Here is a 53883-nt window from a genome sequence, read left to right on the forward strand (position 1 = left end):
ACTGCCGCTGCACTTAAAATTCCTGCTACGTTCTTGTTCATATTCCGTCCTCTTGTTTATCAGCGTGTTATAAGCCTGGAATACAAATCCAAATTTTTCAACTCGCTTGAGAAAATCCTTTGTCTTTCGGAAATATCCTTAAAAAACAGCAGCGGAGGGCGAAAATGCGCCAATTACCCTCTTCTGCCCGGTCAATTGTTGTCGTTTTACCGCTGAAGAGGTAGGTTTAAGGTATCGTCCAGCAATGTCGATGACATTGCAGAATTTACTTACGGGGGTGACATGGCTCTGCAACAAGAAATTATTCGTGCGCTTGGCGCAAAACCACAGATCGATGCGGAAGAAGAGATTCGCCGCAGCGTGGACTTTCTCAAATCCTACCTGACCACCTATCCCTTCATCAAAACACTGGTCCTCGGGATCAGCGGCGGTCAGGATTCAACCCTTGCCGGAAAACTGAGTCAGATAGCGATTGATGAACTGCGGGCCGAAGGCGGTGGTGAGGATCTGCAATTCATCGCGGTGCGCCTGCCCTATGGCGTGCAGGCTGATGAGCAGGACTGCCAGGACGCCATTGAATTTATTCAGCCCGATCGCGTATTGACGGTCAATATCAAAGGCGCAGTGTTAGCCAGTGAACAGGCATTACGCGATGCAGGCGTTGAACTGAGCGATTTTGTGCGCGGCAATGAAAAAGCCCGTGAGCGCATGAAGGCACAGTACAGCATTGCGGGCATGACCAAAGGGGTGGTGGTGGGCACCGACCATGCCGCCGAAGCGCTGACCGGGTTCTTCACCAAATATGGCGACGGTGGCACGGACATTAATCCACTGTTCCGTTTAAACAAACGTCAGGGTAAGCAGCTGCTGGCGCAGCTTGGCTGCCCGGAACATCTGTATAAGAAACTGCCGACGGCGGATCTGGAAGATGACCGTCCATCTCTGCCCGATGAAGCGGCGCTCGGCGTCACCTATGAAGATATTGACAACTATCTTGAAGGTAAATCGGTGGATGAAGGCACCGCCCGCATTATTGAGGGCTGGTATCTGAAAACCGAACATAAGCGTCGCCCACCAATCACCGTGTTTGACGATTTCTGGAAAAAATAATCGCCTGCGGACCGGGCAGTTTTTCCGGTCCGTTCTTTTCGCCTCTTTTTTCGCCAGATTTAACTTGCTATACTGTATGTGTAAACAGTATCAGGAGTTAATGTGGCAAGGCGTCCCTCAGCCCCGCGCCTCGATTTCGAAGCGGCGGCAATTTATGAATATCCCGAGCATTTACGTCCCTGGCTTGAGGCGCTGCCCAAATTGCCCGGCGTTTATTTTTTCCATGGCGAAAGCGAAGCGATGCCGCTTTACATCGGTAAAAGCATCAATATTCGCAGCCGTGTGCTCTCGCATTTACGCACGCCTGCCGAAGCCGCGATGCTGCGCCAGTCCCGACGTATCACCTGGGTCCGTACCGCAGGTGAAGTGGGCGCGCTACTGCTGGAAGCACAGATGATTAAAGAGCAGCAACCGCTGTTTAATAAACGTCTGCGGCGTAATCGCCAGCTCTGTTCGTTGCTGATGGTGGACGGTAAACCGCAAATCGTTTACGCCCGCGAAGTCGATTTCTCCCATCAGCCGGGGCTGTTTGGTCTTTTTGCCAATCGACGCGCGGCGCTTGGCGCATTACAAAACATCGCCGATGAACACAAGCTATGTTACGGGCTGCTCGGGCTGGAATCCGTGACGCGCGGCCGGGGCTGCTTTCGCTCTGCCCTGCACCGCTGCGCGGGAGCCTGCTGTGGGAAAGAAAGTATCGAAGAACATCATCAGCGGCTGTATGACGCTCTGGCGCGGCTACAGATCGTCTGCTGGCCGTGGCAAGGCCCGGTCGCGATGAAAGAGAGCGGCCCGGATATGACCCAATATCATATTATTGATAACTGGCTGTGGCTGGGATCGGTGAACAGCCCCGACGAGGCGTCGTCGTTAATACGCACGCCTGCCGGGTTCGATCAGGACGGCTATAAAATTCTCTGCAAGCCGCTGATTGCCGGAAATTTCGAAATCAGCGAATTAATGTCCTGGTAGCCAGGTGATCTCGCTGAACAGAAGTTGACCTTCACTTTTGAGTAAGCGCAGGGTATGACATCCGTCCTGCCAGTAAGCACCCTGTTCGGCGGTGAGTAACTTATCGCCGAGCTGCCATGCGCCATTTAAGACGAAAACCACCCCACCGCGCGAAGCAAAGGTGGTGAAGGTACGATCGGCCACCCGGACCTTTGCCTGGCAACGATCGCGACGGGTAATGACGTTGAAGTCCATCGACATATGCCCTTCGGTAAGATGCGCCCGGACTTTGTGCTCGCCGGAAAAGCGAAATGGCTGGAACTGCCGCAGCGTATGCCGGAACGCGTTTCCGGCGTCAAGCGTCATTTCTCCCCCCTCAAGCAGGGTAATCACCCTGTCCGTTCCGGGAATAACCGCAAATTCACCATTCGCGGCAATAGAGGCGATACTGGCCCGCCAGTTGAAGTCGCGTGTGGCCGGAGGAAAACAGCACAGTTCCCGCGTCTCGCCTGCACCGTTACGCCATAAATTGACCGCCATTTTGCGCATATCAAAATAATCCATCATCACTCCTGAAAGGCACAGTGCATATCGCCATGCCGCCTGTTGCTGTCGGCAGCTTTCAATTATTCGTTATTTATCGGCAGCAGAATGACTGGCCTTAGCGCAACGTTATACAAAAATAAAAAAAGTCCGCGATGCGGCGTAAGACCATGATAATGCACCAGCTTCAGGAGAATACCGCGTCGGTAGCCGGTGGCAAGTGATAAAATGAAAAAACCGCCGGGCCTGCCCACGGCCTGTATCAGCTATGGGCAAGACCGGCGGTCTTGAATGTTGTCGGCTGAATTATTCAGCTGGCGGAGCCATTTTACCGTCCGGGGCGTGATGTTCTGTCAGACGCTTCTCAAAATTGGCATTAAACTGTTTTTTCTGTTCCGGGGTCAGAATGTTGTAAATCTTGTTCTGCGCTTCCATTCGGGCCAGCATCTGCGATTTGTGCTGAGCCGCCATTTTGTCGATCTGCGCTTCAGCTTTTGCTTTATCAAAAGTATCGCTGGCGATCAGGTCATGGCTTGCACGCAGCTCTTCAACTGGCGGGCGCTTCATCTCGCTACGCTGGGCTTTCATGATGTCGCGAACCTGCTGTTTCTGCGCGTCGGTCAGATTCAGATCCTTAAACATCATGTCATGATGCGGCCCCATCGGTCCTCTGTGCTGCTGTGCCGTTTTCGCGGTGGTCGCGGCAGTCGTCGTATCAGCAGCATGAGCCAGGTTAGCCGCGCCAAAAGCCAGGGTAGAGGCAACAAACAGAGCAGTTAATTTACGCATAGTTTTATCCTTTCTTACAGTTATTCTTTCGGCGTGTTTGCCGTGTTGACGATATTAACTTTACGCGCTTTATCGTCAATAAGTCAGTGCAAGAGTAAAGCATTGAAAGTATAAAAAACGTTTTATCGCCAATTATGAAGAAAATATGGAAAAAAGATGGAGAGTGATAACAAAAATAAATAATTCGTTGATTACGAAGAGATTATGCAGAAGTATAAAACAGCGGTGATTATTAATAAAGCATTTTGCTCAGATAAATCTGCATTGTTCCTAAAAGGTAAACCCGACCCTCAGTAATATACCGATGCCGGGAATAACACTATTCGCCTCAGAGAATGCGTTTTAACATTAATCCCGCACGCAGACCCGGCGCGACGTCAGGATTGGGGAAAAGAACATATTCTGTCTCATCGCCAACCTGCCAGCGGCGTTCCCCGTCTTCCGCCAGCAGCGTGCCGGGAACAAAGGAGGTGAAATTAAGCGTTTCTGCTGACATGTGCAGGGTGAAATGGCTGTCGTGCCGCGTCAGTTGCTGCACCACCTGATAGCGTAGTGGTTTCGCGTAGCGGGTGTCCGCCAGTTCTCCGGCAAGCAAATGGGTGAGTGCCCGGGCAGTGGTGGCGAAAAGCGACAGATCGTTGTCACCAAACGGCAATGCTTTACCCAGTTCAAGGGTGCAGGCCAGTGCCGCAAAGCGTTCCCCGCTGAAATGGCTGAAGGTGCCGCCCGGATGCTGATGAAAAACCAGTGCCTCCAGTCCGGCGGCCCCCAGCCACTGTAGAAATGACTCATCCCACGGCGTAGCTCTGGCGGGCAGCACGCCAAAACGCAGATGGTGCGAGCCACGGATGGCGGTGTGCAAATCCAGATGCCAGCACTGCGTCCGTTCATCCTCCTGAAAGAAACGGCTGACCGTCTCTTCCAGCAACGCGGCACGCGCGGTTTCATCGCTCGCCGGGAATTGCCGCCAGCGTCCGCCAAACATGCGGTTGAGATCGGCTTGCAGGTAGCGTTTACCTGCCCGTAACGCGGCAGGGTTCCCGAGGATCACCAGCAGCCGCCAGCGCAGCGGGATCTCCCCCGCCATCAATGCCGTAAGAAGATGGTCGACCATTTCGACCGGCGCGGTTTCGTTACCGTGTATTCCGGCTGAGAGCACCAGCGCCCGTGCTACCGGCTGATGCGGTGACAGCTCCAGAATTCCCTCACCCAGCCAGCGCCAGCGGAAATACGGCGTTTCTCCCCGCGTCGCCAGTGGCACCGTGGCCGACAGCGTCGATGCTAAAAAATGCTTCATTTCGCCCCCGTTAGCGCTGGAAGGGATAGACCGAGCCGAGGTGCAGGATCTGCGTCAGGTTGTCCAGCGCTTCACGCCCCTCGCGCAGCAGTTGTGGATCGGCCAGATCGGTCTGCACCAGTTGATCACGGTAATAGCGATCTACCCAGCGGTTTAAGCTGTTGAACAGTTCATCATTCATCATGACGGCCGGATTCACTTTTTGACGCTCTTCTTGCGTCAGAACCACCCGCAGACGCAAACAGGCCGGGCCGCCGCCGTTCGCCATACTTTCGCGCAAATCAAAGACCTTCAGCTCGCTGATGGGATTGTCCTCCGCCAGCAGTCGGGTGAGATAACGCCAGACGCGCGGATTCCGCTGCGACTCCTGCGGCAATACCAGTAGCATTGAGCCATCGTCTTTGCTCAAAAGCTGGCTGTTAAAAAGATAGGTGGCGACAGCTTCATCGACGCTGACTTCACTGGATGGCACCTGAAGCGGCATAAAACCGGGAATGCGCTGGCGCAGCGTCGCCATCAGCGTGGGCTGATCGACAAACGCCTCTTCATGACAGAACAATACCTGTCGATTGCTCACGGCGATCACGTCATTATGAAAAACGCCCTGGTCGATCACCGCCGGATTCTGCCGGGCGAAAATAAGCTGCTGCGGATTGACCTGATTCAGCCGCGCCACCGCCTGACTGGCCTCCAGCGTCTGACGCGCCGGGTAGCGTTCTGGTCGCGCCACGCCGCTCTCTTCCCGTCCGTAAACAAACAGCTGGATGCCGGGCTTTCCATACTCCCCGCCGAGGCGGTTGTGGTTCGCCGCGCCTTCATCGCCAAACAATGCCACCTGCGGCAGCGCGGAATGGATCGCGAACCGGGAGGGATCGGCAAAAATGGCGCGCAGTAACGCTTCGGTGGTTGGCGCTTCGCTGGCGCGGTGAAATTTGTTATTCAGGTTAGCCACCGTCAGGTGAACTTTGCCGTCCAGCGCATCCGCAGAAGGACACACCGTGGCGGCATTCGCCACCCACATCGACGAGGCTGAACTCACTGATGACAGCAGCCACGGAGCCTGCGCAGCGACGGTTTGAATAATCTTTTCATCGCTGCCGCTAAACCCCAGCTGCCGCAACAGCGCAATGTTCGGCCGTTCCTGAGGCGGGATCACCGCCTGCATAAAGCCAGCGTCGGCCAGCGCCTTCATCTTTAATAACCCCTGCTTCGCCGCCAGCTTAGGATTCGACAGTTGCAGGCGATGTTTTGTCGACGCCTGATTACCAAACGAGAGGCCCGCATAATGGTGAGTGGGTCCCACCAGCCCGTCAAAGTTCACTTCCCTGGCGTTCATGACTGTTCCTCGCGGTCAAAATTCAGTCCCGGACTGAGTGTGGCTGGAAGGGTTAACGCAGATGACTCCAGGCTTGCCATCGGCCACGCGCAATAATCGGCGGCATACCACGCCCCGGGCCGGTGATTGCCGGATGCGCCGACGCCGCCGAAGGGCGCGGTGCTGGCTGCGCCGGTCAACGGTTTATTCCAGTTGACGATCCCGGCTCGCGCCTCCAGCAATAGCTGCTCAAACTTTTCCCGTTCGCCGGAGATCAACCCGCTCGCCAGCCCGTAGCGGGTGGCGTTCGCCAGGCGGATGGCATCATTGAAATCGTCATAGCGCCAGACGCACAGTAACGGGCCGAAGACCTCTTCATCCGGGGTAGTTGCCACACCGGTAACATCGACAATTCCCGGCGTCAGCAGCGAGGTACCTGGCTGGAGCAAACGCGGTTCCAGCAACGTCACGCCGCCGTTGTCAACGTGCTGCTTCCACGCCTGAACAACGTGCTGCGCAGCCTGCTCTGAAATCAATCCCCCCATAAACGGCGGTGGCTCGGCATTCCACGCGCCGGGGGTCAGCCGACGGGCAACCTCCACCAGCCGGGTCAGAAAACGATCGCCCTGCTCGCCCCGCTTCACCAGTAGCCGCCGTGCGCAGGTGCAGCGCTGTCCGGCGGTGACAAACGCGGACTGAATAGTGAGATGGACTGCGGCGTCAATATCCGCTGGCTCATCAACGATGAGCGGGTTATTACCGCCCATTTCGAGGGCGAGAATTTTCTGCGGCTGCCCGGCCAGCTGCTGATGCAACTGCGCGCCGGTGGCGGAACTGCCGGTGAATAACAGGCCGTCGATGGCGGCAAGCTGACTGAGCGCAGCTCCGGTCTCCCGGCCGCCCTGTACCAGATTCAGCACGCCGGGAGGTAACCCCGCGTCTTCCCATAGCTTAACCACCGCCTCACCGCTGGCAGGGGTCAACTCGCTGGGTTTAAAAATCACCGTATTGCCTGCCAGCAGCGCGGGCACGATATGGCCGTTCGGCAGATGTCCTGGAAAGTTATAAGGGCCAAAGACCGCCAGCACGCCGTGCGGACGGTGGCGTAACGAGGCCTCGCCGTCCGGCAGATCGGTATGCTGTTCACCGGTGCGAACGTGATACGATTTTACCGAGATCGCAATCTTATTGATCATCGCCGCCACTTCGGTTGCCGCCTCCCAGCGCGGCTTTCCGGTTTCTCTGGCGATGGTTTCCGTTATGGCCGGTTTATGGCTCTCCAGCAGCGAGGCAAATTTTTCAACAATCGCCTGACGGGCACTGAACGGTTGTCTGGCCCAGCCAGCAAACGCCGCGCGTGCCGCGTCCCCGGCCTGACGGACCTGTTCAGCATCGGCATCATAGCCATGCCACACCACTTCGCCTGATACCGGATTGCATTTAACGCGGCGCTCGCCACGACCCGTTACCCAGTCACCGTTGATCCACTGGCTCATTGTTTTTTCTCCTCAGCGCACAGACGCACCACCCGGACACGGTCGCCCGCATGACATTTCAGGGCGTCCATCTGGGCCGCCGTCAGGATCAGCCGCTCACACTGCGGATCGGCCTCAATCAACATGGCACGAAAGTGATGATACTGTTCGTTGGCGACCAGACACATCGGCTGCTCGCCCGGCGCGGCCTGGCCTTCTGCAACCTCCACCAGTCGGCTTTTGCGAATGGCACGCACGCGGTCGATATCGCACTCCAGCGTCGGGCCACCGTCAAAGATGTCGATGTAATCCCGGTAGCGGAAGCCCTCTTTCTCCAGTACCGCACGGGCCGGCGCGGTTTGTGGATGCACCTCGCCAATGACTGCCTGCGCCTCTGGTGACAGAAAATCGGTATAGATAGGATGTCTGGGCATCAGCTCAGCAATAAAGGCTTTTTGCCCGGTGCCGCACAGGTAGTCCGCCCTCGCAAACTCCATCGAAAAAAAGCGCTTGCCGAGACCTTCCCAGAACGGGGAATAGCCGTTGTCGTCAATCACGCCGCGCATTTCGGCAACCACTTTTTCATTGAAGCGGTCGCGAAACGCCGCCATAAACAGAAAGCGGGATTTTGACAACAGATAGCCGTTTCCCTCTTTGCGCCAGGCGGGATCGAGAAACAGGGTGCATAATTCGCTGCTGCCAGTATGGTCATTACTCAAAAAGAGCGCCGGGAGCGCGTTATATACGTTCAGTTCTTTGGAAGCATGAACCAGGGTACCTACACGGTAGTTGTACCAGGGATCGTTTAAGCCAACCGCGACTTCAATGGCACAAATTCCGGCGACGTCGCCGCTGTCAGTCTCTTCCAGCACAAAAACGTACCCCTGCTCGCCACGCTCAATGGTGCCTTGCCAGGTTTGTAGTGAGCGTTCAATACGCGCTGAAAGCGTCGCTTCATCCGCAGGAAGCGAGGTTAAGCCGCCGCCTGTTTTACCGGCCAGCGCCACCAGTGCAGGCAAATCGTCATGGGCAACCGGACGAATGATCATCATGATGAACCTCCTGACACAAAGCGTTCACAGGCGCGGGCAAAGCGGTCAAGACCGGTGGTGATCTCCTCTTCGCTGATGATCAGCGCCGGGGCGAAGCGCACTACGTTGCCACCGGCAATCAGCACCATCAGCCCCTCGTCGGCCGCCAGGTTGCTCAGCTCTTTGGCTCGCCCGGCATAACGTTCGTCGAGCACGCAGCCGATCAGCAGGCCAAGACCACGGATCTGTTTAAAGACGCCGGTTTTCTGACTGATGGCCTGTAACCGTTCGCTGAACCACTGATGGCGCTGCTTCACGCCGTTCAGCACCTCTTCACGGTTAATCAGGGAGAGGACTTCTCCGGCGACCGCGCTGGCCAGCGGATTACCGCCGTAGGTGGTGCCGTGCGTGCCGACGGTCATGACGCTGGCACAGGCGTCGGTTGCCAGCAATGCGCCAATCGGGAAGCCGCCGCCCAGCGCCTTGGCGGTGGTCAGTAAATCAGGCGTGACGCCATAATGCATGTAGGCATACAGCTCGCCGGTACGCCCCACGCCAGACTGCACTTCGTCAAAAATCAGCAGCGCATGATGGCGATCGCACAACTCCCGCAGGCCGCGCAGAAAAGCCGGTTCGGCAGGCACGACGCCGCCCTCGCCCTGAATCGGCTCGACAATCACCGCACAGGTGTCGTCGTTGATCAGCTCGTGTGCCGACGCCAGATCGTTAAATACCGCGTGGCAGATGTCCGGCGGAAGCGGCGCAAAATCCCGCGAATAGGCAGGCTGTCCGCCAGCGGAGACGGTAAACAGGGTGCGGCCGTGAAACGCATTATTAAACGCCACGATACCGCTTTTGTGCGGGCCGACACGATCGTGAGCGTATTTACGTGCCAGCTTGAGCGCCGCCTCATTTGCTTCCGCCCCGGAGTTACAGAAGAAAACCCGATCGGCAAAGGTGGCGTCGATCAGGCGTTTTGCCAGCCGCAGGACCGGTTCATTGGTATACCCGTTGCCGGTATGCCAGAACTTGTCCGCCTGATCTTTCAGGGCCTGATTCAGCGCCGGATGCGCATGTCCCAGCGCGTTGACCGCGATGCCACCCGCAAAATCAATATAGTCCTTGCCCTGCTGATCCCACAGGCGGGAGCCTTCTCCGCGTACCGGAATAAAAGACGCCGGAGCGTAGACAGGCATCATCCATTCATCAAAGTTATTACGCGTTATTGACTGAGACATAGCGACCTCATCCGGTAAATGAAAAGTTTATGAAATGTTAATTTTCATGAGTATTTGCGCTGTAAATGTAGATTGCAGGCATCGTGCCAGCCAGCGAAAAAAATGCATAAAACGGATGAGCTAACGAAATATCAAGGAGTTACAATCCGACGCTATGCACCAATTTTGCATATAAAGTGCATAACTAGTCTGAAAGAGGGTTTTACAGCGCGATAATCAGAAATATTATTCATACGTAAAATATAATTCTGGAAATGTGATCGTCTGCGAAATTTCTCGTAGATTTACGCCTTAAAACGGGGCGTGGTGCACCGGGATCGCGCACAAATTGCACGCTGGCGGATGAGGCGAAGCAATGCCGCGCCATGAAGCATAATTTCTGCTACCATCGCAGCTCTACTCATCCAGCACAGTGGCAGCGACTATGAAATTTGTCTCTTTTAATATCAACGGCCTGCGCGCCCGCCCTCACCAGCTTGCCGCGATTATCGAAAAGCATCAGCCCGATGTCATTGGCCTACAGGAAACCAAGGTCCACGATGATATGTTTCCCCTCGAAGAGGTGGCGAAGCTGGGCTATAACGTGTTTTATCATGGGCAGAAAGGCCATTATGGCGTCGCGTTATTGACCAAAGAGACGCCGGTCTCGGTACGTCGCGGCTTTCCGAATGACGATGAAGAGGCCCAGCGCCGGATTATCATTGCTGAAGTGCCCTCACCGCTGGGCAATGTCACCGTGATTAACGGCTATTTCCCCCAGGGCGAAAGCCGCGATCATCCGCTTAAATTCCCCGCCAAAGCGCAGTTCTATCAGAACCTGCAACATCTGCTGGAGAGCGAACTGAAGAAGGAGGAACCGGTGCTGATTATGGGGGATATGAATATCAGCCCCACCGATCTGGATATCGGCATTGGCGAAGAGAGCCGCAAGCGCTGGCTGCGTGCCGGCAAATGCTCGTTCTTACCGGAAGAGCGCGAGTGGATGCAGCGCCTGCTGGGCTGGGGTCTGGTGGACACCTTCCGTCAGGCGAATCCGGAGAGGACCGGGCAATACTCCTGGTTTGATTATCGCTCAAAAGGCTTTGATGATAATCGCGGTCTGCGCATTGATTTGCTGCTGGCAAGCACCCCGCTGGCCGAACGCTGCGTGGAGACAGGGATTGATTATGAGATCCGCAGCATGGAAAAACCCTCAGACCATGCGCCGGTATGGGCGACGTTTAAGGTTTAATGAAAATTCTCGACGTGGTTGCCGCCATCATTGAACGTGATGGCAAAATTTTGCTCGCTCAGCGATCTGAACAGGCCGATCAGCCGGGGCTTTGGGAGTTTGCGGGCGGAAAAGTGGAGCCAGGCGAAACGCAGCCGCAGGCGCTCGTTCGTGAACTGCGGGAAGAGCTGGGGATCGATGCGACGGTGGGAAGGTATGTCGCCAGCCATCAGCGCGATGTCGCGGGCCGGATGATCCGCCTTCACGCCTGGCACGTCCCGCAGTTTAGCGGTACGTTAACCGCTTATGAACACCAGGCGCTGATCTGGTGTTCCCCTGCGCAGGCGCGGGCTTATCCGCTGGCACCCGCCGACATTCCATTATTAGAAGCGTTTATGCTTTTACGCGCCGCCAGACCAGCGGATTAGTACTGAGGGTCTTTTCATCACGCTGACATTGCAGCAGCACCCCTTCGGTTTTAATCACCGCGCCCTCAGAATAATATTGATCCTGATAGATGCAGCACTGGTTGCAGGGCTGCGCACGTTGACCGCTGGAGCTAAAGACCTCGGGCGGAACATTCACCTCAACATCGGGGCGAATACGCTGGTCTGCCAGCGTACTGGTACTGCTCAGGGCAAAAAGCGCGACAGCGATAATAGTCTTCATATTATTTAATTCCTAAATGTATTTATTGCTTACTATAACCAAAGCCAGATAAATATGCTGTCATCACTTTTTATTATGATGTTCAGGCCATTATAAATTCGCCCTCTGATGGATTTTTTTCTTGCAACCCGCACGGGCGCGAATGTTATAGTCGAAAAGCAGTCACTTTTTTATCGCAACCATAATAACTACAACCCATCACATCATAAGAGGCTCTTATATCTATGGATCAGACACGCTCTCTGGAAACTTTTCTTGCCCGCGTACAGCAGCGCGATCCAGAGCAAAAAGAATTCGCTCAGGCCGTACGTGAAGTTATGACAACGTTGTGGCCGTTCCTGGAACAGAATCCCCGCTATCGCGACATGTCGCTGCTGGAAAGACTGGTCGAACCCGAACGCGTGATCCAGTTCCGCGTGGTGTGGGTTGATGACCGTAACCAGGTTCAGGTCAACCGTGCCTGGCGCGTGCAGTTCAGCTCTGCCATCGGCCCTTTTAAAGGCGGTATGCGCTTCCACCCGACCGTTAACCTGTCCATTCTGAAATTCCTCGGCTTTGAACAGACGTTCAAAAATGCGCTGACTACCCTGCCGATGGGCGGCGGTAAAGGCGGTAGCGATTTCGATCCAAAAGGAAAAAGCGATGGTGAAGTGATGCGCTTCTGCCAGGCGCTGATGACCGAATTATATCGCCACCTGGGCCCGGATACTGACGTACCGGCAGGCGATATCGGCGTGGGCGGCCGTGAAGTCGGCTTTATGGCCGGGATGATGAAAAAGCTCTCCAACAATACCGCCTGCGTATTTACCGGCAAAGGCCTCTCGTTTGGCGGCAGCCTGATCCGTCCGGAAGCGACCGGCTACGGGCTGGTGTACTTTACCGATGCGATGCTGAAGCGTCATGGTCTCGGTTTCGAAGGCATGCGCGTCGCAGTGTCCGGTTCCGGCAACGTCGCGCAGTATGCGATTGAAAAAGCCATGTCGCTGGGCGCGCGCGTCATTACCGCCTCTGACTCCAGCGGCACGGTCGTCGATGAAGCGGGCTTTACCGCTGAAAAACTGGCACGTCTGGTGGAAATTAAAGCCAGCCGCGATGGCCGCGTAGCCGCCTACGCGAAAGAGTTTGGCTTAACCTACCTCGAAGGCCAGCAGCCCTGGAACGTCCCGGTAGACATCGCCCTGCCGTGCGCCACTCAGAACGAACTGGATGTGGATGCGGCTCGCCAGCTTATCGCCAACGGCGTGAAAGCGGTGGCGGAAGGTGCCAACATGCCGACCACCATTGAGGCGACCGATCTGTTCCTGGACGCCGGTGTCCTGTTTGCACCGGGCAAAGCGGCCAACGCAGGCGGCGTGGCGACGTCGGGTCTGGAAATGGCGCAGAACGCAGCGCGTATGGGCTGGAAAGCTGAGAAAGTGGATGCCCGCCTGCACCATATTATGCTGGATATTCACCACGCCTGCGTCGAATACGGCGGTGAAGGCAAGCAGACGCATTACGTGCGCGGCGCGAATATCGCTGGCTTTGTGAAAGTGGCCGACGCGATGCTGGCGCAGGGCGTGATTTGATTGCCCTCGGGCTGGCAGCAAAAGTCGCCAGCCCGACCTGCATTTATTGCGCAGCAGCCTCTTTTATCGTTTGCAATATCACCTTAAAGGCCGGGTTATCATTCTCTTCATGCCATGCCAGATAAAGCTGGCTTTCAATCCCCGCAGGCAGTTCAATATCGCGAAAGACAATGTCGTCGAAACGGATCGCGCTGGCGCTTTTAGGGATTAACGCTACGCCCATTCCGGAATTAACCAGAGAAAGAATGGTAACGGTTGAGCCAATATGCTGCACATATTTTGGCTGAATATTACTTAGACGAAACATTCCTGCTAATAATTCATAGAACGGTAGCCACGCTGAAGGTGAATACATAATAAAGGGCTGTTTATCCAGATGCGCCAGCGTCAGTTGCCCGAGGCTCGCCAGTGAGTGTGTTCCAGGAACAGCCAGAACAAAAGGTTCTCTGACAAAGCCTTCGGTTTTAATTCCTCCCGGCGCGCCCTCTGCACGAACGATCCCGAGATCGCTTTGCCGCAGGCGCAAGGCTTCAAATTGCTCGCCAGTCGACATTTCTTTAAGCGCAATTTCAATCTGCGGAAAACAGCGTCTTCCTTCAGCAATCACCTTTGGCAAAAATTCATATACGGCACTGGAAACAAAACTCAACGTAATGCTTCCCATCTCCCCCTGCGCCACACGTCGGGCATTAAATGTTGCCGTATGCGCGCGCTGCAATAAATCCTGCGCCTCAATAAAAAATCGCCGCCCTGCTGCCGTCATCACCACCGAGCGCGTCGAGCGTTCAAAGAGTTCCACGCCAAGCTGATGCTCAAGTAACTGAATCTGCCTGCTCAACGGAGGCTGAGTCATATTGAGCCGTTTCGCCGCGCGGGAAAAATTCAATTCGGTGGCCACGGCCATAAAAAAACGTAGCTGACTTAACTCAAACATTTATACAACCTTTGTATAAATTGATTCTTTAATTGAATTAGACAGTATGAACCGTTCGGCGCAATCTGGTAAAGGTCCGATTCAATAACAAAAAGGTCTTACTATGACGCTGTTACACCCTACATCTCCTGGCACTGCCGATCGTATTCGCTGGATAAAACTCTCCTCTATTACTGTACCGCTGACAACGGTAGTCAGCGACGCAAAAGTTCTTACCGGCAGACAAAATGCCTTAAAAGATGTCGCTTTGCTGCTTGCTGAAATTGAAACTGAAGAAGGACATCACGGTCTGGGTTTTACCTATACTCTGCGCACCGGTGGCCCTGCACAGTTTGCTCACGCACGTGAAATCGCTCCTCTACTGATTGGCGAAGATCCTAATGATATCTCTCGACTCTGGAATAAGATGGTATGGGCTGGAGCCTCTATTGGTCGTAGCGGGCTTGGTCCACAAGCCATCGCGGCGTTCGATACTGCATTGTGGGACCTGAAAGCCAGGCGAGCCAATCTCTCGCTGGCAAAGCTGCTCGGTTCACAGCGTGACGCCGTACGTTGTTACAATACATCAGGCGGATATTTACAGGCTTCTGTTGATGAGATTATCGAAAAATCAACGGCTTCACTGGAGAAAGGGATCGGCGGTATCAAGATGAAAGTCGGCCATCCCGATCGCCATATCGATCTGGCGCGCGTTACCGCTATTCGCAAACACCTGGGCGATGATGTTCCGTTGATGGTGGACGTCAATCAGCAATGGGATCGTACGACCGCATTGCGAATGGGCCGCATTCTGGAACAATTTAACTTACAGTGGATTGAAGAGCCGCTGGACGCATGGGATGTGGAAGGACATCGGATGCTGTCTTCGCAGCTTGATACGCCGATCGGCACGGGTGAAATGCTTACCAGCGCACGCGAGGTAACTGACTTTATTCGCCAGAACGCGGTGGATGTGGTTATGCATGACGCCCCCCGCGTCGGGGGCATTACGCCATTCCTGAGAGTTCAGCAGATGGCAGAAGAGTATGGCCTGATGATGGCACCGCATTTTGTTATGGAAATTCATTTACATCTTGCGGCTGCTTATGCTCATGAAACCTGGGTTGAACATTTTGAGTGGCTGGAACCGGTATTTAATGAGCGCATTGACATTCGTGACGGAAAAATGATTGTCCCTTCCCGGCCGGGTCTCGGTTTAACGCTGCACGAACAGACTGCTGCATGGACAGTCGCCACTTTCGAAACAGGAGGTAAATCATTTAACTGATTCTGTGATATAGCCTGTCAGGACTAGCAATATTTTTTAGTTATACCATTGAGGAAAATATTCCCTCTGGGGATGTATTTTTGCATCCCCAATTTATTTTCCCTCTTATAACAATAACGTCCAACAACAATATCTACCTTTATCCGAGGTATCCTATGAGTCAACACACGCCATTTATCAAACCCAAGAATCGAACGCGTTACATTATATTGTTAATTGTATTTTTTATTACCACTGTCAATTATGCTGACCGCGCAACTCTATCTATTGCTGGCAGCGAAGTTGCTCGCGAGTTAAACTTTGATCCTGGAAGTATGGGGGTAATATTTTCTGCTTTCGGCTGGGCATATTTAATTATGCAGATTCCAGGCGGCTGGTTGCTTGATCGCTACGGTTCAAAAAAAGTGTATACCTGGAGCCTTTTCTTCTGGTCTTTGTTTACTTTTTTTCAGGGCTTCATCGAATTTGTACCAGTAGCGTCAATGGCAGTCACGCTTTTTATTCTGCGTTTTATGCTGGGTTTTTCTGAAGCGCCGTCATTCCCGGCTAATGCACGCATCGTTGCAGCATGGTTTCCCATACAGGAACGAGCAACGGCCTCAGCCTGCTTTAATGCAGGGCAATATTTTGCGCTGGCGCTATTTTCCCCTCTGTTAGGCTGGCTTACCTGAGCGTGGGGCTGGCAACATGTTTTTACCGTTATGGGCGCTATCGGTTTCATACTGACTTTTATCTGGATTAAGTATGTGCATAATCCAGCCGAGCACCCTCGAATGTCGCAAAGTGAGCTGGATTATCTTATTCGTGGCGGCGCGATTATCGATATGGATGTGAAAAGCTCGCACAAAAATAATACCGGCTCTGGCTGGCTGTCGATAAAACAGATGCTGCGTAACCGAATGCTCATGGGCGTTTTTCTTGGGCAATATTTTATCAATACGATTACCTGGTTTTTTCTCACCTGGTTCCCTGTGTATTTAGTACAGGAACGTGGAATGTCTATCCTTAAAGTAGGCTTTATTGCTTCGATTCCGGCAATTTGTGGTTTTATCGGTGGAATTTCAGGTGGCCTGTGCTCCGACTGGCTTTTAAAACGAGGTCTGAGTCTCACCGCTGCGCGGAAAATTCCCATTGTTGCAGGTATGCTGCTTGCCACTTCGCTGATACTTTGCAATTACACCGACAGCGAGACGCTGGTGGTAATGCTGATGGCATTGGCGTTTTTTGGCAAGGGTTTCGGCGCGCTGGGCTGGACAGTCATTTCCGATATGGCACCAAAAGAAGCTGCTGGCATGTGTGGGGGGATATTCAACGCTTTCGGTAATATAGCGTCTATCATGACGCCGCTGGTTATTGGTTATCTGGTTAAAGAACTGCATTCATTTAACGGAGCCCTGATTTTCGTCAGTGCTTCCGCTGTTGCCGCTATGCTCTGTTATTTGTTCATGGTGGGCAAGATTACCCGCGTGGAGTTGTGCAAAGCATAATCGCGCCGCCAACAGATTTCTATCTCTTATATTTATCCGGGATATCGCCCAAAATCGGCGGGAATAATATCAGGGTTAAAAAAAACGCCTTTGAGCGATATACCCTCGAAGGCGTTTTTCAGAATAGATTAAGACGTGGCGGCGTCTGCGCCTTTATCGGACGACGCCGCTTTTTTGCTGCTGCGTTTACGGAAGGTTTTTTTCTTATCCGCACCCGGCGCAACAATGCCCCGGAACTGACGTACCGGCGTGCTGCGGGCCTGGTGAATCAGGTCATGAAGAGTGCCAACCAGCGGCTGCATAAAATCCTGATAGCGGCACTGTTTTTCACTGATTTGCGTCAGCACCGACTCCCAGTGCGCGGTCATATCTGGCCGTGCCGCCATTTCGGGCAGAGAGTGGATCAGCGCGCGCCCCGCTTCCGTTGAATGAATATAACGCCCCTGCTTATGCAAGAAACTGCGCTTAAATAGCAGTTCGATGATGCCGGCTCGGGTGGCTTCGGTGCCAAGGCCATCGGTGGCGCGCAGGATCTTCTTCAGATCTTTATCCTGCACAAAACGGGCGATCCCGGTCATGGCGGAAAGCAGCGTGGCATCGGTAAAGTGGCGCGGCGGCTGGGTTTGCCGCTCGACGACCTCGCCTTTTTCACACAACAGCTCATCGCCTTTAGCAACCACCGGCAGCGGCGTGCCGTCGTTCTCTTCATCTCGCTCTTTCGAACCCAGCAGCGTGCGCCAGCCCGCATCGGCCAGAAAACGCGCTTTGGCAACGAATTTGCCGTTAGCAATTTCCAGTTCAATGACGCATTTGCGGAACACGGCATCCGGGCAAAATTGCATCAGATACTGGCGGGCAATCAGACCGTACACCTTCGCCTCATTGTCGTTAAGATTGACGGAGGAACTGCGCGCTGTCGGGATGATCGCATGGTGGGCATCCACCTTTTTATCATCCCAGCAGCGGTTGCGTTTGTTCGGATCGACCACCGGCTGCGGCAGCAGGTCCGGCGCATGAACACCGATGGCGTTCATTACCGCCTGACGTCCGGCGAAATGCTCTTCCGGCAGATAGCGACTGTCTGAACGCGGGTAGGTAATCAGCTTGTGGGTTTCATAGAGCTTCTGGCAGATATCCAGCACGTTCTGCGCACTGAGGTTGAAACGTCTGGCGGCCTCAATTTGCAGCGATGAAAGAGAAAACGGCAGCGGCGCGGGTTCTGATTCCCGTTTATCGTTATACGAGGTGACAATGGCGGGCTGCCCGGCGATCCGGTTCACCACGTGATCGGCCAGCGGACGGTGCAGCAGACGCCCCTCTTCATCCTGATACGGTTCGCAGGCTTCGCTGGGTTGCCAGAGCGCGGTAAAGCGCTCGTCCTTTGGCGTGACGATATGCGCTTTGACATCGAAAAAGTCTTTGGCGACGAAGTTTTCAATTTCCTCATCGCGTCTGACCACCAGCCCGAGCACCGGCGTTTGCACCCGTCCGACAGAAAGTACGCCCTGATAGCCCGCGTTGCGTCCGAGAATGGTGTAAGCGCGGGTCATATTGATACCGTACAGCCAGTCGGCCCTTGCCCGCGCCAGGGCAGAGACGCACAGCGGAATAAACTCGCTGTTGGCACGCAGGCGTGAAATGGCACGCTCGACGGCCTGCGGGTTGAGATCGTTAATCAGGCAGCGCTGCACCTGCTGACGCTTTGCCGGGGCGAGTTGCAGGTAGTCCAGCACCTCGTCCACCAGCAGTTGCCCTTCACGATCCGGGTCACCCGCGTGGATCACCTCTTCGGCCTCGTGCAGAAAATGCTTAATCACGTTGAGCTGCTTCGTTACCGACGGTCGCGGCTGGAGCTGCCACTTTTCGGGCACGATAGGCAGATCGCTCAGATTCCAGCGCGCGTAGCGGCCATCGTAGGCGTCAGGCTGCGCCTGCTCGAGTAGATGGCCGATACACCAGGTCACTACCTGACCATTTCCGCACTCAATAAAGCCATCGCCCTTGCGATGCGGCTTAGGCAGCACATCCGCAATCGCCCGGCCGAGGCTTGGTTTTTCCGCAATAAACAGCCGCATCGACTTAACGGATCTCGATCATCGGTCGTCCCGCGCGTGCATGCACCAGTTCGCCAATGGCGCTCAGGCTGATGCCAAATTCCGCGGCAGCGGCCTGGACTTCCGCTTCGCCTTCCTCAGTTACCGCCAGCAGCAGGCCGCCGGAGGTTTGCGGATCGCACAGCAGGCTACGCCACGCTTCCGGCATATCGCCCATCAGATGCCCATAGCTGGCATAGTTACGCCCGGTCCCGCCCGGCACCGCGCCCAGCAGGATATACTCTTCCACGCCCGGCAGTTTCGGCACATCTTCAAAGCGGATCTGCGCCTGCACGCCTGCGCCCTGACACATTTCGCTCAGGTGGCCTAACAGGCCGAAACCGGTGACGTCGGTCATCGCTTTTACGCTGTCAAGGTTGGCAAACGCCGCGCCGGCAAGGTTCATCTGGCACATCACTTCAGTCGCCAGTCCCTGATGTTCCGGCTTAAGCAGGGATTTTTTCTCGGCGGTAGTTAACACGCCAATCCCCAGCGGCTTGGTAAGATACAGTTTGCATCCCGCCTGAGCAGTGCTGTTTTTCTTCACGCGCCCGGTCGGCACGATGCCCGTCACCGCCAGCCCAAAAATAGGCTCAGGGGCATCAATAGAGTGGCCGCCTGCGAGAGCAATACCCGCCTGTTTACACGCATGACGCCCGCCTTCGATCACCTCGCGGGCGATTTCCGGAGCCAGTTTCTCAATTGGCCAGCCGAGAATAGCGATGGCCATAATCGGCTTTCCGCCCATGGCAAAAATATCGCTGATGGCGTTGGTGGCGGCAATGCGGCCAAAGTCGAACGGATTATCAACGATCGCCATAAAGAAGTCGGTGGTGCTGATAACGGACGTACCGTTGCCCAAATCATAGACCGCCGCATCATCGCGGGTTTCATTGCCGACAAGCAAGTTGGGGTCGATAAACTTTGCCTGTTCGCTGTGCAGGATCGTCTCCAGCACTTTAGGGGAAATTTTACAACCGCAACCCGCTCCGTGGCTGTATTGCGTTAAACGAATAGCTTGCGCGCTCATGGACCTCTCCTGTCAATGCACTGCCGCTATGGTAGCGCCAGAAGCGGGCAGTGATAAGTACTACTGTCTGAATCACGCTGCTTTCGCTCATAATCCAGACAGTTTTTCCGCTGTTATCAAAAATAACGCACAAACGGCGCGGTATCGGCCATCTCAATGGTGGTCGAGGCTTTTAATTGCGGCGTGCCTAAATAGAGGAAACCGACGATTTTATCCTGCGCGCGACACTCCAGCCCTTCACGCACGACCGGGCTGTCGGTTAACGGACCGCTGCGCCAGATGCCGTTAAATCCTTGCGCCAGCGCCGCCATTTGCATGGCCATCACCGCGCAACCGGAAGACATTTCCTGTTCCCAGCGTGGCACCTTATGGTGCTCCTCGCATTTTGCCACCACCGCGATAATCATCGGGGCACGAAGCGGCGCGTTACGCGCTTTGTCGATGGCTTTTTCGTCCGATCCGGCCTCGATTGCGCCTTTTTCCAGCAGCTCACCGAAGCGCTGACGCGCCTCACCTTCTACAATAAAAAATCGCCACGGTTGCAGCGTACCGTGGTCCGGCGCGCGAATGCCGGCGCGTAAGATATTTTCCAGTTGATCGCCTGCCGGAGCCGGGTCGATCAGCCGTGAAGCACTGCGGCGGTTGACGAGCAGTTCAAGTGCGTCCATTAATTAACTCCTGTTATGTTAATTCTTCACAAAATTAACATGTACAGGCGTTTTGTTACAGCACCGGCGGCGATTCCTGCTGACAAGTGGCGACGGTGTATTTAGGATAGCCACACGATTTTGCCGACACGGCAAATTTTTCATTCTGTTTGGTCAGGGAGATTGCATGCGAACCCTTTGGCGATATATTGCCGGATTTTTTAAGTGGACATGGCGTTTACTGAACTTTGTACGCCAGCTAGTTCTTAATGTGGTGTTTATTTTCCTGCTGCTGGTGTGCGTCGGGATCTGGATGCAGCTCACCAGCGGTCCGGAAGAGAACACCCAGCGCGGCGCGCTGCTGCTGGATATTACCGGTGTTGTTGTCGATAACCCGTCTCCTACCAGTAAACTGAGCGCGGTGACTCGCCAGTTGTTTGGTGCCAACTCCGATCGCCTCCAGGAAAACTCGCTATTTGATATCGTGCATTCCATTCGGCAGGCAAAAGAAGACCGTAATATCACGGGTATTGTGCTGGATTTGAAAAACTTTGCCGGGGCCGATCAGCCGTCGATGCAGTACATCGGTAAAGCCCTGCGCGAGTTCCGCGACAGTGGCAAACCGGTGTATGCCGTTGGCGATAGCTACACGCAGGGCCAGTATTACCTCGCCAGCTTCGCGAACAAAATCTGGCTGTCGCCGCAGGGCACGGTCGATCTGCACGGTTTTGCCACCAACGGCCTGTATTACAAATCGCTGCTGGATAAGCTGAAAGTGTCGACCCACGTGTTCCGCGTCGGCACCTATAAATCCGCAGTAGAGCCGTTTATTCGTGATGATATGTCTCCTGCCGCGCGTGAAGCGGACAGCCGCTGGATTGGCGAACTGTGGCAGAACTATCTCTCTACCATTGCCTCCAATCGAAAAATCACCGCGCAACAGGTATTCCCTGGTGCTCAGGGGGTTCTCGACGGCCTGCGTAAAGCCGGTGGTGATACCGCGAAATACGCGCTGGATAACAAGCTGGTTGATGAGCTGGGCTCCAGCGCCGATATGGAAAAAGCGCTGACCAAACAGTTTGGCTGGAGCGATAAAGACAAAGATTTCAGCGCCATCAGCATGTATGACTATGCGCTGAAAAAACCGGCGCAAGAGGGTGGCAAAATCGCGGTGATCTTCGCTAACGGCGCGATCATGGATGGTGAAGCGACCCAGGGTAACGTAGGCGGCGACACCACCGCCGCGCAGATCCGCGAAGCGCGTCTCGATGCCGATGTGAAAGCCATCGTACTGCGCGTTAACAGCCCTGGCGGCAGCGTCAGCGCTTCAGAAGTCATTCGTTCAGAACTGGCGGCGGCAAAAGCGGCGGGTAAACCGGTGGTGGTTTCCATGGGTGGCATGGCAGCATCCGGCGGTTACTGGATTTCAACACCCGCGAACTATATCGTGGCTAACCCAAGCACGCTGACGGGTTCTATCGGTATCTTCGGCGTGATTAATACTGTAGAAAACAGCCTTGATTCGATTGGCGTCCATACCGATGGCGTGGCTACCTCGCCGCTGGCGGATGTTTCAATTACTAAAAATCTGCCACCGGAAGTTCAGCAGATCATGCAGTTGAGCATCGAAAATGGCTATCAGCGCTTTATTTCGCTGGTTGCCGCGGCCCGTAAGAGTACGCCGGAGCAAATCGATAAGATTGCTCAGGGCCATGTCTGGACCGGTCAGGATGCGAAAAATAACGGTCTGGTCGACAGCCTCGGCGACTTTGACGATGCGGTTGCTAAAGCGGCCGAGCTGGCGAAGCTCAAGCAGTGGCAGCTGGATTATCTGGTGGAAGAGCCGGGCGTCTTCAACATGGTGGTTGATAGTCTGACCGGTTCGGTCCGCGCCATGCTGCCGCAGGCAATGCAGGCGTACCTTCCGGCTCCGCTGGCGGGTGCCGCAAGCGTGGTGAAGGAAGAAAGCGATAAACTCGCGGCCTTCAACGATCCGCAAAACCGCTATGCGTTTTGCTTAACTTGCGCGAATATTCGTTAACCCCTGTCTCCCCTCCGCCTGGCGGAGGGGAGCGTTCCTGATTCAAAGACATCATGCAAAAGAAATCCATTTACGTCGCCTATACCGGCGGCACCATTGGTATGCAGCGCTCCGAGCAGGGCTATATTCCTGTATCTGGTCATCTCCAGCAGCAGCTGTCGCAGATGCCGGAATTCCATCGCCCGGAGATGCCGGATTTTGCCATTCATGAGTACCAGCCGCTGATGGACTCTTCCGATATGACGCCGCAGGACTGGCAGCATATCGCGGAAGATATCCAGGCGAATTACGACCATTACGATGGCTTTGTGATCCTGCACGGCACCGATACCATGGCGTTTACCGCCTCGGCCCTCTCCTTTATGCTGGAGAATCTCGGTAAGCCGGTCATTGTGACAGGGTCACAAATCCCGCTGGCGGAGCTGCGCTCTGACGGACAGATTAATTTGCTGAATGCGTTATACGTTGCCGCGAATTACCCCATCAGTGAAGTGGCGTTGTTTTTTAATAATCGTCTTTATCGCGGTAATCGCACCACGAAAGCGCATGCCGATGGGTTTGATGCGTTTGCCTCGCCTAACCTGGCTCCATTGCTGGAGGCCGGCATCCACATTCGCCGCCTGGGTACACCGCCCTCTCCGCGCGGCACCGGTGAGCTGATTGTTCACCCGATTACTCCCCAGCCTATCGGCGTGGTGACGATATATCCGGGGATTTCTGCCGACGTGGTACGTAACTTTCTGCGACAGCCGGTCAAGGCGTTGATCCTGCGCTCCTACGGCGTAGGTAACGCGCCGCAGAACGCCGAGTTTCTTCAGGAGCTGGCCGACGCCAGCCAGCGTGGTATCGTGGTGATCAATCTTACCCAGTGTATGTCAGGCAAAGTGAATATGGGCGGCTATGCCACCGGAAACGCGCTGGCGCACGCGGGGGTGATCAGCGGGTTTGATATGACGGTCGAAGCCACGCTGACCAAACTTCACTACCTGCTAAGCCAGGGGCTGAGTACTGACGCGATTCGTACCGCCATGATGCAAAATTTGCGTGGTGAGCTGACGCCAGATGAATGAGGAAGGAATCATGAATAAACGCGCACTGTTACTGGTCGATATGCAGAATGATTTTTGCGCGAGCGGCGCGCTGGCCGTGCCGGAAGGCGATAGCACCGTTGATATCGCCAACGTGCTGATTGACTGGTGTCGCAGCCACAGCATCAAAATCGTTGCCTGCCAGGACTGGCATCCGGCGGATCACGGTAGTTTTGCCAGCCAGCACGGCGTCGAGCCTTTTAGCGAAGGCGTGCTGGATGGCATTCCACAGACCTTCTGGCCCGATCACTGCGTTCAGGGGAGCGAAGGCGCAGAGCTGCATCCGCTACTGAAGCGTGACGCAATCGAAGCGGTTTTTCGGAAAGGCCAACATCCGCTGATTGACAGCTACAGTGCCTTTTTCGATAACGAACACCGTCAGCAAACCGGGCTGGATAACTGGCTGCGGGAACATGAGGTTGGCGAAGTAATCGTGATGGGGCTGGCAACGGATTATTGCGTCAAATTTACCGTGCTGGATGCGCTGCAACTGGGTTATCAGGTGAATGTGATTACCGACGGCTGTCGCGCTGTGGATCTGAATGCGCAGGACGGCGCGCACGCGTTTATGGAGATGTCGGTCGCGGGGGCCACGCTCTATACCCTGGCCGACTGGACGGAAACGCAAGGGTAGCATGACTTACCATCCCACTATGATGTTCGCAACACATTGCATCATTATTACTCTGGAAGGCACTGAACTATGGCATTTATCCCTAAAAATTATGCCCGGCTTGAAGTCGGCTATCGCGAGAAAGCGCTGAAGCTTTTTCCCTGGGTCTGTGGACGGTGCTCGCGCGAGTTTGTGTACTCAAATCTCCGTGAGCTGACCGTGCATCATATCGATCACGATCATTCAAATAATCCCGAGGATGGCAGTAACTGGGAGATGCTGTGCCTGTACTGCCACGATCACGAGCACTCGAAATATACTGAGGCCGATCAATATGGCTCCACGGTGGTCGCGGGTGAAGACGCGCAGGATAGCGTGGGTGCAGCGAAATATAACCCGTTCGCCGATCTGAAAGCGATGATGAATAAGAAGTGAGTGTCGTATTCGCCCGATAGCACAGGCTTAGCGGGCGAAAGAGCGAGATCGACGGAAGGCCGCCCCGCTCAGGGTCAGGATTTGAACGTCGCGATCGGTTGCGGCGCAATACCAAACTCTTCTTTTAGCTGCTGCTTGGTTTTCATGACCATCTGACCGCGGGTGTCGATGGTCATATGCTGAGCGTCGGTGTTGTAACGCGCCTGCCACAGCATCACCAGTTGCAGGCTGTTCTCTTTTTGCTCAGGCGTCAGCGCCACACCATCAGGCCATTTGCCTAACTCTACTGCGGTCACCAGACGTTGATACACTTCCGGGGTCATGCTCTCAATAACGTTGTTGAGATCCATGCTGTTGCTCCTGCTGCTGGAATAATTTGCTGAATCGATTTTTCAACCCTTGATTTGTTCGCCATCGCTATCATCGGTAAAGCTCAGGGAAGCCGAGTTAACGCAGAAGCGCTCGCCGGTGGGCTGAGGGCCATCCGGGAAGACGTGGCCGAGGTGCGCGTCGCAGTTTCCACAACGAATTTCAATGCGTTGCATACCGTGCGAGTAGTCATTTAACGAACGCACCGCGTCTTCGCTAACGGGTTCATAGAAGCTCGGCCAGCCGCAGCCGGACTCGTATTTTGACTGAGAATTGAACAACGGCGCGTCGCAGACCAGGCAGTGATAGACCCCTTCGCGTTTATTGTGCAGTAAACGGCCGGTGAACGGCGGTTCGGTGCCATGATTTTGCGTCACATAAAACTGCATTTCGCTCAGCGAATTTTTTAGCGTTTCTGAGGAGGGTTTATTAGCCATTTTCTCACATCTCGCGGTAGTCGCACTTACATTTATAAGCCTATTCTAACAAAACATTAACATCAAGGTCTGGCTATTTGTTCTAAACTTATCCGGTGTGCGGGGCTACCCTGATTATTGTGATGGTGTTCACATTTTTATCCGGCTAGCCCTTTAAAATTCCGGGCGCAGCCCCCATGTGGTTTTCAGCCCAAAGGAAAAGTGGAGCGAGTCAGTCGTCCAAAGGTTAGGCAGAGGATTGATTTGTCGCAATGATTGACACGATTCCGCTTGACGCTGCGTAAGGTTTTTGTAATTTTACAGGCAACCTTTTATTCACTAACAAATAGCTGGTGGAATATATGACTATCAAAGTAGGTATCAACGGTTTTGGCCGTATCGGTCGCATTGTTTTCCGTGCTGCTCAGGAACGTTCTGACATCGAAATCGTTGGCATCAACGATCTCCTGGACGCTGACTACATGGCGTACATGCTGAAATATGACTCCACTCACGGCCGTTTCAACGGTACCGTAGAAGTGAAAGACGGCCATCTGGTTGTTAACGGCAAAACCATCCGTGTTACCGCAGAAAAAGACCCGGCTAACCTGAAATGGAACGAAATCGGTGTTGACGTTGTTGCTGAAGCTACCGGTATCTTCCTGACCGACGAAACTGCTCGTAAGCACATCACTGCTGGCGCTAAAAAAGTCGTTCTGACTGGTCCGTCCAAAGACAACACCCCGATGTTTGTTAAAGGCGCTAACTTTGACAAATACGAAGGTCAGGACATCGTTTCTAACGCATCCTGTACCACCAACTGCCTGGCTCCGCTGGCAAAAGTTATCAACGACAACTTCGGTATCATCGAAGGTCTGATGACCACTGTTCACGCGACCACCGCAACTCAGAAAACCGTTGATGGTCCGTCTCACAAAGACTGGCGCGGCGGCCGTGGCGCTTCCCAGAACATCATCCCGTCCTCTACCGGTGCTGCTAAAGCAGTAGGTAAAGTACTGCCAGAACTGAATGGCAAACTGACTGGTATGGCGTTCCGCGTTCCGACTCCGAACGTATCCGTTGTTGACCTGACCGTTCGTCTGGAAAAAGCGGCTTCTTACGAAGAAATTAAGAAAGCCATCAAAGCGGCTTCCGAAGGCCCGATGAAAGGCGTTCTGGGTTACACCGAAGATGACGTTGTATCTACCGATTTCAACGGCGAAATCTGCACTTCCGTGTTCGATGCCAAAGCCGGTATCGCACTGAACGACAACTTCGTGAAACTGGTTTCCTGGTACGACAACGAAACGGGTTACTCCAACAAAGTTCTGGACCTGATTGCTCACATCTCCAAATAAGTTGAGATGAGACATGATCCCAAAAGAGCGACTTCGGTCGCTCTTTTTTTGTTTTGAAGACAGAGGATTGCGCTTAATGATTAATAAAATTTTTGCTCTACCTGTAATCGAACAGATAACCCCGGTTCTTTCTCAACGTCAGCTCGACGAGCTGGATGTGATCGTTGTTGACCATCCGCAGGTTAAAGCCTCCTTCGCCCTTCAGGGCGCACATCTGCTCTCCTGGAAACCGGCTGGTGAAGAGGAAGTCTTGTGGTTAAGCGGCAACACCCCGTTTAAAAACGGTGTGGCGCTGCGCGGCGGCGTTCCTGTGTGCTGGCCGTGGTTTGGCCCGGCTGAACAAAAAGGTCTGCCCTCCCATGGTTTTGCCCGCAATCTGCCGTGGACGCTAAAGGCACACAATGAAGATGACAATGGCGTAGTGTTGACATTCGAACTTCAGAGCAGCGATGCGACACGCCAGTACTGGCCGCATGATTTCACGCTTTACGCCCGCTATAAGCTGGGTAAAACCTGTGAAATCGAGCTGGAAGCCCATGGCGAGTTTGAAACAACCTCCGCCCTGCATACGTACTTCAACGTTGGCGATATCAGCGCGGTGAAGGTCAGCGGCCTTGGCGATCGCTACATCGATAAAGTGAATGACGCGCAGGAAGGTGTACTGGCGGACGGCGTGCAGACCTTCCCGGATCGCACCGACCGCGTTTACATTAACCCGGAAGCCTGTAGCGTGATCCACGATGCGGCGCTTAACCGCAGTATTGAAGTGATTCATCATCACCATTGCAACGTAGTTGGCTGGAACCCTGGCCCGGCACTATCCGTCAGCATGGGCGATATGCCGGATGACGGCTATAAAACCTTTGTCTGCGTTGAAACGGCGTGCGCTACCGTTAAGCAGAAAGCCAGCGAAGAGAAGCCTTCTCGTCTGGCACAGACTATTCGCGTGGCTAAACGCTGAGTCTGCGTTATTTGTCGGGTGCGGCTTATCCGGCATGATGTATCTAAAAATGGCTACCCACCCGGTAGCCATTTAGCTTTTAGCGTCTTGCTGGTGGCGGCTTCACCTTACCCGACCACATATCAAACCACGTCCAGCGGCATTTTGCGCTGCGGGGCCGGAAACGCGCGGTCCAGCTTTGCCAGCTCATCTGCACTCAGTGTAATATTCAGCGCTTCGGCATTCTCTTTAACGTGCGCCACGCTCGACGCTTTCGGGATCGCCATCACCCCCTGATGACTAATCACCCACGCCAGCAGAATTTGTGCCGCGCTGGCATTATGCGCCTGGGCAATATCCAGCACCGCGTTGTTATTCAGTAATCCGTTACGCAGACGACCGGCCTGTGCCAGCGGACAATAGGCCATCACCGGCAGCGACTGTTGCTGGCACCAGGGCAGCAAATCATATTCGATACCGCGCGAGGCCAGATGATAAAGCACCTGGTTGGTCGCACACTGTTGACCGCCGTCAACCTGCCACAGCTCCTGCATGTCATTGATGTCCAGATTCGACACGCCCCAGCGGGCAATTTTTCCCTGTGCAATCAGCGTTTCCATCACCTCCACCGTTTCCGCCAGCGAATAATTTCCCCGCCAGTGCAGCAGATACAAATCGAGATGATCGGTGCCTAAACGACGCAGGCTGGCTTCACAGGCGGCAATGGCTTTTTTACCCCCCGCGTTCCACGGATAGACTTTTGAGACCAGAAAGACCTTATCGCGAATGCCCTTCAGCGCCTCGCCCACCACCTCTTCCGCACCGCCGTCAGCGTACATTTCAGCGGTATCAATCAGCGTGAGTCCCTGCTCCACGCCAGCACGTAACGCGGCGACTTCAGCCGCGCGCTGGCTTCGGCTCTCTCCCATATACCACGTGCCCTGACCGATTGCCGGCAGCGTGGCCTGATGACTAAAGTGAACGGATTTTGTCATAGCTCCTCCTGAGATTTTTACTGCACCAGCATAATGCAAAACAGGGCATATTCGCCCTGTTTTGTCGCACAACATGCCCTGTTAGTTTGCACTATCAGAAACTGTAGGTTACCCCGGTAGAGAAGAGCCCGGACCAGGATTTATCAACCATCGGGCTGTCGGTCACTTCGTCCGACAGGCGCGTATAGCGTCCGGAGCCGTAGATATTCCAGTTGTCGGTCAGGCTATAGTTAACGGCCAGTTCAACATACGGGTTCCAGCTGTCGTCAGGGTTATAGCCCTTAAGCCCGCTGCGACGAGACTCCTTCCCGGAAACACCATAGTAGTAGTCGTTCTGGTTTTCGCTGCTCCACTCCACCCCGATACCTGGGGTGATATGCAGGCGATCGTTGGTGTAGCGGTAAAGCCATGCCACATCACCGGTGAAGCCATTACTGTTATCCAGCGTATCGCCCGCAAACGTAGTGCGCAGGAAGCCGTATGGCGTTTCATGAATATAGGTCAGCCCCGCCATTACCGTGGAGCGACGGCGATCGAGCTGGCGCAACTGGTTGTTGTCGCTGTCGTGAGGTTTGAAATGCAGCGGCGAATAGTACGCTGTAATGGAGAGTTTATCGGTCTTGTCATTCCACAAATAGTAACCGCCGCCGAGGCCACGGAACCAGAAATCATCGCCCTCATAAGCGACTACCGGTACAGGATAAACATCGTCGTCATATTGCTTGTAGGGGTTTTGTACGACGCCGACACCCGCGCCCACTGTCCAGGGGCCTGCTGCTGCCTGCGCAACGGAAGCCGAAGAAGCAATTAGCACACCCAGTGCCACAAGTTTGAATTTAGTCACAATTCGCTCTTTCCTGTATCAAATTATCCGCTGAAGGAGTGTAACCGCCCTTTACTCACATCCCAAATTATTTACAAGAACCTTACTTAGACAAACGTTTTAGCATGATTGCCGCTAATGACAAAAGGTTTGCATATTCGTGACATCACCATGACGCAAGGCCAATGTTCTTCAGCCTGAAGGAATTTTTTAATGATGAGTTATTGATATGTCATTGAAATTGGGCCTGGCTCGCAGGCAAGTTTTGCAAATGCCATCTACGCTTTATTGAGAAGGTGTATCGCCGGGCACATCGACTTTTGGCCTCCTCTAACTTGGCATAATGGTTGCTGGAGTGTGAATGAGCGTGGCTCAGCCTACCTCTTCCGGGAGCCTCTACTATTCATATGAACGGCTCTTTTACCTGTGCTAAAACGAAAGGACGGCATGCCATGAATATATTCGATCACTACCGCCAGCGTTATGAAGCTGCCAAGGACGAAGAGTTCACATTGCAGGAATTTCTTACTATTTGCCGCCAGGATCGTAGCGCCTACGCCAATGCGGCGGAGCGGCTATTGACGGCAATCGGTGAGCCAGTGATGGTTGATACTGCTCAGGAGCCACGGCTATCTCGTCTCTTTTCGAACCGGGTTATCGCACGCTATCCGGCCTTTGAGGAGTTTTACGGTATGGAAGAGGCCATTGAGCAGATTGTTTCGTACCTGAAACATGCCGCTCAGGGCCTGGAAGAGAAAAAGCAGATCCTCTATCTGCTGGGGCCGGTTGGCGGCGGTAAATCGTCGCTGGCAGAACGACTGAAAGCGCTCATGCAGCGCGTGCCGATCTATGTGCTGAGCGCTGACGGCGAACGCAGCCCGGTTAACGATCATCCGCTGTGTCTGTTTAATCCACAGGAAGACGCGCAAATTCTGGATAAAGAGTACGGCATTCCGCGCCGCTATCTCGGCACGATTATGTCGCCGTGGGCCGCGAAACGCCTGCATGAATTTGGCGGCGATATCACGAAATTCCGCGTGGTAAAAGTGTGGCCTTCCATTCTCGAACAGATTGCGATTGCCAAAACTGAACCTGGCGACGAGAACAACCAGGACATTTCGGCGCTGGTGGGTAAAGTGGACATCCGTAAACTGGAAAACCATGCCCAGAACGATCCTGATGCCTATGGCTATTCCGGGGCGCTGTGCCGGGCTAACCAGGGGATCATGGAGTTCGTCGAAATGTTTAAAGCGCCGATCAAGGTGCTGCACCCCCTGCTGACGGCGACGCAGGAAGGTAACTACAACGGTACAGAGGGGATCTCCGCCCTGCCGTTTAACGGAATTATCCTCGCCCACTCGAACGAATCTGAATGGGTGACGTTCCGTAATAACAAAAACAATGAGGCGTTTCTTGACCGTGTGTACATTGTTAAGGTGCCTTACTGCCTGCGGATTTCTGAAGAGATCAAAATCTACGAGAAACTGCTTAATCACAGTGAGCTGACCCATGCGCCGTGCGCACCGGGTACGCTGGAAACGCTGGCCCGCTTTACCATCCTTTCGCGCCTGAAAGAGCCGGAAAACTCCAGCACCTACTCCAAAATGCGCGTCTATGATGGTGAGAGCCTGAAGGACACCGACCCGAAAGCGAAGTCTTATCAGGAGTACCGGGATTACGCCGGGGTGGACGAGGGCATGAACGGTCTCTCGACCCGTTTCGCCTTTAAAATCCTGTCTCGCGTTTTCAACTTTGATCACGCGGAGGTCGCGGCAAACCCGGTGCATCTTTTCTACGTACTGGAGCAGCAGATCGAACGTGAGCAGTTCCCGCAGGAGCTGGCAGAGCGCTATCTTGAATTCCTGAAAGGGTATCTGATCCCGAAATATGCCGAATTTATCGGCAAAGAGATCCAGACGGCCTATCTGGAATCCTACTCCGAATATGGGCAGAACATTTTCGATCGTTATGTCACGTATGCGGATTTCTGGATCCAGGATCAGGAGTATCGCGATCCCGATACCGGCCAGCTTTTTGATCGTGAATCGCTTAATGCCGAGCTGGAAAAAATCGAGAAGCCTGCCGGGATCAGTAACCCGAAAGACTTCCGTAATGAAATCGTTAACTTCGTACTGCGTGCCAGGGCGAATAACAGCGGACGTAATCCAAACTGGACCAGCTACGAGAAACTGCGCACGGTTATTGAGAAGAAAATGTTCTCTAATACCGAAGAGCTGCTGCCGGTGATCTCGTTTAACGCCAAGACCTCGACCGACGAGCAGAAAAAGCATGACGATTTTGTCGACCGGATGATGGAGAAAGGCTATACCCGTAAACAGGTTCGCCTGTTGTGCGAATGGTATCTGCGGGTACGTAAATCATCATAATACTAACGCCCGGCAGCGTGATGCTCGCCGGGCCTGAATAAAGATGCGATCTCAGGGCCCTGGTTCCTGAGACGCAGCGTGAAGTTGGCAAAAGCAGTACGGGGGGCATATGACCTGGTTCATTGACCGACGACTGAACGGTAAAAATAAGAGCGCGGTGAACCGTCAGCGTTTCTTACGCCGTTATAAAGCACAAATTAAGCAATCTATTTCCGAAGCGATAAACAAGCGCTCGGTGACGGACGTCGATAGCGGCGAATCCGTCTCCATTCCGGCAGGCGATATCAACGAACCGATGTTCCATCAGGGACGTGGCGGCGAGCGGAGCCGCGTGCATCCGGGAAACGACCATTTCGTTCAGAACGATCGCATTGAACGTCCTCAGGGCGGCGGCGGTGGCGGCGGTAGCGGACAAGGCCAGGCAAGTCAGGATGGTGAAGGCCAGGATGAGTTTGTATTTCAGATTTCTAAAGATGAGTACCTGGATCTCCTTTTCGAAGATTTAGCGCTGCCAAACCTGAAGAAAAATCAGCATCGGCAGATGAACGAATATAAAACGCATCGTGCCGGGTATACCTCCAACGGTGTGCCCGCCAACATTAGCGTGGTGCGCTCGCTGCAAAATTCGCTGGCCCGACGGACTGCAATGACGGCAGGCAAACGCCGCGAGCTGCGGGAGCTGGAAGCCAGTCTGGATACGGTGAGTAAAAGCGAACCGGCGCAACTGCTTGAAGAGGAACGGCTGCGTAAAGAGATCGCCGAACTGCGGGCAAAAATTGAACGCGTGCCGTTTATTGACACGTTCGATCTGCGCTACAAGAACTATGAAAAACGTCCGGAACCTTCAAGTCAGGCGGTGATGTTCTGTCTGATGGACGTTTCAGGCTCGATGGATCAGGCCACCAAGGACATGGCGAAGCGGTTTTATATTCTGCTCTATCTGTTCCTGAGCCGAACCTATAAAAACGTCGATGTGGTGTATATTCGCCATCATACCCAGGCGAAAGAAGTCGATGAGCATGAATTTTTCTACTCGCAGGAGACCGGGGGCACCATCGTTTCCAGCGCGCTGAAGCTGATGGATGAGGTAGTGAAAGAGCGTTATGATCCGGCGCAGTGGAACATCTATGCCGCGCAGGCGTCGGACGGCGATAACTGGGCGGATGACTCGCCGCTGTGTCACGAGATCCTGGCGAAGAAAATTCTGCCGATGGTGCGTTACTACAGTTATATCGAGATCACCCGGCGAGCGCATCAAACGCTGTGGCGGGAATATGAACATCTTCAGGCATCGTTTGATAATTTCGCCATTCAGCATATTCGCGAGCAGGAAGATATTTATCCGGTGTTCCGCGAGCTGTTCCATAAGCAAAGCGTCACCTCAAGTGATTAGCGTTACACCCCGCGCCGATGCGCGGGGGATATTACTGCCCTTTAACAGAACAGCAGGCGATATAGTTGAGGTGTCTGCGCTGCGACCGGAAAAAACGAAACATCCCCACAAAGCGGCTGCGGTTCTCGCGGTAGCGTAATCCGTTAAAAACAATTCTGATTGCGCCTTTAAGCCCTTCATCGCGGATTAACCCTTGCGGTGACATCAGCGACATTTGCCCCTGATGCTGCTTCACTTCGGCAAAACCCGATGCCAGTAAAATATCCCGCCAGCCCTTTTTCGTCATTGGACTGACATTGGATTTCACCACCTGCTGAAGCTGGCTTTGCTGCTCCTCAGCCAGCCGTCCGGCGGTAAACATAATATCGTGGGTTAACAGGCGTCCGCCGGGCTTTAAAACCCGATAATATTCGGCGAGTAATTTCGCTTTGGCTTTGTCAGCGTACATGGTCAGCATGGCTTCGTTAATCACCACGTCAAAGCTGTTATCGGCGAAGGGCAGACTATTCGCGTTGGCGGGCATAACCTGAATATGATCTTCAAGTCCCTGCGCCGCGACGTTATTCTTCGCCTTCGCCAGCGCGTCCTTATCCATATCAACGGCTGTGACATGACAGCCATAGCGTTGCACCAGTTCAATCGCCGTCGTCGCCATATTACAGGCCACTTCCAGAACCCGGCTTTCCGGCGTTAATTGCGCCTGGCTGAACAGCCATTCGGTCGCCTCTGTGCCGCCGGGACGCAAACGCGTTTTGCCAAGACTGGCCAGAAAAGTATGCCCTGCTTTTTCATGAATACTCATTTATCCCCTCCCCATCATAAGATGCATCATGAATACAACATTACCAGCGTAGCGATAAAAATGAGAATGATTTTTATTTTTACTGGGATAGCCGTCGACTGATTATTTAACCGGAAGCATCAGCGGGTAAAAAAAGCCTGTTTACTCACGGGTATGTGCGTAAAATGAGCATGCTTATTATTTTTCGGCAAGGAAAACTACGATGTTTGATGTCACACTGCTTGTCCTGCTGGGGCTGGCAGCTCTGGGGTTTGTCAGCCATAACACTACCGTCGCCGTTTCTATTCTGGTGCTGATTATTGTCCGGGTGACGCCGCTGAGCACCTTTTTTCCGTGGATTGAAAAGCAAGGGCTGACCATCGGGATCATCATCCTGACGATTGGCGTTATGGCCCCTATCGCCAGCGGCACCCTGCCGCCGTCCACGCTGCTTCACTCGTTTGTGAACTGGAAATCGCTGATTGCCATCGCCGTAGGGGTGTTTGTTTCCTGGCTGGGCGGGCGCGGCGTAACGCTGATGGGGAGCCAGCCGCAACTGGTCGCCGGCCTGCTGGTGGGAACGGTACTGGGCGTGGCACTGTTTCGCGGCGTGCCTGTGGGGCCGTTGATCGCTGCCGGGCTGGTCTCGCTGGTCATCGGAAAGCAGTAGTCCCTTTTCATATCTGGCGTAGACAAGTTGTATTACGCCTTCGTTTTATCTGTAGAGAAATTTATGTCTTCTGTTCTTCCTGATTCAGGCCGCCGCGGCATCCTGCTCATTGCCGGTATTCTGATGATTGCGACTACCCTGCGCGTAACCTTTACCGGCGCGGCACCGCTGCTTGACGCTATTCGCGCGGAATATGGTCTCACCACCGCGCAGACCGGCCTCCTCACCACACTTCCGCTGCTGGCCTTTGGCCTGATCTCCCCGCTGGCCGCAGGCGTGGCGCGTCGTTTTGGTATGGAGCGTAGCCTGTTTGCTGCGATGCTGCTGATTTGCGCCGGGATCGCCATCCGTTCCCTGCCCTCGCCTCTATTTTTGTTCGCGGGTACGGCCATTATTGGCTGCGGCATTGCGCTGGGTAATGTCCTGCTTCCGGGCCTTATTAAGCGTGATTTCTCACAGCACGTGGCGAAAATGACCGGCGCTTATTCGCTGACCATGGGTGGCGCGGCGGCATTAGGCTCGGCGCTGGTGGTGCCGCTGGCGTTAAGCGGTTTTGGCTGGCGCGGGGCGCTGCTGATGCTGATGGTGTTTCCGTTGCTGGCGTTTTTGCTCTGGCTCCCCCAATGGCGTCAACAACAGCTCGTATCGTTGACGTCCTCACGCATGCAGCACAGCCGGGGGATCTGGCGTTCAGCGCTCGCCTGGCAGGTGACGCTATTTTTAGGCATTAACTCGCTGATTTATTATGTGATTATCGGCTGGCTACCCGCCATTCTGATTGGCCAGGGTTATAGCGAAGCGCAGGCGGGATCGCTGCACGGCCTGCTGCAACTGGCGACGGCGGTTCCGGGTCTGGCCATTCCGCTGATTTTACATAAACTTCGCGATCAGCGTGGGATCGCCGCGCTGGTGGCTTTGCTGTGCGCCGTCAGCGCGGCGGGGTACTGGTTCTTTCCGCAAAGCGCCGTGCTGTGGACGCTGCTTTTTGGCTTTGGGTCCGGTGCCACGATGATCCTTGGCTTGACCTTTATTGGCCTGCGCGCCCGCTCTGCACACCAGGCGGCAGCGCTTTCCGGCATGGCGCAGGCGGTGGGTTATCTGCTTGCGGCCTGTGGTCCACCGCTGATGGGTAAAATTCACGATGCCAGCGGCGACTGGCATGTGCCGCTGCTGGCCTGCGCGGTGTTGTCCATCGCGATGGCCGTTTTCGGTGCCCTCGCCGGACGCGATCGGGAAATTAACGTGAATTAATGGCTGGCGGCATATAGCAGCGCCTGCACCAGCGGTGCGGGTCGCCCTGCCAGCGCATTGCGCTCATGCTGAAAGAGCGTTGCGACAAAAAACGGGTGGGTCACGAGTTCAACCGCCCGGATTTCCCCCTCCTCATCCCAGCCGGTCACATGCAATGGCTCATTTTCAAGCGCCAGTGCGAAATCCGCCGCGATGCCGTAATTGCAGTGATACCCCTCTTCAATACTCTCTTTGCCATAAGCCCGGGCGATATGGGTATTAGCACGCAGCTCAATAACATCGTTTTTTTCGACCAGCGAACAGGCCAAAGGCGCAATAACCATTCTTCCTTCGTTATCCATTTCGGCATGAGCGGCGTCCTCCCAGCCCATCACGTTGCGCGCGTATTCCAGAATGGCATGCTGAAAACCACCGCAGGTTCCGAGGAAGGGGATCGCGTTTTGCCGGGCATAGCGCGCGGCAAGCAGTGCACCATCGATATTTTCATAGGGACTGGCTGGCACCAGCCAGATGGCATCATACCCCGCCAGATGGTCTTCGCTTTTAATATCACGGGTGGCTAACCAGTGATATTGCGCAGCTATATCCAGCACGGCAGCGGCATCATCAATAGCCAGCGGGATCGCCTGATGAGCAATGACATCGGCATTATAATCACCGACAAGTGCAATACGCAGAGAGGAATTCATGAGGAGTACCTTATGTCTGAACGGAAAACGGACAACACAAGGAACCTCACATTAGCGATCTTTTCACTTAAAGACAATACCTTAATTCAGGCGGTTGGCGGCGGGCCGTGGTGCTGTATTGTGCGCATGGGATGTACTACTCTTGAGGTCATGTATGACATTGCTGGACGCGGAATGAAAAATAAGTTACTGGTGAGCGCCTGTTTGATGGGATTTAGCGTTCGCTACAATGGCAGCGAAAAAGCCAACCTGACGACACAACTTGCCCGCTGGCAGCGCGAAGGTCGGGTCGTCATCCACTGCCCGGAACTGGCGGCCGGACTACCCACTCCCCGCCTGCCGGCAGAAATCGTCTCTGCCGATGGCGCGGATGTGATGGGCCATCGTGCACGGATTATTGAAAATGATGGTCGGGATGTGACCGCCCATTATCAGCTGGCCGCCTGGCTGGCACTGCAAACGGCGATGGAACAGCACTGCGGTGCAGCGCTGCTGACCGACGGCAGCCCGACCTGCGGCAGCCAGTTTATCTATGACGGCAGCTTCAGCGGTATCCGCAAAGCAGGTATGGGCGTCGCCGCTGCGCTGCTGCGTGAACATGGGATCGCCATTTTTTCTGAACGGCAGATCCCGGCGCTCATCGCATGGATGGAGAAAACGGAGGAGGAGTATGATCCAGTGTCAACGCGTATACGATGATCCCGCCCCGAATGACGGTTATCGCGTACTGGTCGACAGGCTCTGGCCGCGGGGTATAAAGAAAGAGGCGCTGCCGTGCGATGAGTGGTGTAAAGAGCTCGCCCCCTCAGCTGAACTGCGTAAAGCCCTGCACAGCGAGGTGATCGACTTTGCCACTTTCAGCCAGCACTACCGCGATGAACTGGCCTCGCGCCATGATGAAGGATTACGTCTTCTTCACCAGGCCGGTGAGCAGAAACTTACCCTGCTTTATGCCGCAAAAAATACCCGCCAGAATCATGCGCTGATTCTGGCGGACTGGCTTAATGCGTTGAGGGATGATCGCGCCGCCACAGCTCCCACTCGTCGATAGTCTGTCCGTCGCTGAGTCGGCATTCCGTACGCACGCCCTGAGGGCTCTGTACCGGCTCCCGCGTCCCGCCTTGTTTCAGACACCATACCGCCGCCGGATTGGCCAGCCCAACTTCAGGAGATGGGCTTTGCTCGCTGGCACAGCCCACCAGCGCCAGCGGTAACAACAGGCTAAGTAGTTTCATCGTCTCTCCTTGTATCGCTCCCGGAAACCTGAAGTTGATCTTCATGATTTCTTCATTTTCCACAGGCATTTTTCGTTTAGTGTAGAGATGCTCTCTCCATGACCAGAGAGCAGATCATTCCGTAATTGATACTTTCGCCCCGCTGCTCGCTACGGGGCTTTTTTTTGCATGACGCCCGTCTGATAAGCCGAATATATCAAATTTTATCCAACCGTGCTTTACTGTGCCTGTAACAAGAAAATGTCTTTTCAGACCCCATGTTTCTCTGCACCGGTGAATTAACAGGACCAATGTGATGAAAAAAACAACGATTATTATGCTGATTGTGGCGATTGTCGCCGTTGCGGGCACTCAGCTTGGCTGGTGGTAATAGGGAATAAACACAGGCTCTCTCAACGCATTAAACAGAGCCTGTGCCCTGTATATTAATTAAACATTAATGTAAACAATCGAAAAGAAAAGGCATAATACCTTCTTTTTGTCATAGTTAAATAATCCTATTAGACAAATCTGAGTCTGCTGTTATATTTAAGTTAAGGAAAGATAATAATATTGGATTAAGACGCGTTGACAAGGAGCTTTCTGTTAATGGATTGGGAAATTGAACAAACCCTCGTTTGCCCCGTAACCGGGACCGGATTTGCTATCGCCTCTGCTGTAAAAAATATGAAGCTAATACTATGGTATAAAGGAAACTACTTTCTACGTCCAGGTAATATTCTTAGCCATAGTCCTTTTGGCGTAATAGTGAATGGAAGGAGAACGTCAATAGCGATTATTCATACCTTCCATTACTCAAGCGCGCTATGGCAAACGTTTAAAAACAGAATCTCATGCCCAGGCAATGACGATCCTGGAATAATTGTCTGCCCACGTTATAAAGCGTGTATTTTTACGTTGTGCCCTTACGGCGCAAAATCGGACTGAGCGGATTCAGGCATTAACCGGACACGCGCAAGGCACGTCCGGTTCAACGGTTAACGGCGGTACTCCGCCAGTTTCGGTACACTGCTGATGGCCAGATGACTGATGTCATCGCCTGCTACCATCGCGGATTTACAAAAAATGCATTTTGCACCGAAGCGATTTTTTTCCGTCACATCGTAGGGTGACGTTCTGTACTGCGACCCGTGACAAGCCGGGCATCTGAATTGTATTTTCAAAATTATTTCCTTACATAAGCGCCTTATGGCATTCATGGTTTGAATACAGATGCGAATCGAAGCTTCAGATGGAGACTCAAGAGAGGATATCTTTGATGAGAACTGCTTTAGTAAACTACTCAAAAGGTTGTCTGTGTATCAAACCCACACTCCATTTACGCATGATTCGAACATTAACACAAGGTTTATTTACGCTATTAATCGGCGGGCCCCAATTCCTGCCTCGCTAGTCTATTTTTAAAAAAATGCCGACTTTTTTCCGGGGTAACTGGTCATGACCGCTCAATTTATTCCAGTAACCCCGCTTGAGCATAAATAACCTAAAAATTATGCCACCATCCGCAGACAGGCATTGGCGCAGTTTCGGCATATTTTAGCGCAGCGCTGGCAGTGATCGCTCTGATGCTTGGCACACTCCTCTGCGCAGGCTTTACAAATATCCACACAGATACGACACGTCTGCTTAAAATAGTCGCTATCGAGACTCATAAACTGGGCTGAGAGCCGACAAATACCCGCACACTGCACGGCAAGTCGAATGCAGTCGGTCATCATTCCAGGGTTTTCTTCCTTCAGACAAGACGCGGCGCAGAAATCACACATCGCCGCGCACTTGTAGCATAACTCAATACATTTCAGGGCGTCCTGATGCATATCTCACCTCATTTTTTTTCATCATAGATGTGATAAGTCTGGACAAAGAAAGGGATATAGCAAGCGCCAGAAGACGATTAGCAGGCGGAGACGGTCGTCAGGATGTCTTGTTTCGTTGATCACCGAAGCATCTCTTTTTCACTGTTCTAAGATGCGCTGGAACATTAACGAGGGAGTCATTGTATGATAGCAGTCCTGTTCGAAGCCACTGCGTTACCCGATGCACAACAGCGATATCTGGAGCTTGCCGCAGAACTTAAGCCGCTGCTGGCGACCATGCCGGGATTTATCTCACTTGAGCGTTTTCAAAGCCTGTCCACACCTGACAAAATATTGTCTCTGTCATGGTGGGAAAATGAAGGATCTGTGTTGTGGTGGAAACAAAATAGCCATCATCAGGCCGCTCAGGCAGAAGGAAAAAATACCATTTTCTCCTTTTACCGTATCCGCATCGCCGGTGTACTGCGGGATTACTCCTCCGATACAGGGAAACATTCGTATGTATGATATTCATGTCGTGCTCAGCAATACGCCAGGCTCGCTCGCCGCTTTAGGAAAAACCTTAGGCCAGAACGGCACAGGTCTGGAGGGCGGAGGCGTTTTTTCAGTGGCAACGGAAAGCCATGCTCATTTTCTGGTGGCCGACGGTGAAAAAGCCCGTGAGGTTCTGCTGACCGCCGGGTTTGATGTCAGAGCCGTGTCCAGCCCGTTGATCAGAAAGCTACGCCAGGAGCGGCCTGGCGAATTAGGTGAAATAGCGGATATCATCGCTCAGGGTGGAGTGAATATTATGGTTCAATATAGCGATCACAGTAACCGCCTCATTCTTCTCACAGACGATAACGAACGGGCAGCACACTTAACCAAAGCGTGGGAAATTACGCCATCATGACATTCACCCGCACCGCATGCCACGTTTCCGGGTCTCCGCCGCTGGAAGCCGCCATGTCTGCCATCGCCTCCGCCATTGCTGACCCGTCGAGGGTCAGTATCCTTTGTGCGCTGATGGACGGGCGCGCCTGGACCGCCACCGAACTCAGCGTTATTGCTGATGTTGCCCCTTCGACGGCCAGCGGTCACCTTGCAAAACTGCTCAGCAACGGGTTGATCGTCTGTCTCTCGCAGGGACGACACCGTTACTATCGCCTTGCCGGGCAGGAAATCGCCGGATTGCTGGAAAATTTAATGGGCGTTTCTATGCTCTCCCGGTCATCCCCCACTTCCAGTACGCCTGTCCACCTGCGGCATGCCAGGACCTGTTACGATCATCTGGCCGGTGAAATCGCGGTCGGCCTCTATCAGTTCATGCAACAGGCAAACTGGCTTGAGGATGATGGCAATGCGCTGACCTCCGTGGGGCTGGCACATTTTCATGGTTTAGGTGTGGCGTTAACGCCGGGTTCCAGACGCAAACCCTGCTGCCCCTGCCTGGACTGGAGCGAAAGGCGTTTTCATCTTGCCGGCGAGGCAGGCGCGGCGCTGCTACGGTTGATGATTGAAAAAGAGTGGCTACGCCGGACGCCAGGTTACCGGGAGCTTACGGTGACGGTGAAGGGCCAGACCGCGTTGCAAAAATGGTTTTCAATAACGGTAACCACGACTTCACGCTAAACGCCATTATTGACCAGATCCAAATCTCCGGATGCAGTGTTGAAAAGCAGTCATCGGCATGTGCTACAGCATGCGGTCTATACTGTGGATTCACTTACATTCTTTCGGAGGTAAAATGGAGTATCTGGCAAGACTGAATATCGTGACGGTGCTGATGTCCACAGCTTTCTGGATAAATCTCGCGTTAGTATTTCTTATAACCGCAATAACCTACTGGGTTATCAATCGATTACTCGGCTTTGTCTATAAAACCTTTCAGAACTCCAACAAGCATGAAGGCCATGATGAGCGCCTGCGATATATCGTTTTTGATATGCTGAAAAAAACCAATAAAGCACTCATCCTTTTTGCTGCTTTTCTCTTCAGCTTGCGTTTTATTGCCTTACCGGATCGGTTGTTTTCTACCATCTCTCACGCCTGGTTTTTAGTCGTGGCAATACAGATGGCGATCTGGCTCGACCAAAGCGTGCAGTCGTGGATGCGACATTTGCTCTATGCGCCAGGGACCAATAAAAATCCGGTCACGCTGGTGATGCTCGGTATGATCATGCGCGTTCTGGTGTGGTCAATGATGCTGCTCTCTATTCTGGCGAATGCGGGGGTGGATATTACCGCGCTGGTAGCAAGTCTGGGAGTGGGCGGGATTGCCATCGCGCTGGCGGTTCAGACCGTATTAAGCGATGTCTTCGCCTCGCTGTCGATTGGGTTTGATAAGCCCTTTGAAATCGGCGATTTCGTGGTCTTTAATGACGTTGCAGGTACGATAGAGCATATTGGGCTAAAAACCACGCGTATTCGCAGCCTCAGCGGTGAGCAGATTGTCTGTGCAAATGCGCAGTTGCTTCAGCAAACCATTCATAATTACAAACGGATGCAGACGCGACGTATTGTTTTTACCTTTGGCGTTGCCACCTCTACCCCGCCGGAAAAGCTGCGCACCATTGGTGATATGGTGAAAAATATCATCACAGACGTTGGTGAAACAAAATTCGACCGCGCGCATCTGCTGGCGTTTAATCAGGATCGCCTGACCTTTGAAGTCGTACATATCGTAAACACCGCAGATTATAATAAGTACATGGATATTCAGCAGGAAATTAATATTCGCATTATTGAGCAGTTGCTTGAGAAAGATGTTGAACTGGCGCTGCCAAGCCTGGTCGTGAGATCCCCGGTGCAACTGACAAGCAATAAAGCTTCACGTCAGATCCCGGAGGAGCAGCCCGCCTGAATAACCTGGACGCCTGGTTGACGCAGCCCCGGAAGCGTTAACCAGGCGACAACGTTCTCTCTCCGGTCGCGTCAGATAGAGGCCGTTTCCCCCTCATCCAGCTTATGATCCACACACGATCGCTAAATTTTTCGCTTATGCCTGTCGCCTCGATGAGTTGCAAAAACTCAACACTCCCAACCAAGCTGATCCCGGATAGCTTTACGATATGGCGTATTAAATTCGGCAGGAACCTTTTTCATATAATCCTGCGCATGCGCCCGTTTTTCTCCCTCAAGCGTCCGCAGATAGGTAATCGCATCTTCCGCACAGGGAATGCGCCCTTCAATGCCGTTATACCGTGGAGGTAAGGCCGTCCAGATAACCGCATCCAGTTTTTTCTCTGATGCCCATTCTGCAAGCGCTCCCGTCGGCCTGCTATTCAGTATCAGAGAACCGACGCCATCATCACGATCTACGGGAATTTGCTCCCGTTCACGCAGCAAAGAAGTGGAATGCTGGACCGTTTCTGTGTCCAGTAAAGCCCACCAGACCTGTATCAGAGGCGCATTCATACATATGGCTGTAGCGAGTTCGCCCCCATCCCCGACACGTGAAAATTCTACTGGCATGACAGGTCCATCCTTCCGCCACTCACTGGCCAGCGGCAATACTGCGGGCTTCCATATCAAAGAGCCCCAACCAAGACATGCAATCTTCACTTTCCATCCCCTGTTCTCATGGTGACTCTCAATATTTATTTGTTGAGAGCATTATCGGATGCCGCTACGAATGGCCTTTTAATCTTAGGATGCTCGGGTAAAAACGCCATCCGGAACAGGAGGTACACAGCGGTTTTTGATAACCGTTTGAATGCGAATAATAAGTATCCTCCGGCATAGCCGGAGGTTTTTCAGATGCGCCTGTAAGGCTCTGTTACCAGCAGCGCCCTAACAGGCGCATACGATCTGACATTTGCATTAGACTTCGTTACTTACGGCCCGTAAACGGGCTGCCCGGATAAGGGATCGATAGCTGTTCTCACATTTTATCCTCTTCAAGCTGGTACTTTATGTATTCCTGTATCTTCGCCGTGTTCTTGCCTACCGTATCCACATAGTAGCCCCGGCACCAGAACTCCCTGTTTCTGTATTTGAATTTCATATCAACAAACTGCTCATAAAGCATAAGGCTGCTCTTTCCCTTCAGATATCCCATAAAACCCGACACACTCATTTTCGGCGGGATTTCCACAAGCATATGGATATGATCTGCGCAGCATTCTGCTTCCAGAATACGTACACTTTTCCATTCACACAGCTTTCTCAGGATCCCGCCTATTGCTCTACTTTTTTCTCCATAGAACGCCTGTCTTCGGTATTTCGGTGCAAAAACTATGTGATATTTACAGTTCCATCGGGTGTGCCCTAAGCTCTTTTCGTCCCCCATTGGGACCCCCTTTTGATTTCTTGTTTGACTCTTGCAGTTGCCAGACCGCAAGGTGTTTTAACAAATCAAAAGGGGTTTTAATAACTGGCCCAAAGCTGAAAGCTTTACTGAACTCCCAGCCTAGCTGGGGGTTGTCTGTGCACAAAAAACGGGAGCCATCAGGCTCCCGATTGTCAGTCTGTCTAAAACTGAGATAGCTTATAGTTAAATGGCTTCGGCAAACCGGGGTTGTTTAACTTCATTTTTTGCCATAATGGTTTGCTCCGCGTGCTGCTTACGAATTGCCATAGTTTCATGATAATGCTGGGCAGTAGCAGTTTCGATGAAGTCCACATCGTTACCCGCAACTTTAAGTACTGCTGTTTTAATTTCTTCAAGACTGACGTTAAAAAACTCTTTACGCCTGTTCACAAGGTTGGTGCGTTGTTCACTGAAATGTTGATGAAGCCAGTTTTCCATGGCTGGAGCATCTTCACTGTGGATCATGGCATGGACATCGAAGAGGAATGGCACAGATGCGCTACCAAGTTCATCTATACGGTCTTGCGGATCCAGGCGTCTTGTCATGCCTATTTTAAAAACATTCTCACCAAATGAACCGATATTAGAAATGACGTAGACATGCCCACGTTTGGTCTGCTGAGCCATGCTCAAGGCTCTTAGTCCTTTCTGCTCAGCTTCATCTAGCGCATCTTGCAATGCGTCAATCTGCTCCTGATATTTTGACGCTTGCTCAGTAGTCAATTTCGCCAATTTTTCGGTCATTTCTTTACGTGCTTTATCTAAAGCCTTTTGCGCTCGCCGTTCTTCTTCTTCCGCCTCACGGATAGCCCGTTCAATTTCGGCCTGTGCTTTTCGTTCCTCAGCCATTTGAGCACGAATTTCACGTTGCTCTTCCTTCTCCTCCTGCTTTTTAGCACGATATTCAAATGTAAGATGTAATTCTTCAATTTTCAGATCGCGGTAAGCATGATTAATATGGATCTGATTCACTTCATTAAGTTTATTTAATACGTCAAAGGCTTTATAGATCCGTGCCTCCATAGTTGTCACGTTTTTAAAATTGGTGTTAGCGATTGCAGCATCACATTCACCATTAAACGCACGAGCAGTCATGTTAATACCGCGAGTAGTCATTTTTTTACCCTCAGCTTTTGAACCACTGACTGTCCATTCGATGGCGCAGTAAATTGCACCCAGCGCGGTCTTCACGCGCAGCATATCTTTTTGGCGCTGTCGGTTAGCTCGAATAGCATCCTGAAAAGACTCAGAAGTGTCAAAATCGAAGTGGGGAGCATAAAAGCCCATTTCGGCAAAGTCCATATCATCTTTATAAATGGAAAGAGCTTCTTCCAGTTCGTCATAGATGATCTTTTTGCTGCGGTATGTGTTGCGCAATTCTTCAATCTGCTCTTCGATTTTATCGCGTTTAGTTCGTTGTGTTTCTACTTCCATCAATGCGTCACAATTGAGGCGTCTTGCTGCTACGCGGGCATCAGAAAGACGGATCTCAGCACGTTGTGTGATGGCTTTTGCATTAGCCTCACTCACAGCAATGGTACTTGCGGCTTCGGCTTTAGCTTCTTCCAGGATTCGTTGTGAATCTGTTTCAAGTTCATTGGCTGCTTCTTTGGCAACGGTAATAATGCGCTCGGCTTCAGCTTCGACATCTGTGATGATTGAAAAACGTTCAAGACTCGCGGCTTTGTCTGCGGCGTCCGCTTTTGCAGCTTTTAATTTTTTAATATTAACTATGAGCAAAACCAAAACGGCTATAAAAACTACAACTCCTGCAAAAAAGTAATAGATCATGTTCATTACAACTGTCTCTGTGAAATAGTAACCTGCTGAAAGCAAAATGCATACACCCCGCGCGTCATCGGCTTTTATGATAGGTGTAGAAAGAGGTGATAGCGGAAATGGCATTCCGGCAAACTTTCTGCTTCAGGAAGAAACATTAAACTTCTTAAAGTCAGAACAGCGGTATTATGCAATAATTGATGATACGCGTCGATAATACAACTGGCTTATGCAGCTTAGTTTATTGATGAACATATTGACGAAAAACAAGAAATTCACAAAAAAAACGGGAGCCATCAGACTCCCGCTTTGGTTTTACACCATCAGAAATTACATATTCTCGATGATCGCGTCGCCAAACTCTGAACATTTCAGCAGCTTAGCGCCTTCCATCAGACGCTCAAAGTCATAGGTCACGGTTTTAGCCGCGATAGCGCCTTCGGTGCCTTTAACGATCAGGTCAGCCGCTTCGAACCATTCCATATGACGCAGCAGTAGTTTGACGCTTAAGCAGTAACTAATTAATTCTTATAGGTTTTATCATGATATGTAATTGTTCACGATCAAATTTGCGTTGTTTGTATCTGCTTGATTTCATTGGTGCCACGATGAGTTTTGATAACCGTTTTTTGGATAAATAACCCTACGAGACCCTTCCTCAATTGCACTTACAAGGGATTTTAAATCAGTTGTGTTATCATTATATTTCAATAGATAACACCATTTTTTCGCCATTAATCGATAAATATTGATCTTATCAAAACAAGTGGTTACTGATTTCGAAAACATCCAATGGTGAAAAAAATTAAACTGCTTCGCTACCATTCTTTGTCCGCTTAGAGCCAGAAACAGATGTTCATGCAGATATTGCTGCCGTAACAGCAACCGAATTCGCAAAACAGGGTTTGCTTAAAGTAATATTGCCACTAGTACCATACACAGCAGCATCACGTAGATTCGCGCGTGCCAGACATCAGAGACGGCGGGGATCGCCCGGCGGCTGAACACAATACCCGCCCAGCCGGTCACCAGGAGCAGGCCCAAGATTTTCAGGCTGATAAATCCCACAAAGCCGCCCGCCGGAATTTTATGCCAGCCGCTTATCGCATAGGTCATCGCACCGCACAGCGCTACCGGCAGGGAAAGCGGGTTGGCCGCGCTAATACACTCGCGCATCGCATGGCCGTGTCGTCGTAACAGCGGCACCGTCATTACGCTGCCGCCCACGCCCAACAGTGCGGCAATCATGCCGATTAGCATGCCGCCGCCGGTGACCGTTAAAACGGACAAACGACGCGGCGCGCTGCCGCTGAAGAAGCCTTTGCGCAACAGGCAGTCCCCAATCGTCGCCAGCATATAAAGGATAAAAAGCGCGCGAACCAGCGCCTCGCTCAATATTCCCGCCAGCCACGAACCGGCCACCGCGCCCATGGCGATAAACCACAGCAGCGGGAACAAGATGGGTGGAGAAAGCCTGCCCGCGCGCCAGCTTTGGTAGCTGACCCAACCCCCGTTAAAAATCATCACCGCCGTCGAGGTGGCAACGGCAATATGCATCGCACTGCCTGCCAGCTGCGGCTGCCGCACCAGCAACTGGTAAACAAAGGGCACCACCACAAAGCCGCCGCCGAAGCCAAAAAGTACCGTTGTTATGCCGGTAGTAAAACCGGCCAGTGCAATAATCATAAGATCGTTCAAAGAAGTGTCCCGTTTGAAAATGAGACAGCAGCTTATCTCACCAGCACCCCGCTTCCCATTTGCGCAGCGCTCAATTATCCTTGCAAACTGGTCAGATGGGGGCGGATGTGCGAAACGGAAAAATTGACGATTTCGATCGGCTGGATCAGGAGGTTGTGGCGCTCGGCAACGACTATGCGCAGGGATTTGCTCTGCCGCAACACCAGCACCGCCGCGCGCAGCTTCTGTATGGCGCAACCGGCCTGATGCACGTCTCAACCCGTGACGGGAAATGGGTGGTGCCGCCACAGCATGCGGTATGGATCCCCCCCAAAACCCTGCATGCCGTAAAGTTTGTGGGCGTCACTACGCGTAGCCTGTATATCGAACCCGCATGCGCGGCCAGATTGCGTAACATCAGCCGCTGCGAAGTGATTGGCGTATCGCCGCTGTTGAGGCAGCTACTGCTGGAAGCGGTGGATTTGCCGCCGCGCTATGACAGCGTACGCGATCGGGCGCTGACAGATTTGATGCTCTTGGAACTGGCGGCAATGCCGGTGCGCGCGTTCGATATTCCTTTGCCGCAGCAACCCGCGCTGCTGGCGCTGTGTCAGGCTTTTTTACTCGCGCCAGCCATCCACGATCCGGCCGAGCGCTGGTCCAGCGCGCTTTTTATGAGCGGCAGCACATTTCGTCGCCATTTCCGGCAGCAAATCGGCATGTCGTTTTCCGCCTGGCGTCAGCGAGCCTGTGTGGTTACCGCGCTGTCATTGCTGCTAACGGGCACACCGGTGAATGAAGTCGCGTTGTCGCTCGGCTATGACAATGGCTCCTCCTTCGCGACAATGTTCCGTCGTGTTACAGGCCAGCCACCTTCATTTTATCACCCGACTTAAAAGTGTGCTTTGCATGCTGCTACTGGGTCAGGCCTCTATGCTTCTCTACCCCACTGGCTGAACATACGCTTGGCAGTTTCTGTTTTGACGGTATAAACCGCGTTATATGACCACGATAAAGAAGCAGCGCTGGAATTATCTGTCCGCTTTGTGCCAGAAGCGGACGTTGTTAAGCTCATGCAGTATGGATTCACGAAGAATAGACGTTATATTTTGTCCTGATTGACACGGGATGAAAGCTCCTGATGGCTCTCTTTTCGCTCGCTGTAACGATCCGCAAGATAACCGGTTTGTCCCTTAAGCAGCAGTGTGATTTTAAACAGCTCCTCGGCTACATCGACGATGCGGTCATACCATGACGAAGGTTTCATTCGTCCGTTTTCGTCGAACTCTTGCCATGCCTTGGCTACGGAGGACTGATTGGGGATCGTAAACATCCGCATCCAGCGGCCCAGAATACGCATCTGGTTCACTGCATTGAAAGACTGGGAACCGCCGCAGACCTGCATTACCGCAAGTGTTTTGCCCTGAGAAGGACGAACCGCGCCTTCACTTAATGGTATCCAGTCGATCTGCGCCTTCATAACTGCGCTCATAGCCCCGTGCCGTTCCGGAGAACACCACACCATCCCATCACACCATCTGACCAGACCGCGTAGCTCGGTGACTTTAGGATGCGTGTCCGGAGCATCATCCGGCAGGGGTAAACCGGAGGGGTTAAAGAGTTTTACCTCCGCACCCATCGCCGTCAGCAGGCGACCAGCTTCTTCCGCGGCAAAGCGGCTGTAGGAGCGCTCTCTTACTGAGCCATACAGGATCAGAATCCGTGGCGGCTCCTGCAGGTGCAGGCGTTTGGCAATGTGTTGATCAAAGCATTCAGTATCCAGGGCAGGAAATTGTTCCATTTTTCTCCTCCGGAGAGAACAGATGATTTCAAAGTTGATACATATGATTTACCATATGTGTATTCTAAAGGGAACGGAGTGAAAAATGCTACAACCTGTTCAGCTTTTCAAAATCCTGTCGGATGAAACCCGGCTCGCCATCGTCATGCTTCTCCGGGAGTCCGGAGAACTGTGCGTCTGCGATATCTGTGCGGCCACCTCCGAATCGCAGCCCAAAATATCGCGACATATGGCTATCCTGCGCGAAGTCGGGCTGGTTCTTGACCGTCGGGAAGGCAAATGGATCCACTATCGTCTGTCACCCCACATACCGGCATGGGCAGCAGAGACAATCACGACGACCTGGCAGTGTCTGCGAGAGGATGTGCGTGAATGGCTGGACAAATCTGCCTGCACCTCCTGCTGAGAAAGAAAAACACATTTACATAATCATATATAATGGAGTCTGAGATGCTTTTGGCAGGGAGTATATTTTTACTGACGCTGGTACTGGTGATCTGGCAACCCAGAGGCCTGAGTATTGGCTGGAGCGCGAGTATCGGGGCAGTGCTGGCGCTGGGAACCGGTGTCATCCATATCGCTGATATTCCCGTTGTCTGGAATATCGTCTGGAACGCGACAGCGGCATTTATTGCGGTCATCATCATCAGCCTGCTGCTTGATGAGTCCGGCTTCTTTGAATGGGCCGCACTGCACGTCTCCCGCTGGGGTAACGGACGTGGCCGCCTGCTGTTCACCTGGATAGTCTTGCTCGGTGCCGCTGTTGCTGCGTTGTTTGCCAATGATGGTGCCGCGCTGATCCTGACGCCGATTGTGATTGCGATGCTACTCGCACTGGGGTTCAGCAAGGGCACGACACTGGCCTTTGTCATGGCTGCAGGATTTATTGCAGATACGGCCAGCCTGCCACTCATTGTTTCTAACCTGGTGAATATCGTCTCGGCGGACTTCTTCGGTCTGGGCTTTACGCAGTACGCCTCCGTTATGATCCCCGTGGATGCGGCAGCGATTGCGGCCACGCTGATCATGCTGCATCTCTTCTTTCGCAGGGATATTCCGGCAACGTATGACGTTTCGCTGCTGAAGACGCCTGCCAGTGCGATCAAGGATCCGGCAACCTTCAGGGCGGGCTGGATTGTCCTGTTATTGCTGCTTGTCGGTTTCTTTGTTCTGGAGCCGCTGGGGATCCCGGTCAGTGCGATAGCTGCGGCTGGCGCAGCAGTGCTGTTTGTGGTGGCGAAAAGAGGCCATGCCATCAACACCGGGAAAGTCCTGCGCGGTGCGCCATGGCAGATCGTTATTTTCTCGCTGGGCATGTATCTCGTGGTCTATGGCCTGCGCAATGCAGGGCTCACGGAGTACCTGTCTGGCGTGCTGAATCTGCTGGCAGACAAGGGGTTATGGGCAGCGACGTTCGGCACCGGCTTCCTGACGGCATTTCTCTCATCAGTGATGAATAATATGCCGACGGTACTGATTGGCGCGCTGTCGATTGACGGGAGTACGGCGACCGGCGTCGTCAAAGAGGCAATGATTTATGCCAATGTGATTGGCTGCGATTTAGGCCCGAAAATCACCCCGATTGGCAGTCTGGCAACCCTGCTGTGGCTGCATGTGCTTGCCCAGAAAAATATAAAGATTACCTGGGGATATTACTTCCGTACCGGCATTATCATGACTGTGCCGGTGCTGTTTGTCACTCTGGCCGCGCTGGCGTGGCGGCTCTCTGTCACTTTGTAATGAGATACTGATATGAGCAACATTACCATCTATCACAACCCGGCCTGTGGCACTTCACGCAACACGCTGGAGATGATCCGTAACAGCGGCAACGAACCGACGATAATTTATTATCTCGATACGCCTCCGACCCGCGATGAGCTTATTAAACTTATTTCAGATATGGAAATTAAGGTTCGTGCATTGCTGCGTAAGAATGTTGAGCCTTATGAGCAACTGGGACTTGATGAAGAGAAATTTAGTGATGAGCAGTTGATTGATTTCATGCTTCAACATCCGATCCTGATTAATCGGCCGATTGTCGTTACGCCGCTTGGCACTCGTCTTTGCCGCCCTTCAGAAATAGTGCTGGATATTCTACCGGAAGGCCAGAAAGGAGCGTTTATCAAAGAGGATGGCGAGACGGTCATTGACGAAACGGGGAAGCGGGTTAATTAATCTATCCACTTCAAAATATCGGACGCCTGTTTACGCTATGCGGGCGTCCGCTTTTCGCTCTCAGCGGACCAAAGCCCTGTGTAAGCAGGGCTAAGATGAGTCATTTAGCAGTGCGGTAACTCTGCCCACTGCGTGGTATAGCAAGGTGACAGCATTTCCCGCTTCATCTGCCAAGACTGCTGAATCCCTGCACCGCGAAATACAGCGTTCCCCCGCCTTTTTTTAAGCCTTTCTATCAAAGCATCACTATCTAAACATGCTGAGACAGAGCTTCTGCCCTTTAACAAATACCTGTTGGAAAGTAAGGAGCACAGATGGCCCTTGTAATTCGAAGAAAGGCGATTACCCTTACAAATCCTGCCAGGCTTTCGAGAAGTGTCGTTAGTAGAACAGATGTCTGTATGGACATCCTGACAGTCCTGAAGAGAAGCCCCGGACAGAGTTTTATCTGCCCGGTCTTTCCTTTCCAAAATGATCGTAAGTTCACCCATAAGTGATTGCAATGTATAAAAATGAAGACCGAAAGCTAACCGATCTTATTCTTGGCGAAGCCGTCATGACCATTCTTGACGACGACGCACCTGTCAGTTTTGTCGCTCTGCTTAACGGACTTGAATCTATACTGATGACAGAAAGCGATGCTGAAAGGAAAAAAGCAACCCTTTACGCCATTAACATGGTCAAGGCACATATAGTGGAGACCAGCCCCTTACAAGCCGATAAAAAGCAAAGCGGAAAAGCAGCCATCTTTTTTGCTGAATATATCCCGGCACAATAATTTCTAAAACTGAGGGGCAATTCAGCAGGTTACAGGCCGCCCGGGAAAGCCTGAGGCGGCCCGTCGTTTGTCTGCGGACGAGCTGACTGGAAGGTGTGTAAAGAGATAATTTTTTATTCCTGAGAAACTACCTGAGCTTTCAAATCGTTAACTGTGTTTTGCAGGTCGTTGATCTGGTCTTCCATTGCCTGCATAGCCATTGTCATTTTTGCCATCATTGCCACGGTGTCCAGGCTAAACGCTTTTGTCGGGTCGAGTTCATCACCTTCCGCCAACCCTTCACCTTCGACACACTCCGGGCTGACCTCTTTCAGATCATTAGCGATGAATCCAAGCTTTGTGTCAGATTCCGGGATTAAACCGTCGCCACGCGCCTTGAATTTAAAAGTGGCCGTGGCCCACTGCATTACTTCACCCAGCGCTACCAGACGAGCTTTTTTCGGCGTGTATTTGATTAACTTCTTAAGCTCTCGATCTGACGATGATTGCATAGCAAGGAAGCCGATAGTCGAGCTATCGACGTATAGCCCCATCTTTGCGGTGCTTTCCCAGCCCATTGACCAAAGATTTCCGGTGGCCTGACTATTATTCCCCACTCCCTTTCGTGAAGCGTAGCCCCTCACCGAATCAGTACGGCCATTGTTATAAATGCCATCCCCATCAATAAGCAGCACGTCAAAGGTACTTCCAACCTTTATAACCATCGAGTTATCAGCATAGGATCTAAGTGATGTTTTACCTTCACGTATCCAGACCTCTCCCCCGAGGATCGGGTCGATAAGTGCGAGCTTTTTCTTGGTGGTTACGTCATATGCGCCCCACGTCTGATCGTTAATAAAAAGATACTTATCGTGGGCAACATTCCAAATCTGCGCCTCTTTACCGCTCTGAGTTATAGCGCCAGGGATTATCGGCCACCACGCGCCGTAGGTTACTGTTCCGTTTGATTGCGCGACGCCTGTTCTCAGCCAGAAAATATCTTTGTTGTAAGGGAAATAAATTTGCGTACAACCATTAACACTGTTGGCTGCGTTACTCATCACCATGAGAGAGCCGGCCGTATTTTCAGGGTAATGGCGGGCCGTTGTCGCATTTGCGGTCATCGGCTGGTACCAGAATCCTTCCTGACTGCCGTTAACGGCATCCAGATCCTGAGTACCCAGTGTCCCTCTCTGTTTGAATGTACCGACCGTGGCCGCCATCATTTTGGCCCACGTTGCCGCCGCGAACGTGGAACCGTCGGCGCGGGTGATAGTCACGTCGCCGTTACCGTTAAACAGTTTGTCCTGGTTCTGGATGTCGAGCTGGGCAAGCTGAAGAATCTTTGTCAGTCCTGCAGCCAGTTCATCGGAAATAGTTGCCATATTTTTTCCTTAATCATAAATACTGAGATTGAAAACAGTCATCGGGCTTAACGCATTTGC

At 52.9% G+C, this 53883-nt stretch carries 59 protein-coding genes and 1 pseudogene (1 of these 60 cut by a window edge); 30 read left to right on the top strand and 30 right to left on the bottom strand.

Annotation, left to right across the window (positions count from 1 at the left end):
• Window positions 1-41: the beginning of an osmotically-inducible lipoprotein OsmE gene (gene osmE, locus INT84_RS21995; protein WP_176918208.1), read on the bottom strand. Its footprint begins 301 nt before the window's first position; the window shows 41 of its 342 coding nt (coding positions 1-41); the start codon lies at window positions 39-41; the stop codon falls past the left edge of the window.
• A gap of 241 nt (window positions 42-282) precedes the next feature.
• Here osmE and nadE point away from each other — a divergent pair, with 241 nt between their 5' ends.
• Both nadE and cho read left to right on the top strand, forming a co-directional pair.
• Window positions 283-1110 carry an ammonia-dependent NAD(+) synthetase gene (gene nadE, locus INT84_RS22000; RefSeq protein ID WP_194208466.1) on the top strand — a complete coding sequence of 276 codons (828 nt, stop codon included), beginning with the start codon at window positions 283-285 and terminating at the stop codon, window positions 1108-1110.
• 102 nt (window positions 1111-1212) lie between these two features.
• Window positions 1213-2082 (top strand): excinuclease Cho, encoded by an 870-nt coding sequence (gene cho, locus INT84_RS22005; RefSeq protein WP_194208467.1) that lies wholly within the window; start codon window positions 1213-1215, stop codon window positions 2080-2082.
• Here the strand turns inward: cho and ves are convergent.
• From ves to INT84_RS22040, 7 genes are all read right to left on the bottom strand, one after another.
• Window positions 2068-2625 carry an environmental stress-induced protein Ves gene (ves, locus tag INT84_RS22010; protein ID WP_176918310.1) on the bottom strand — a complete coding sequence of 186 codons (558 nt, stop codon included), beginning with the start codon at window positions 2623-2625 and terminating at the stop codon, window positions 2068-2070. The genes cho and ves overlap by 15 nt on opposite strands.
• A 285-nt stretch (window positions 2626-2910) precedes the next feature.
• Window positions 2911-3393 (bottom strand): ATP-independent periplasmic protein-refolding chaperone Spy, encoded by a 483-nt coding sequence (gene spy, locus INT84_RS22015; RefSeq protein WP_194208468.1) that lies wholly within the window; start codon window positions 3391-3393, stop codon window positions 2911-2913.
• Between the two features lie 328 nt (window positions 3394-3721).
• Window positions 3722-4690: a succinylglutamate desuccinylase gene (gene astE / locus INT84_RS22020; RefSeq protein ID WP_194208469.1), complete on the bottom strand. Its 969-nt coding sequence runs from the start codon at window positions 4688-4690 to the stop codon at window positions 3722-3724.
• Window positions 4691-4700: 10 nt separating this feature from the next.
• Window positions 4701-6026 carry an N-succinylarginine dihydrolase gene (gene astB, locus INT84_RS22025; RefSeq protein ID WP_194208470.1) on the bottom strand — a complete coding sequence of 442 codons (1326 nt, stop codon included), beginning with the start codon at window positions 6024-6026 and terminating at the stop codon, window positions 4701-4703.
• Window positions 6023-7501, bottom strand: a complete 1479-nt coding sequence (gene astD, locus INT84_RS22030) for a succinylglutamate-semialdehyde dehydrogenase (RefSeq protein ID WP_194208471.1) — start codon at window positions 7499-7501, stop codon at window positions 6023-6025. The genes astB and astD overlap by 4 nt, the downstream gene beginning before the upstream one ends.
• Entirely contained in the window at window positions 7498-8532 is a 1035-nt protein-coding gene (gene astA, locus INT84_RS22035; protein ID WP_194208472.1) for an arginine N-succinyltransferase, read from the bottom strand. Before astA ends, astD begins: the two co-directional genes overlap by 4 nt.
• Complete coding sequence (locus INT84_RS22040; protein ID WP_194208473.1) at window positions 8529-9749, bottom strand: aspartate aminotransferase family protein; 1221 nt, start codon at window positions 9747-9749, stop codon at window positions 8529-8531. Before INT84_RS22040 ends, astA begins: the two co-directional genes overlap by 4 nt.
• 424 nt (window positions 9750-10173) lie before the next feature.
• Between INT84_RS22040 and xthA the strand changes: the two genes are divergently transcribed.
• Both xthA and INT84_RS22050 read left to right on the top strand, forming a co-directional pair.
• Window positions 10174-10980, top strand: a complete 807-nt coding sequence (gene xthA, locus INT84_RS22045) for an exodeoxyribonuclease III (RefSeq protein WP_194208474.1) — start codon at window positions 10174-10176, stop codon at window positions 10978-10980.
• Window positions 10980-11387 (top strand): pyrimidine (deoxy)nucleoside triphosphate diphosphatase, encoded by a 408-nt coding sequence (locus INT84_RS22050; protein WP_194208475.1) that lies wholly within the window; start codon window positions 10980-10982, stop codon window positions 11385-11387. Before xthA ends, INT84_RS22050 begins: the two co-directional genes overlap by 1 nt.
• Here INT84_RS22050 and INT84_RS22055 read toward each other — a convergent pair.
• Complete coding sequence (locus INT84_RS22055; protein WP_194208476.1) at window positions 11353-11628, bottom strand: YnjH family protein; 276 nt, start codon at window positions 11626-11628, stop codon at window positions 11353-11355. The genes INT84_RS22050 and INT84_RS22055 overlap by 35 nt on opposite strands.
• Before the next feature lie 224 nt (window positions 11629-11852).
• Here INT84_RS22055 and gdhA point away from each other — a divergent pair, with 224 nt between their 5' ends.
• Window positions 11853-13196 carry an NADP-specific glutamate dehydrogenase gene (gdhA, locus tag INT84_RS22060; protein WP_194208477.1) on the top strand — a complete coding sequence of 448 codons (1344 nt, stop codon included), beginning with the start codon at window positions 11853-11855 and terminating at the stop codon, window positions 13194-13196.
• Window positions 13197-13239: 43 nt separating this feature from the next.
• On the opposite strand, the gene INT84_RS22065 is transcribed toward gdhA, so the two are convergent.
• Window positions 13240-14130 (bottom strand): LysR family transcriptional regulator, encoded by an 891-nt coding sequence (locus INT84_RS22065; protein ID WP_194208478.1) that lies wholly within the window; start codon window positions 14128-14130, stop codon window positions 13240-13242.
• A gap of 103 nt (window positions 14131-14233) precedes the next feature.
• On the opposite strand from INT84_RS22065, the gene INT84_RS22070 reads away from it, so the two are divergent.
• Window positions 14234-15397 (top strand): mandelate racemase/muconate lactonizing enzyme family protein, encoded by a 1164-nt coding sequence (locus INT84_RS22070; protein WP_194208479.1) that lies wholly within the window; start codon window positions 14234-14236, stop codon window positions 15395-15397.
• A 155-nt stretch (window positions 15398-15552) separates the two neighbouring features.
• A pseudogene (locus INT84_RS22075) lies at window positions 15553-16884 on the top strand (MFS transporter).
• A gap of 128 nt (window positions 16885-17012) precedes the next feature.
• Here the strand turns inward: INT84_RS22075 and INT84_RS22080 are convergent.
• The 3 genes from INT84_RS22080 to INT84_RS22090 all read right to left on the bottom strand — a co-directional run bounded on the left by INT84_RS22080 (window position 17013) and on the right by INT84_RS22090 (window position 20675).
• The gene (locus INT84_RS22080) at window positions 17013-18959 is read right to left on the bottom strand and encodes a DNA topoisomerase III (protein ID WP_194208480.1); all 1947 of its coding nucleotides are present in this window, start codon (window positions 18957-18959) and stop codon (window positions 17013-17015) included.
• A 4-nt stretch (window positions 18960-18963) separates the two neighbouring features.
• On the bottom strand, window positions 18964-20007 hold the full coding sequence (gene selD / locus INT84_RS22085) for a selenide, water dikinase SelD (protein WP_194208481.1): 1044 nt from the start codon (window positions 20005-20007) through the stop codon (window positions 18964-18966).
• A 116-nt stretch (window positions 20008-20123) separates the two neighbouring features.
• Window positions 20124-20675, bottom strand: coding sequence for an NAD(P)H nitroreductase (locus INT84_RS22090; protein ID WP_194208482.1), 552 nt, complete (start codon window positions 20673-20675; stop codon window positions 20124-20126).
• A gap of 166 nt (window positions 20676-20841) precedes the next feature.
• Here INT84_RS22090 and sppA point away from each other — a divergent pair, with 166 nt between their 5' ends.
• The 4 genes from sppA (at window position 20842) to yajD (ending at window position 24831) form a co-directional block, all read left to right on the top strand.
• Window positions 20842-22695 (top strand): signal peptide peptidase SppA, encoded by a 1854-nt coding sequence (gene sppA, locus INT84_RS22095; protein WP_176918225.1) that lies wholly within the window; start codon window positions 20842-20844, stop codon window positions 22693-22695.
• A 53-nt stretch (window positions 22696-22748) separates the two neighbouring features.
• Complete coding sequence (gene ansA / locus INT84_RS22100) at window positions 22749-23765, top strand: asparaginase (RefSeq protein ID WP_176918227.1); 1017 nt, start codon at window positions 22749-22751, stop codon at window positions 23763-23765.
• A gap of 10 nt (window positions 23766-23775) precedes the next feature.
• Window positions 23776-24417, top strand: a complete 642-nt coding sequence (pncA, locus tag INT84_RS22105; protein WP_194208483.1) for a bifunctional nicotinamidase/pyrazinamidase — start codon at window positions 23776-23778, stop codon at window positions 24415-24417.
• Between the two features lie 69 nt (window positions 24418-24486).
• Window positions 24487-24831, top strand: coding sequence for an HNH nuclease YajD (yajD, locus tag INT84_RS22110; protein ID WP_176918229.1), 345 nt, complete (start codon window positions 24487-24489; stop codon window positions 24829-24831).
• Between the two features lie 74 nt (window positions 24832-24905).
• Here yajD and INT84_RS22115 read toward each other — a convergent pair whose 3' ends face one another.
• On the bottom strand, window positions 24906-25181 hold the full coding sequence (locus INT84_RS22115) for a YeaC family protein (protein WP_176918230.1): 276 nt from the start codon (window positions 25179-25181) through the stop codon (window positions 24906-24908).
• A 42-nt stretch (window positions 25182-25223) separates the two neighbouring features.
• A complete protein-coding gene (gene msrB / locus INT84_RS22120; protein WP_194208484.1) occupies window positions 25224-25637 on the bottom strand; it encodes a peptide-methionine (R)-S-oxide reductase MsrB in 414 nt (137 codons plus the stop codon).
• A gap of 341 nt (window positions 25638-25978) precedes the next feature.
• Between msrB and gapA the strand changes: the two genes are divergently transcribed.
• Entirely contained in the window at window positions 25979-26974 is a 996-nt protein-coding gene (gene gapA, locus INT84_RS22125; protein WP_194208485.1) for a glyceraldehyde-3-phosphate dehydrogenase, read from the top strand.
• 76 nt (window positions 26975-27050) lie between these two features.
• Window positions 27051-27935 (top strand): D-hexose-6-phosphate mutarotase, encoded by an 885-nt coding sequence (locus INT84_RS22130; protein ID WP_194208486.1) that lies wholly within the window; start codon window positions 27051-27053, stop codon window positions 27933-27935.
• A 122-nt stretch (window positions 27936-28057) separates the two neighbouring features.
• On the opposite strand, the gene INT84_RS22135 is transcribed toward INT84_RS22130, so the two are convergent.
• Together INT84_RS22135 and INT84_RS22140 are read right to left on the bottom strand one after the other, a co-directional pair.
• Window positions 28058-28909, bottom strand: a complete 852-nt coding sequence (locus tag INT84_RS22135) for an aldo/keto reductase (protein WP_194208487.1) — start codon at window positions 28907-28909, stop codon at window positions 28058-28060.
• Between the two features lie 94 nt (window positions 28910-29003).
• Complete coding sequence (locus INT84_RS22140) at window positions 29004-29753, bottom strand: MipA/OmpV family protein (protein WP_194208488.1); 750 nt, start codon at window positions 29751-29753, stop codon at window positions 29004-29006.
• A 431-nt stretch (window positions 29754-30184) separates the two neighbouring features.
• On the opposite strand from INT84_RS22140, the gene yeaG reads away from it, so the two are divergent.
• Complete coding sequence (gene yeaG / locus INT84_RS22145; protein WP_176918235.1) at window positions 30185-32119, top strand: protein kinase YeaG; 1935 nt, start codon at window positions 30185-30187, stop codon at window positions 32117-32119.
• A 109-nt stretch (window positions 32120-32228) separates the two neighbouring features.
• Window positions 32229-33512 (top strand): YeaH/YhbH family protein, encoded by a 1284-nt coding sequence (locus INT84_RS22150; RefSeq protein ID WP_194208489.1) that lies wholly within the window; start codon window positions 32229-32231, stop codon window positions 33510-33512.
• Between the two features lie 31 nt (window positions 33513-33543).
• On the opposite strand, the gene INT84_RS22155 is transcribed toward INT84_RS22150, so the two are convergent.
• Window positions 33544-34314, bottom strand: a complete 771-nt coding sequence (locus INT84_RS22155) for a cyclopropane-fatty-acyl-phospholipid synthase family protein (protein WP_194208490.1) — start codon at window positions 34312-34314, stop codon at window positions 33544-33546.
• A gap of 202 nt (window positions 34315-34516) precedes the next feature.
• On the opposite strand from INT84_RS22155, the gene INT84_RS22160 reads away from it, so the two are divergent.
• Window positions 34517-34963 carry a DUF441 domain-containing protein gene (locus INT84_RS22160; protein ID WP_176918238.1) on the top strand — a complete coding sequence of 149 codons (447 nt, stop codon included), beginning with the start codon at window positions 34517-34519 and terminating at the stop codon, window positions 34961-34963.
• Window positions 34964-35026: 63 nt separating this feature from the next.
• Window positions 35027-36214: a CynX/NimT family MFS transporter gene (locus INT84_RS22165; protein ID WP_194208491.1), complete on the top strand. Its 1188-nt coding sequence runs from the start codon at window positions 35027-35029 to the stop codon at window positions 36212-36214.
• On the opposite strand, the gene INT84_RS22170 is transcribed toward INT84_RS22165, so the two are convergent.
• Window positions 36211-36903: a CTP synthase gene (locus INT84_RS22170; RefSeq protein WP_194208492.1), complete on the bottom strand. Its 693-nt coding sequence runs from the start codon at window positions 36901-36903 to the stop codon at window positions 36211-36213. The two genes, INT84_RS22165 and INT84_RS22170, sit on opposite strands and share 4 nt — an antisense overlap.
• A 174-nt stretch (window positions 36904-37077) precedes the next feature.
• Between INT84_RS22170 and INT84_RS22175 the strand changes: the two genes are divergently transcribed.
• Both INT84_RS22175 and INT84_RS22180 read left to right on the top strand, forming a co-directional pair.
• Window positions 37078-37602, top strand: a complete 525-nt coding sequence (locus INT84_RS22175; protein WP_194208515.1) for a DUF523 domain-containing protein — start codon at window positions 37078-37080, stop codon at window positions 37600-37602.
• The gene (locus INT84_RS22180; RefSeq protein WP_194208493.1) at window positions 37574-37954 is read left to right on the top strand and encodes a DUF488 domain-containing protein; all 381 of its coding nucleotides are present in this window, start codon (window positions 37574-37576) and stop codon (window positions 37952-37954) included. The genes INT84_RS22175 and INT84_RS22180 overlap by 29 nt, the downstream gene beginning before the upstream one ends.
• Here the strand turns inward: INT84_RS22180 and INT84_RS22185 are convergent.
• Window positions 37905-38138: a DUF333 domain-containing protein gene (locus INT84_RS22185; protein ID WP_194208494.1), complete on the bottom strand. Its 234-nt coding sequence runs from the start codon at window positions 38136-38138 to the stop codon at window positions 37905-37907. The two genes, INT84_RS22180 and INT84_RS22185, sit on opposite strands and share 50 nt — an antisense overlap.
• A 295-nt stretch (window positions 38139-38433) precedes the next feature.
• Here INT84_RS22185 and yoaJ point away from each other — a divergent pair, with 295 nt between their 5' ends.
• Both yoaJ and iraM read left to right on the top strand, forming a co-directional pair.
• Entirely contained in the window at window positions 38434-38508 is a 75-nt protein-coding gene (gene yoaJ / locus INT84_RS24490; protein WP_103677854.1) for a protein YoaJ, read from the top strand.
• A 218-nt stretch (window positions 38509-38726) separates the two neighbouring features.
• Window positions 38727-39065: an anti-adapter protein IraM gene (gene iraM / locus INT84_RS22195; RefSeq protein ID WP_194208495.1), complete on the top strand. Its 339-nt coding sequence runs from the start codon at window positions 38727-38729 to the stop codon at window positions 39063-39065.
• A 50-nt stretch (window positions 39066-39115) separates the two neighbouring features.
• On the opposite strand, the gene INT84_RS24290 is transcribed toward iraM, so the two are convergent.
• Together INT84_RS24290 and INT84_RS22200 are read right to left on the bottom strand one after the other, a co-directional pair.
• Complete coding sequence (locus INT84_RS24290; protein WP_370529698.1) at window positions 39116-39307, bottom strand: cold-shock protein; 192 nt, start codon at window positions 39305-39307, stop codon at window positions 39116-39118.
• A gap of 321 nt (window positions 39308-39628) precedes the next feature.
• Complete coding sequence (locus INT84_RS22200) at window positions 39629-39955, bottom strand: four-helix bundle copper-binding protein (protein ID WP_176918244.1); 327 nt, start codon at window positions 39953-39955, stop codon at window positions 39629-39631.
• 183 nt (window positions 39956-40138) lie between these two features.
• Between INT84_RS22200 and INT84_RS22205 the strand changes: the two genes are divergently transcribed.
• The 4 genes from INT84_RS22205 (at window position 40139) to INT84_RS22220 (ending at window position 42797) form a co-directional block, all read left to right on the top strand.
• A complete protein-coding gene (locus tag INT84_RS22205; protein ID WP_194208496.1) occupies window positions 40139-40462 on the top strand; it encodes an antibiotic biosynthesis monooxygenase in 324 nt (107 codons plus the stop codon).
• Window positions 40455-40847: an amino acid-binding protein gene (locus tag INT84_RS22210; protein WP_194208497.1), complete on the top strand. Its 393-nt coding sequence runs from the start codon at window positions 40455-40457 to the stop codon at window positions 40845-40847. Before INT84_RS22205 ends, INT84_RS22210 begins: the two co-directional genes overlap by 8 nt.
• Window positions 40844-41566 (top strand): helix-turn-helix transcriptional regulator, encoded by a 723-nt coding sequence (locus INT84_RS22215; protein WP_228066402.1) that lies wholly within the window; start codon window positions 40844-40846, stop codon window positions 41564-41566. Before INT84_RS22210 ends, INT84_RS22215 begins: the two co-directional genes overlap by 4 nt.
• 115 nt (window positions 41567-41681) lie before the next feature.
• Window positions 41682-42797: a mechanosensitive ion channel family protein gene (locus INT84_RS22220; RefSeq protein WP_194208499.1), complete on the top strand. Its 1116-nt coding sequence runs from the start codon at window positions 41682-41684 to the stop codon at window positions 42795-42797.
• Between the two features lie 167 nt (window positions 42798-42964).
• Here the strand turns inward: INT84_RS22220 and INT84_RS22225 are convergent, their stop codons facing one another.
• The 5 genes from INT84_RS22225 to INT84_RS22245 all read right to left on the bottom strand — a co-directional run bounded on the left by INT84_RS22225 (window position 42965) and on the right by INT84_RS22245 (window position 47723).
• Complete coding sequence (locus tag INT84_RS22225) at window positions 42965-43498, bottom strand: hypothetical protein (RefSeq protein ID WP_194208500.1); 534 nt, start codon at window positions 43496-43498, stop codon at window positions 42965-42967.
• A 319-nt stretch (window positions 43499-43817) separates the two neighbouring features.
• Entirely contained in the window at window positions 43818-44225 is a 408-nt protein-coding gene (gene tnpA / locus INT84_RS22230; RefSeq protein ID WP_194208501.1) for an IS200/IS605 family transposase, read from the bottom strand.
• Between the two features lie 204 nt (window positions 44226-44429).
• Window positions 44430-46043, bottom strand: coding sequence for a DUF4041 domain-containing protein (locus INT84_RS22235; protein WP_194208502.1), 1614 nt, complete (start codon window positions 46041-46043; stop codon window positions 44430-44432).
• A gap of 312 nt (window positions 46044-46355) precedes the next feature.
• Window positions 46356-46547: an isocitrate/isopropylmalate family dehydrogenase gene (locus tag INT84_RS22240; protein ID WP_370529699.1), complete on the bottom strand. Its 192-nt coding sequence runs from the start codon at window positions 46545-46547 to the stop codon at window positions 46356-46358.
• A gap of 387 nt (window positions 46548-46934) precedes the next feature.
• The gene (locus INT84_RS22245) at window positions 46935-47723 is read right to left on the bottom strand and encodes a sulfite exporter TauE/SafE family protein (protein ID WP_194208504.1); all 789 of its coding nucleotides are present in this window, start codon (window positions 47721-47723) and stop codon (window positions 46935-46937) included.
• A gap of 107 nt (window positions 47724-47830) precedes the next feature.
• On the opposite strand from INT84_RS22245, the gene INT84_RS22250 reads away from it, so the two are divergent.
• Window positions 47831-48598 carry a helix-turn-helix transcriptional regulator gene (locus tag INT84_RS22250; RefSeq protein WP_194208505.1) on the top strand — a complete coding sequence of 256 codons (768 nt, stop codon included), beginning with the start codon at window positions 47831-47833 and terminating at the stop codon, window positions 48596-48598.
• Window positions 48599-48804: 206 nt separating this feature from the next.
• Here the strand turns inward: INT84_RS22250 and arsH are convergent, their stop codons facing one another.
• Window positions 48805-49503: an arsenical resistance protein ArsH gene (arsH, locus tag INT84_RS22255; RefSeq protein WP_145495216.1), complete on the bottom strand. Its 699-nt coding sequence runs from the start codon at window positions 49501-49503 to the stop codon at window positions 48805-48807.
• 85 nt (window positions 49504-49588) lie between these two features.
• Here arsH and INT84_RS22260 point away from each other — a divergent pair, with 85 nt between their 5' ends.
• Genes INT84_RS22260 through arsC form a run of 3 tightly spaced genes read left to right on the top strand, consistent with a single transcriptional unit; the run spans window position 49589 to window position 51681 of the window.
• The gene (locus tag INT84_RS22260) at window positions 49589-49909 is read left to right on the top strand and encodes a transcriptional regulator (protein WP_145495215.1); all 321 of its coding nucleotides are present in this window, start codon (window positions 49589-49591) and stop codon (window positions 49907-49909) included.
• 44 nt (window positions 49910-49953) lie between these two features.
• A complete protein-coding gene (locus tag INT84_RS22265) occupies window positions 49954-51243 on the top strand; it encodes an arsenic transporter (protein ID WP_125293491.1) in 1290 nt (429 codons plus the stop codon).
• A 12-nt stretch (window positions 51244-51255) separates the two neighbouring features.
• Window positions 51256-51681, top strand: coding sequence for a glutaredoxin-dependent arsenate reductase (gene arsC, locus INT84_RS22270; protein WP_145495213.1), 426 nt, complete (start codon window positions 51256-51258; stop codon window positions 51679-51681).
• Window positions 51682-51785: 104 nt separating this feature from the next.
• Here the strand turns inward: arsC and INT84_RS24495 are convergent, their stop codons facing one another.
• A complete protein-coding gene (locus INT84_RS24495; protein ID WP_194208506.1) occupies window positions 51786-52172 on the bottom strand; it encodes a DUF4113 domain-containing protein in 387 nt (128 codons plus the stop codon).
• Between the two features lie 11 nt (window positions 52173-52183).
• Between INT84_RS24495 and INT84_RS22280 the strand changes: the two genes are divergently transcribed.
• On the top strand, window positions 52184-52459 hold the full coding sequence (locus INT84_RS22280; protein ID WP_194208507.1) for a hypothetical protein: 276 nt from the start codon (window positions 52184-52186) through the stop codon (window positions 52457-52459).
• 113 nt (window positions 52460-52572) lie between these two features.
• On the opposite strand, the gene INT84_RS22285 is transcribed toward INT84_RS22280, so the two are convergent.
• Window positions 52573-53823 (bottom strand): pyocin knob domain-containing protein, encoded by a 1251-nt coding sequence (locus tag INT84_RS22285; protein ID WP_194208508.1) that lies wholly within the window; start codon window positions 53821-53823, stop codon window positions 52573-52575.
• Between the last annotated feature and the right edge of the window lie 60 nt (window positions 53824-53883).

It is taken from the genome of Superficieibacter sp. 1612_C1, assembly GCF_015234305.1.
Classification (GTDB): domain Bacteria; phylum Pseudomonadota; class Gammaproteobacteria; order Enterobacterales; family Enterobacteriaceae; genus Superficieibacter.

Bases quoted from the DNA above. Each gene is read 5' to 3' on its own strand.
- tnpA (WP_194208501.1), bottom strand. From the start codon at position 44,225: ATGGGGGACGAAAAGAGCTTAGGGCACACCCGATGGAACTGTAAATAT.
- arsC (WP_145495213.1), top strand. From the start codon at position 51,256: ATGAGCAACATTACCATCTATCACAACCCGGCCTGTGGCACTTCACGC.
- INT84_RS22050 (WP_194208475.1), top strand. From the start codon at position 10,980: ATGAAAATTCTCGACGTGGTTGCCGCCATCATTGAACGTGATGGCAAA.
- nadE (WP_194208466.1), top strand. From the start codon at position 283: ATGGCTCTGCAACAAGAAATTATTCGTGCGCTTGGCGCAAAACCACAG.
- INT84_RS22200 (WP_176918244.1), bottom strand. From the start codon at position 39,955: ATGCATCAGGACGCCCTGAAATGTATTGAGTTATGCTACAAGTGCGCG.
- pncA (WP_194208483.1), top strand. From the start codon at position 23,776: ATGAATAAACGCGCACTGTTACTGGTCGATATGCAGAATGATTTTTGC.
- INT84_RS22215 (WP_228066402.1), top strand. From the start codon at position 40,844: ATGACATTCACCCGCACCGCATGCCACGTTTCCGGGTCTCCGCCGCTG.
- INT84_RS22220 (WP_194208499.1), top strand. From the start codon at position 41,682: ATGGAGTATCTGGCAAGACTGAATATCGTGACGGTGCTGATGTCCACA.
- msrB (WP_194208484.1), bottom strand. From the start codon at position 25,637: ATGGCTAATAAACCCTCCTCAGAAACGCTAAAAAATTCGCTGAGCGAA.
- INT84_RS22180 (WP_194208493.1), top strand. From the start codon at position 37,574: ATGATCCAGTGTCAACGCGTATACGATGATCCCGCCCCGAATGACGGT.
- iraM (WP_194208495.1), top strand. From the start codon at position 38,727: ATGGATTGGGAAATTGAACAAACCCTCGTTTGCCCCGTAACCGGGACC.
- INT84_RS22115 (WP_176918230.1), bottom strand. From the start codon at position 25,181: ATGGATCTCAACAACGTTATTGAGAGCATGACCCCGGAAGTGTATCAA.
- INT84_RS22040 (WP_194208473.1), bottom strand. From the start codon at position 9,749: ATGTCTCAGTCAATAACGCGTAATAACTTTGATGAATGGATGATGCCT.
- INT84_RS22065 (WP_194208478.1), bottom strand. From the start codon at position 14,130: ATGTTTGAGTTAAGTCAGCTACGTTTTTTTATGGCCGTGGCCACCGAA.
- INT84_RS22070 (WP_194208479.1), top strand. From the start codon at position 14,234: ATGACGCTGTTACACCCTACATCTCCTGGCACTGCCGATCGTATTCGC.
- ansA (WP_176918227.1), top strand. From the start codon at position 22,749: ATGCAAAAGAAATCCATTTACGTCGCCTATACCGGCGGCACCATTGGT.
- INT84_RS22265 (WP_125293491.1), top strand. From the start codon at position 49,954: ATGCTTTTGGCAGGGAGTATATTTTTACTGACGCTGGTACTGGTGATC.
- INT84_RS22055 (WP_194208476.1), bottom strand. From the start codon at position 11,628: ATGAAGACTATTATCGCTGTCGCGCTTTTTGCCCTGAGCAGTACCAGT.
- INT84_RS22090 (WP_194208482.1), bottom strand. From the start codon at position 20,675: ATGGACGCACTTGAACTGCTCGTCAACCGCCGCAGTGCTTCACGGCTG.
- INT84_RS22285 (WP_194208508.1), bottom strand. From the start codon at position 53,823: ATGGCAACTATTTCCGATGAACTGGCTGCAGGACTGACAAAGATTCTT.
- xthA (WP_194208474.1), top strand. From the start codon at position 10,174: ATGAAATTTGTCTCTTTTAATATCAACGGCCTGCGCGCCCGCCCTCAC.
- yeaG (WP_176918235.1), top strand. From the start codon at position 30,185: ATGAATATATTCGATCACTACCGCCAGCGTTATGAAGCTGCCAAGGAC.
- INT84_RS22130 (WP_194208486.1), top strand. From the start codon at position 27,051: ATGATTAATAAAATTTTTGCTCTACCTGTAATCGAACAGATAACCCCG.
- INT84_RS22165 (WP_194208491.1), top strand. From the start codon at position 35,027: ATGTCTTCTGTTCTTCCTGATTCAGGCCGCCGCGGCATCCTGCTCATT.
- INT84_RS22160 (WP_176918238.1), top strand. From the start codon at position 34,517: ATGTTTGATGTCACACTGCTTGTCCTGCTGGGGCTGGCAGCTCTGGGG.
- astB (WP_194208470.1), bottom strand. From the start codon at position 6,026: ATGAACGCCAGGGAAGTGAACTTTGACGGGCTGGTGGGACCCACTCAC.
- INT84_RS22175 (WP_194208515.1), top strand. From the start codon at position 37,078: ATGAAAAATAAGTTACTGGTGAGCGCCTGTTTGATGGGATTTAGCGTT.
- INT84_RS22155 (WP_194208490.1), bottom strand. From the start codon at position 34,314: ATGAGTATTCATGAAAAAGCAGGGCATACTTTTCTGGCCAGTCTTGGC.
- INT84_RS22150 (WP_194208489.1), top strand. From the start codon at position 32,229: ATGACCTGGTTCATTGACCGACGACTGAACGGTAAAAATAAGAGCGCG.
- INT84_RS22210 (WP_194208497.1), top strand. From the start codon at position 40,455: ATGTATGATATTCATGTCGTGCTCAGCAATACGCCAGGCTCGCTCGCC.
- yajD (WP_176918229.1), top strand. From the start codon at position 24,487: ATGGCATTTATCCCTAAAAATTATGCCCGGCTTGAAGTCGGCTATCGC.
- INT84_RS22185 (WP_194208494.1), bottom strand. From the start codon at position 38,138: ATGAAACTACTTAGCCTGTTGTTACCGCTGGCGCTGGTGGGCTGTGCC.
- sppA (WP_176918225.1), top strand. From the start codon at position 20,842: ATGCGAACCCTTTGGCGATATATTGCCGGATTTTTTAAGTGGACATGG.
- INT84_RS22280 (WP_194208507.1), top strand. From the start codon at position 52,184: ATGTATAAAAATGAAGACCGAAAGCTAACCGATCTTATTCTTGGCGAA.
- arsH (WP_145495216.1), bottom strand. From the start codon at position 49,503: ATGGAACAATTTCCTGCCCTGGATACTGAATGCTTTGATCAACACATT.
- INT84_RS22080 (WP_194208480.1), bottom strand. From the start codon at position 18,959: ATGCGGCTGTTTATTGCGGAAAAACCAAGCCTCGGCCGGGCGATTGCG.
- selD (WP_194208481.1), bottom strand. From the start codon at position 20,007: ATGAGCGCGCAAGCTATTCGTTTAACGCAATACAGCCACGGAGCGGGT.
- gdhA (WP_194208477.1), top strand. From the start codon at position 11,853: ATGGATCAGACACGCTCTCTGGAAACTTTTCTTGCCCGCGTACAGCAG.
- INT84_RS22235 (WP_194208502.1), bottom strand. From the start codon at position 46,043: ATGAACATGATCTATTACTTTTTTGCAGGAGTTGTAGTTTTTATAGCC.
- spy (WP_194208468.1), bottom strand. From the start codon at position 3,393: ATGCGTAAATTAACTGCTCTGTTTGTTGCCTCTACCCTGGCTTTTGGC.
- gapA (WP_194208485.1), top strand. From the start codon at position 25,979: ATGACTATCAAAGTAGGTATCAACGGTTTTGGCCGTATCGGTCGCATT.
- astE (WP_194208469.1), bottom strand. From the start codon at position 4,690: ATGAAGCATTTTTTAGCATCGACGCTGTCGGCCACGGTGCCACTGGCG.
- astD (WP_194208471.1), bottom strand. From the start codon at position 7,501: ATGAGCCAGTGGATCAACGGTGACTGGGTAACGGGTCGTGGCGAGCGC.
- astA (WP_194208472.1), bottom strand. From the start codon at position 8,532: ATGATGATCATTCGTCCGGTTGCCCATGACGATTTGCCTGCACTGGTG.
- INT84_RS22260 (WP_145495215.1), top strand. From the start codon at position 49,589: ATGCTACAACCTGTTCAGCTTTTCAAAATCCTGTCGGATGAAACCCGG.
- INT84_RS24495 (WP_194208506.1), bottom strand. From the start codon at position 52,172: ATGGGTGAACTTACGATCATTTTGGAAAGGAAAGACCGGGCAGATAAA.
- INT84_RS22205 (WP_194208496.1), top strand. From the start codon at position 40,139: ATGATAGCAGTCCTGTTCGAAGCCACTGCGTTACCCGATGCACAACAG.
- INT84_RS22135 (WP_194208487.1), bottom strand. From the start codon at position 28,909: ATGACAAAATCCGTTCACTTTAGTCATCAGGCCACGCTGCCGGCAATC.
- INT84_RS22170 (WP_194208492.1), bottom strand. From the start codon at position 36,903: ATGAATTCCTCTCTGCGTATTGCACTTGTCGGTGATTATAATGCCGAT.
- ves (WP_176918310.1), bottom strand. From the start codon at position 2,625: ATGGATTATTTTGATATGCGCAAAATGGCGGTCAATTTATGGCGTAAC.